The 55,949-nt window shown below is 65.2% G+C and carries 51 protein-coding genes and 4 tRNA genes (2 of these 55 only partly in view); 26 read left to right on the forward strand and 29 right to left on the reverse strand.

Going from position 1 to position 55,949, the window contains the following annotated elements:
• On the forward strand, positions 1–93 hold the end of the coding sequence (locus ASD15_RS15775) for a hypothetical protein (protein WP_157200960.1). It extends 651 nt beyond the left edge of the window; the window shows 93 of its 744 coding nt (coding positions 652–744); its start codon lies off the left edge, out of view; its stop codon occupies positions 91–93.
• Positions 94–115: 22 nt separating this feature from the next.
• Here the strand turns inward: ASD15_RS15775 and ASD15_RS15780 are convergent, their stop codons facing one another.
• The 3 genes from ASD15_RS15780 to ASD15_RS15790 are packed head-to-tail and all read right to left on the reverse strand — an operon-like array spanning position 116 to position 2,562.
• The gene (locus ASD15_RS15780; protein WP_057155892.1) at positions 116–493 is read right to left on the reverse strand and encodes a VOC family protein; all 378 of its coding nucleotides are present in this window, start codon (positions 491–493) and stop codon (positions 116–118) included.
• Positions 490–1,260, reverse strand: coding sequence for an alpha/beta fold hydrolase (locus tag ASD15_RS15785; protein WP_373888184.1), 771 nt, complete (start codon positions 1,258–1,260; stop codon positions 490–492). The genes ASD15_RS15780 and ASD15_RS15785 overlap by 4 nt, the downstream gene beginning before the upstream one ends.
• Before the next feature lie 30 nt (positions 1,261–1,290).
• Entirely contained in the window at positions 1,291–2,562 is a 1,272-nt protein-coding gene (locus ASD15_RS15790) for an MFS transporter (RefSeq protein WP_229418208.1), read from the reverse strand.
• Positions 2,563–2,653: 91 nt separating this feature from the next.
• Here ASD15_RS15790 and ASD15_RS15795 point away from each other — a divergent pair, with 91 nt between their 5' ends.
• Positions 2,654–3,862, forward strand: coding sequence for a citrate synthase family protein (locus ASD15_RS15795; RefSeq protein WP_057155895.1), 1,209 nt, complete (start codon positions 2,654–2,656; stop codon positions 3,860–3,862).
• Positions 3,863–3,874: 12 nt separating this feature from the next.
• Here ASD15_RS15795 and ASD15_RS15800 read toward each other — a convergent pair whose 3' ends face one another.
• The 3 genes from ASD15_RS15800 to ASD15_RS15810 form a co-directional block, all read right to left on the reverse strand.
• Positions 3,875–4,678, reverse strand: coding sequence for a ParA family protein (locus ASD15_RS15800; protein ID WP_057155896.1), 804 nt, complete (start codon positions 4,676–4,678; stop codon positions 3,875–3,877).
• A 65-nt stretch (positions 4,679–4,743) separates the two neighbouring features.
• Complete coding sequence (locus tag ASD15_RS15805; RefSeq protein WP_057155897.1) at positions 4,744–6,654, reverse strand: DUF6351 family protein; 1,911 nt, start codon at positions 6,652–6,654, stop codon at positions 4,744–4,746.
• 25 nt (positions 6,655–6,679) lie between these two features.
• The gene (locus ASD15_RS15810; RefSeq protein WP_157200961.1) at positions 6,680–7,435 is read right to left on the reverse strand and encodes an ABC transporter substrate-binding protein; all 756 of its coding nucleotides are present in this window, start codon (positions 7,433–7,435) and stop codon (positions 6,680–6,682) included.
• Between the two features lie 162 nt (positions 7,436–7,597).
• Between ASD15_RS15810 and ASD15_RS15815 the strand changes: the two genes are divergently transcribed.
• Positions 7,598–8,152, forward strand: a complete 555-nt coding sequence (locus ASD15_RS15815; RefSeq protein ID WP_229418209.1) for a YdeI family protein — start codon at positions 7,598–7,600, stop codon at positions 8,150–8,152.
• A 13-nt stretch (positions 8,153–8,165) separates the two neighbouring features.
• Here the strand turns inward: ASD15_RS15815 and ASD15_RS15820 are convergent, their stop codons facing one another.
• The 8 genes from ASD15_RS15820 to ASD15_RS15855 all read right to left on the reverse strand — a co-directional run bounded on the left by ASD15_RS15820 (position 8,166) and on the right by ASD15_RS15855 (position 20,795).
• Entirely contained in the window at positions 8,166–8,399 is a 234-nt protein-coding gene (locus ASD15_RS15820; RefSeq protein ID WP_057155900.1) for a hypothetical protein, read from the reverse strand.
• A 46-nt stretch (positions 8,400–8,445) separates the two neighbouring features.
• A complete protein-coding gene (locus ASD15_RS15825; RefSeq protein WP_057155901.1) occupies positions 8,446–9,963 on the reverse strand; it encodes a S8 family serine peptidase in 1,518 nt (505 codons plus the stop codon).
• A 147-nt stretch (positions 9,964–10,110) separates the two neighbouring features.
• Entirely contained in the window at positions 10,111–11,208 is a 1,098-nt protein-coding gene (locus tag ASD15_RS15830) for a S41 family peptidase (protein ID WP_162249903.1), read from the reverse strand.
• Positions 11,209–11,344: 136 nt separating this feature from the next.
• The gene (locus tag ASD15_RS15835; RefSeq protein WP_057155903.1) at positions 11,345–12,097 is read right to left on the reverse strand and encodes a LytTR family DNA-binding domain-containing protein; all 753 of its coding nucleotides are present in this window, start codon (positions 12,095–12,097) and stop codon (positions 11,345–11,347) included.
• Complete coding sequence (locus ASD15_RS15840) at positions 12,097–13,428, reverse strand: sensor histidine kinase (protein WP_162249904.1); 1,332 nt, start codon at positions 13,426–13,428, stop codon at positions 12,097–12,099. The genes ASD15_RS15835 and ASD15_RS15840 overlap by 1 nt, the downstream gene beginning before the upstream one ends.
• 1,436 nt (positions 13,429–14,864) lie before the next feature.
• Positions 14,865–14,940, reverse strand: a tRNA-Asn gene (locus ASD15_RS15845).
• Between the two features lie 87 nt (positions 14,941–15,027).
• Positions 15,028–17,247, reverse strand: coding sequence for a TonB-dependent receptor (locus ASD15_RS15850; protein WP_082551864.1), 2,220 nt, complete (start codon positions 17,245–17,247; stop codon positions 15,028–15,030).
• A gap of 206 nt (positions 17,248–17,453) precedes the next feature.
• The gene (locus ASD15_RS15855) at positions 17,454–20,795 is read right to left on the reverse strand and encodes a DUF748 domain-containing protein (RefSeq protein WP_082551865.1); all 3,342 of its coding nucleotides are present in this window, start codon (positions 20,793–20,795) and stop codon (positions 17,454–17,456) included.
• Between the two features lie 83 nt (positions 20,796–20,878).
• Here ASD15_RS15855 and ASD15_RS15860 point away from each other — a divergent pair, with 83 nt between their 5' ends.
• On the forward strand, positions 20,879–21,796 hold the full coding sequence (locus ASD15_RS15860; protein ID WP_157200963.1) for a hypothetical protein: 918 nt from the start codon (positions 20,879–20,881) through the stop codon (positions 21,794–21,796).
• A 15-nt stretch (positions 21,797–21,811) separates the two neighbouring features.
• On the opposite strand, the gene ASD15_RS15865 is transcribed toward ASD15_RS15860, so the two are convergent.
• Complete coding sequence (locus ASD15_RS15865) at positions 21,812–22,498, reverse strand: DUF3334 family protein (protein WP_057156114.1); 687 nt, start codon at positions 22,496–22,498, stop codon at positions 21,812–21,814.
• Positions 22,499–22,806: 308 nt separating this feature from the next.
• On the opposite strand from ASD15_RS15865, the gene ASD15_RS15870 reads away from it, so the two are divergent.
• The gene (locus ASD15_RS15870) at positions 22,807–23,136 is read left to right on the forward strand and encodes a DUF2322 family protein (RefSeq protein WP_057155907.1); all 330 of its coding nucleotides are present in this window, start codon (positions 22,807–22,809) and stop codon (positions 23,134–23,136) included.
• 109 nt (positions 23,137–23,245) lie between these two features.
• Here ASD15_RS15870 and ASD15_RS15875 read toward each other — a convergent pair.
• Both ASD15_RS15875 and ASD15_RS15880 read right to left on the reverse strand, forming a co-directional pair.
• Positions 23,246–23,321, reverse strand: a tRNA-Asn gene (locus tag ASD15_RS15875).
• Positions 23,322–23,355: 34 nt separating this feature from the next.
• Positions 23,356–24,804 carry an FAD-dependent oxidoreductase gene (locus ASD15_RS15880; RefSeq protein WP_057155908.1) on the reverse strand — a complete coding sequence of 483 codons (1,449 nt, stop codon included), beginning with the start codon at positions 24,802–24,804 and terminating at the stop codon, positions 23,356–23,358.
• A 69-nt stretch (positions 24,805–24,873) separates the two neighbouring features.
• On the opposite strand from ASD15_RS15880, the gene ASD15_RS15885 reads away from it, so the two are divergent.
• The 6 genes from ASD15_RS15885 to ASD15_RS15910 all read left to right on the forward strand — a co-directional run bounded on the left by ASD15_RS15885 (position 24,874) and on the right by ASD15_RS15910 (position 30,075).
• A complete protein-coding gene (locus tag ASD15_RS15885) occupies positions 24,874–25,509 on the forward strand; it encodes a TetR/AcrR family transcriptional regulator C-terminal domain-containing protein (RefSeq protein ID WP_057155909.1) in 636 nt (211 codons plus the stop codon).
• 120 nt (positions 25,510–25,629) lie between these two features.
• A complete protein-coding gene (locus ASD15_RS15890; RefSeq protein ID WP_157200964.1) occupies positions 25,630–26,277 on the forward strand; it encodes a hypothetical protein in 648 nt (215 codons plus the stop codon).
• Entirely contained in the window at positions 26,277–26,978 is a 702-nt protein-coding gene (locus ASD15_RS15895; RefSeq protein WP_057155911.1) for an ABC transporter ATP-binding protein, read from the forward strand. Before ASD15_RS15890 ends, ASD15_RS15895 begins: the two co-directional genes overlap by 1 nt.
• Positions 26,968–28,209, forward strand: a complete 1,242-nt coding sequence (locus ASD15_RS15900) for an ABC transporter permease (RefSeq protein ID WP_057155912.1) — start codon at positions 26,968–26,970, stop codon at positions 28,207–28,209. Before ASD15_RS15895 ends, ASD15_RS15900 begins: the two co-directional genes overlap by 11 nt.
• Positions 28,202–28,933 carry an outer membrane lipoprotein-sorting protein gene (locus tag ASD15_RS15905; RefSeq protein WP_057155913.1) on the forward strand — a complete coding sequence of 244 codons (732 nt, stop codon included), beginning with the start codon at positions 28,202–28,204 and terminating at the stop codon, positions 28,931–28,933. Before ASD15_RS15900 ends, ASD15_RS15905 begins: the two co-directional genes overlap by 8 nt.
• On the forward strand, positions 28,930–30,075 hold the full coding sequence (locus ASD15_RS15910; RefSeq protein ID WP_157200965.1) for a hypothetical protein: 1,146 nt from the start codon (positions 28,930–28,932) through the stop codon (positions 30,073–30,075). The genes ASD15_RS15905 and ASD15_RS15910 overlap by 4 nt, the downstream gene beginning before the upstream one ends.
• 81 nt (positions 30,076–30,156) lie before the next feature.
• Here the strand turns inward: ASD15_RS15910 and ASD15_RS15915 are convergent, their stop codons facing one another.
• Positions 30,157–30,969 (reverse strand): LytTR family DNA-binding domain-containing protein, encoded by an 813-nt coding sequence (locus ASD15_RS15915; protein WP_057155915.1) that lies wholly within the window; start codon positions 30,967–30,969, stop codon positions 30,157–30,159.
• Positions 30,970–30,974: 5 nt separating this feature from the next.
• Complete coding sequence (locus tag ASD15_RS15920; RefSeq protein ID WP_057155916.1) at positions 30,975–32,054, reverse strand: sensor histidine kinase; 1,080 nt, start codon at positions 32,052–32,054, stop codon at positions 30,975–30,977.
• A gap of 173 nt (positions 32,055–32,227) precedes the next feature.
• Between ASD15_RS15920 and ASD15_RS15925 the strand changes: the two genes are divergently transcribed.
• From ASD15_RS15925 to ASD15_RS15950, 6 genes are all read left to right on the forward strand, one after another.
• Entirely contained in the window at positions 32,228–32,839 is a 612-nt protein-coding gene (locus tag ASD15_RS15925; RefSeq protein WP_057155917.1) for a TetR/AcrR family transcriptional regulator, read from the forward strand.
• A 206-nt stretch (positions 32,840–33,045) separates the two neighbouring features.
• Positions 33,046–33,516, forward strand: coding sequence for a rhodanese-like domain-containing protein (locus tag ASD15_RS15930; RefSeq protein ID WP_057155918.1), 471 nt, complete (start codon positions 33,046–33,048; stop codon positions 33,514–33,516).
• A 9-nt stretch (positions 33,517–33,525) separates the two neighbouring features.
• A complete protein-coding gene (epsC, locus tag ASD15_RS15935; RefSeq protein ID WP_057155919.1) occupies positions 33,526–34,449 on the forward strand; it encodes a serine O-acetyltransferase EpsC in 924 nt (307 codons plus the stop codon).
• A 47-nt stretch (positions 34,450–34,496) separates the two neighbouring features.
• Entirely contained in the window at positions 34,497–34,799 is a 303-nt protein-coding gene (locus tag ASD15_RS15940) for a helix-turn-helix domain-containing protein (protein ID WP_229418225.1), read from the forward strand.
• 70 nt (positions 34,800–34,869) lie between these two features.
• The gene (locus ASD15_RS15945; RefSeq protein WP_057155920.1) at positions 34,870–35,802 is read left to right on the forward strand and encodes a family 2A encapsulin nanocompartment shell protein; all 933 of its coding nucleotides are present in this window, start codon (positions 34,870–34,872) and stop codon (positions 35,800–35,802) included.
• Between the two features lie 59 nt (positions 35,803–35,861).
• Positions 35,862–37,712: a family 2A encapsulin nanocompartment cargo protein cysteine desulfurase gene (locus tag ASD15_RS15950; protein ID WP_229418226.1), complete on the forward strand. Its 1,851-nt coding sequence runs from the start codon at positions 35,862–35,864 to the stop codon at positions 37,710–37,712.
• On the opposite strand, the gene ASD15_RS15955 is transcribed toward ASD15_RS15950, so the two are convergent.
• The gene (locus ASD15_RS15955; RefSeq protein ID WP_157200966.1) at positions 37,709–38,461 is read right to left on the reverse strand and encodes a hypothetical protein; all 753 of its coding nucleotides are present in this window, start codon (positions 38,459–38,461) and stop codon (positions 37,709–37,711) included. The genes ASD15_RS15950 and ASD15_RS15955 overlap by 4 nt on opposite strands.
• Before the next feature lie 164 nt (positions 38,462–38,625).
• Here ASD15_RS15955 and ASD15_RS15960 point away from each other — a divergent pair, with 164 nt between their 5' ends.
• The 3 genes from ASD15_RS15960 to ASD15_RS15970 are packed head-to-tail and all read left to right on the forward strand — an operon-like array spanning position 38,626 to position 41,310.
• Positions 38,626–39,942, forward strand: coding sequence for a sensor histidine kinase (locus tag ASD15_RS15960; protein ID WP_057155922.1), 1,317 nt, complete (start codon positions 38,626–38,628; stop codon positions 39,940–39,942).
• Positions 39,939–40,574: a response regulator transcription factor gene (locus tag ASD15_RS15965; RefSeq protein ID WP_057155923.1), complete on the forward strand. Its 636-nt coding sequence runs from the start codon at positions 39,939–39,941 to the stop codon at positions 40,572–40,574. Before ASD15_RS15960 ends, ASD15_RS15965 begins: the two co-directional genes overlap by 4 nt.
• 13 nt (positions 40,575–40,587) lie before the next feature.
• Complete coding sequence (locus ASD15_RS15970) at positions 40,588–41,310, forward strand: MipA/OmpV family protein (protein ID WP_162249905.1); 723 nt, start codon at positions 40,588–40,590, stop codon at positions 41,308–41,310.
• Positions 41,311–41,313: 3 nt separating this feature from the next.
• Here the strand turns inward: ASD15_RS15970 and ASD15_RS15975 are convergent, their stop codons facing one another.
• The 6 genes from ASD15_RS15975 to pip form a co-directional block, all read right to left on the reverse strand.
• Positions 41,314–41,889: an outer membrane beta-barrel protein gene (locus ASD15_RS15975; protein WP_057155925.1), complete on the reverse strand. Its 576-nt coding sequence runs from the start codon at positions 41,887–41,889 to the stop codon at positions 41,314–41,316.
• Positions 41,890–42,265: 376 nt separating this feature from the next.
• The gene (locus ASD15_RS15980; protein WP_057155926.1) at positions 42,266–42,484 is read right to left on the reverse strand and encodes a DUF2783 domain-containing protein; all 219 of its coding nucleotides are present in this window, start codon (positions 42,482–42,484) and stop codon (positions 42,266–42,268) included.
• Between the two features lie 10 nt (positions 42,485–42,494).
• Positions 42,495–43,460, reverse strand: a complete 966-nt coding sequence (locus ASD15_RS15985; protein WP_057155927.1) for an SLAC1 anion channel family protein — start codon at positions 43,458–43,460, stop codon at positions 42,495–42,497.
• Positions 43,461–43,572: 112 nt separating this feature from the next.
• On the reverse strand, positions 43,573–44,553 hold the full coding sequence (locus ASD15_RS15990) for a GlxA family transcriptional regulator (protein ID WP_057155928.1): 981 nt from the start codon (positions 44,551–44,553) through the stop codon (positions 43,573–43,575).
• Positions 44,554–44,628: 75 nt separating this feature from the next.
• Positions 44,629–44,704, reverse strand: a tRNA-Asn gene (locus ASD15_RS15995).
• A 91-nt stretch (positions 44,705–44,795) separates the two neighbouring features.
• Positions 44,796–45,749: a prolyl aminopeptidase gene (gene pip, locus ASD15_RS16000; RefSeq protein WP_057155929.1), complete on the reverse strand. Its 954-nt coding sequence runs from the start codon at positions 45,747–45,749 to the stop codon at positions 44,796–44,798.
• A gap of 258 nt (positions 45,750–46,007) precedes the next feature.
• Between pip and ASD15_RS16005 the strand changes: the two genes are divergently transcribed.
• A complete protein-coding gene (locus tag ASD15_RS16005; protein ID WP_157200967.1) occupies positions 46,008–46,487 on the forward strand; it encodes a hypothetical protein in 480 nt (159 codons plus the stop codon).
• A 173-nt stretch (positions 46,488–46,660) separates the two neighbouring features.
• On the opposite strand, the gene ASD15_RS16010 is transcribed toward ASD15_RS16005, so the two are convergent.
• Positions 46,661–46,736 (reverse strand) — tRNA-Asn (locus tag ASD15_RS16010).
• Positions 46,699–47,937, reverse strand: coding sequence for an amino acid aminotransferase (locus ASD15_RS16015; RefSeq protein ID WP_057156117.1), 1,239 nt, complete (start codon positions 47,935–47,937; stop codon positions 46,699–46,701). The genes ASD15_RS16010 and ASD15_RS16015 overlap by 38 nt, the downstream gene beginning before the upstream one ends.
• Before the next feature lie 110 nt (positions 47,938–48,047).
• On the opposite strand from ASD15_RS16015, the gene uvrB reads away from it, so the two are divergent.
• The gene (gene uvrB, locus ASD15_RS16020; protein ID WP_057155931.1) at positions 48,048–50,120 is read left to right on the forward strand and encodes an excinuclease ABC subunit UvrB; all 2,073 of its coding nucleotides are present in this window, start codon (positions 48,048–48,050) and stop codon (positions 50,118–50,120) included.
• Between the two features lie 60 nt (positions 50,121–50,180).
• Here uvrB and ASD15_RS16025 read toward each other — a convergent pair whose 3' ends face one another.
• A complete protein-coding gene (locus ASD15_RS16025; RefSeq protein WP_057155932.1) occupies positions 50,181–50,777 on the reverse strand; it encodes a MarC family protein in 597 nt (198 codons plus the stop codon).
• A gap of 113 nt (positions 50,778–50,890) precedes the next feature.
• Here ASD15_RS16025 and ASD15_RS16030 point away from each other — a divergent pair, with 113 nt between their 5' ends.
• The 4 genes from ASD15_RS16030 to ASD15_RS16045 form a co-directional block, all read left to right on the forward strand.
• Entirely contained in the window at positions 50,891–51,292 is a 402-nt protein-coding gene (locus tag ASD15_RS16030) for a hypothetical protein (RefSeq protein WP_057155933.1), read from the forward strand.
• Positions 51,293–51,386: 94 nt separating this feature from the next.
• Positions 51,387–52,646, forward strand: coding sequence for a TolC family protein (locus ASD15_RS16035; protein ID WP_229418211.1), 1,260 nt, complete (start codon positions 51,387–51,389; stop codon positions 52,644–52,646).
• Positions 52,647–52,652: 6 nt separating this feature from the next.
• Positions 52,653–53,987: an efflux RND transporter periplasmic adaptor subunit gene (locus ASD15_RS16040; protein WP_057155935.1), complete on the forward strand. Its 1,335-nt coding sequence runs from the start codon at positions 52,653–52,655 to the stop codon at positions 53,985–53,987.
• A gap of 17 nt (positions 53,988–54,004) precedes the next feature.
• Positions 54,005–55,949, forward strand: partial view of an efflux RND transporter permease subunit gene (locus ASD15_RS16045; RefSeq protein WP_057155936.1) — the 5' portion only. Its footprint extends 1,193 nt past the window's final position; only the first 1,945 of its 3,138 coding nucleotides appear in the window; it begins with the start codon at positions 54,005–54,007; its stop codon lies beyond the right edge, outside the window.

Consider the following 55,949-nt stretch of genomic DNA (forward strand, 5'->3'; position numbering starts at 1 on the left):
CTTGGCGGGCCGGAAGCGGGCCTGTGCCGCGCACGCATCTGCAACGGACAGTGGCTGCACGCGGCAGCCTGCCGCATGCCGATCAACGACTGAAAGCGCCTGCCGCCGGCTCGACTCAGGCGCGTTCGGATATCTCGATCAGGTTCTGGTCCGGGTCGCGCACATAGACCGAGCGGATCGGCCAGTTGGCGCCAGTGCGCGCCACCGGCCCCTCCTCTATCGGCACGTCCAGCTGCGCCAGCCGCGCAATCACGTCGTCCAGCGGAATGGACGCGATAAAGCACAAATCCAGCGAGCCAGGCGTGGGCTGCGCCGCCTTCGGCAGGAACTCCTTGCCATATTCATGCAGGTTGATCTTTTGCGCGCCGTACTTGAACGCCACGCGGCCTGCGCCGAAGGTCTCCAGCTGCATGCCCAACACCCGCGTGTAGAAATCGATGCAGCGCTCGCGCTCGCGCGTGGTCAACACCAGATGATCCAGGTGGTCTATCATTTCGCCTCCAACTCCTGCAAGAAATCCGATATGGCGGCCAGCACCGCCTCCGGCTGCTCCAGGTGCGGCGTGTGGCCGCAGTCCGCCAGCATGGCCGTGCGCGCGCCAGGCGCCTGAGACTCGATGGCGCGCAACTGCGCTTCCGTGCCGTACTGGTCGCCGCTGCCCTGCAAGGCCAGCACCGGGCACGCGACCGACGGCAGCAGGTACTCGATGTTCCAGCGGCTGAACGCCGGCCGCAGCCAGGTGTCGGCCCAGGCGCCGAAAATCTGGTCCGTCTTGTCGCCGTGGTAGCGCGACAGGCCACGCAGCTTGCCGGCGCCGTACGCCGCGCGCGCCTCGCGGATGCCGGCCAGCGTGACTTCCTCCACGAACACATGCGCCGCCTCCGTCACCACGCCCAGCAGGCCGGGCGGCTGGTCCGCAGCATGGATCAAGGCGATGCTGCCGCCATCCGAATGACCCACCACGACATAGGGCCGCCCGTCCAGCAGCGCCAGCATCTGCGGCAGCTCTTCCAGCGCGTAGCGGTGCAGGTAGTGCACGCTGCGCCCGGTGCGCAAAGGCACGGACTGCCCATAGCCGCGCCGGTCGAACATCAGCCCCCGGCAGCCGGTGCGCGCGCACAGCCGCGCGGGAAAGTCCTTCCACATCGCGGTGCAGCCCAGCCCTTCGTGCAGGAAGACCAGCACCGGCTTGCCGGCGGCGCCACTATCTTCGGCGATCCATTCGTAGTACAGCTGGCCCCCTTCGGCCAGTTCCAGCATTGCCATCTTCTTCTCCTCCGCTTTGCCAGGCTACAGATTACACTGCCACGGCTGCACGCGGCGCAGCAGCAGGGGCGCCAGCAGCGACAGTGCGTACAGCACCAGGCCAGCACCCGCGAGGGCCATGGCATGCCGCACCCCGGCCAGCCCGGCCACTGCGCCCCATAGCAGGCTGCCGCCGGTCTGGCCGAGCGCCATCGCCATCAGGTAGACCGAGAGTGTGCGCGCCCGCACCTCGCTGGGAAACGACGACTGCGCGGCGCCGTTCAAGGTGGTCACCATGGCGGACCAGGCCACTCCCCCCGCCGCCGACAGCGCCATCAGCGCCGGCCAGGACTGCACATGCGGCAAGGCCAGCAGCATGGCGCCGAACATGGCCACCGCGCCACCCAGCAATTGGCGGCGCGCGAGGCGGGCGCGCAGCTCGGGCAGCAGAAACGCGGCCAGCACCGCACCGACGCCGACGCAGGCCATCAGGCTGCCGAATGCGCCGGCTTCGCGTCGCAGCACGTCGCGCACGAACAGCGGCAGCAAGGCCGTGTAGGCGATGGCGGCGCCGAACACGCAGACGGTATGGCGCAGCAGCCGGCGGTAGGCGGCCGAGCCGAAGGCGGCCTGCAGGCCAGCACGGAAGCCGCGCCAGCTGATGCCGCCATCCGCAGCCGGCGCCTGCTCCGGCCCGGCCCCCGGTGCGATGCCGCGTATCCAGTCCAGGTACACCAGCAGCAAGCCGCCGAAAGACACGGCGTTGAACAGGAACAGCGGCACCGCCCCCATCCACACAAACAGCATGCCGCCCAGCGCCGGACCGGCTGTGGCGGCGAGATTGAAACTCAGGTTGTTCAGCGACGCTGCAGCCTCCACTTCCTCCGGCTGCACCAGTCCGGACATGGCGGCCTGCCAGGCCGGCCACATGAAGGCCGAGCCGGTGCCCATCATGAAGATCAGCGCCAGCACGGCGGCCGGCGACGCCATGCCGCTGGCCGCCAGCGACGCCATGCCGGCAGCCGCCAGCGCCATGAAGAGGTTCACTGCGAACAGCAGCTTGGGACGCGGCACCGCGTCCGCCACCACGCCTGCCAGCAGGCCGAACATCAGCATGGGCGCGTAGCTCGCGGCCGGTACCAGCGCGGAGGTTTGCGCCGCCGGAGAAATGGTGGCCACAAGCCAGGCGGCGGCGAACGTTTGCGTCCATGTGCCCAGGTTGGACAGCAAGTTGGCCAGCCAGAGCTGGCGGTAGCGCCGGTGCCGCAGCGGCTGCAGCATGGGGACCTTGCGGCGCGCCGATGGCGCGGACGGCATTGCGAGTGGTGTAGGCTTGTGCATACAATGAGTCTATGCGGCGCCTGAAAACGGCGTCAATCTTGACTCCGGCAATCAACACAAATAAAGCATGAAGAAAGAGCTCTCATCCAAGGAAGCGGCGGCCATACTCGGCGTGTCGGCCGCCACGCTGTACGCCTATGTGAGCCGGGGCATGCTCACCTCCATCGCCGACGGCAAGGCGCGCAGCAAGCGCTATGCGCACGAAGAGGTGCTGCGCCTCGCCGCGCGCAAGGCAGACGGAAAACGCGCCGGGCACGCGGTGGCCGCGGCCATGAGCTGGGGCGTGCCGGTGCTGGAGTCGCGCATCTCGCTGATCGCGGACGGCAAGCTGTTTTACCGGGGCCAAGACAGCAGCGCGCTGGCCGCACACGCTACGCTGGAGCAGGCCGCAGCCATCCTGTGGGGCGCGACCGGCACGCTGGCGGCGCCATCACCACAGGCCGCAGCGCCTTCGCAGCCGGCGCCCTCCCCGGCTGCACCGACTCCGCTGCCTCCTGCCGTCGCCGAGCTGGCGCGCGACATGGCGCCGCTGCAGCGCGCCATGGCATACCTGCCCCTGGTCGCTGCGGCGCCGGCCGGCCGCGAGGCAGGCACACCACCCGCGCAGCTGATGCGCATGCTGGCCGGCCTGTTGCTGAATGCGGAGATCACCGCCGAGCCGCTGCACCGGCAAGTGGCGCGTGCATGGGGCGTGCATGGCATCGGCGAAGAGCTGCTGCGCGCCGCACTGGTGCTGATGGCGGACCACGAACTGAACACCTCGGCCTTTACTGTGCGCTGCGTCGCCTCCACCGGCGCAGCGCTGCCGGCAGTGCTGTGCGCGGGGCTGGCCGCGCTGTCGGGCCCCGAGCACGGCGGCCATTACCTGATGGCGAAGGACGTCATCGTGGCGCAATTGAACGGAACGGGCGCTGCGGAATTGGTGCCCATGCGGCCCGGATTCGGCCATCCGCTGTACTCGGACGGCGACCCGCGCGCCACGCAGTTGCTGGAAATGATGGAGCCTTTGCCGCAAGCCGCAGGCGTGCTGGCGCTGGCGGCCAAAGCGGCGGCAATCAAGGGCGCCGAGCCGAATTCGGACTTCGCGCTGGCGGCGCTGGAACTGGTGCTCGGCCTGCCGCCGCACAGCGGCATCGTGCTGTTCGCCCTGGCCCGCTCCGCAGGCTGGCTGGCGCACGCGGCGGAACAAGCGGCGGACGGCGGCATGATACGGCCGCGCGCCCGCTACGTCGGCAAGTTCGGCGAGTTCGGAGAATCTGCCCCATCCGGGCCTTGAACCGGCCCGTGCTCAGCCGCGCTTGCGCTCCTTGGCCTGATTCTGCTGCGCGAACTCCAGCTCCTCGTACAGCGCGAGGAACTCCTGCGACAGCTTGTGGCGGCTGTCCAGGTGGATCATCGGCAGGCAGCGCTCGTGCGACTCGCGCACCTTGATGGAGCTGGACAGCTTGCTCTGCAAAACCGGCAGGCCCTCCGCCAGCAGCTCGTCCACCATGCGCTGCGGCAGATTGGCGCGCGGCTGGAACTGGTTGACGATGATGCCCTCGATCTCCAGCGCCGGATTGTGGTCCGCCTTGATCTCGCCCACGTTGTTCATCAGCGTGTACAAGGCCTGGCGCGAAAAGTCGTCGCAGTCGAACGGAATCAGGCAGGTGTCGGCTGCGATCAGCGCCGACTGCGTGAAAAAGTTATAGGCCGGCGGCGTATCGATGATGATCTCGTCGAACTCCTTGGACAGCTCGTTGAGCGCGTCGCGCAGCTTGTAGATCTTGTGGCGCGACTCCAGCTTGGACTGCAACTCGCCGATCTCCGGGTGCGACGGCATCAGCGACAGGTTCTCGAACCTGGTCTCATGCACATAGCCGCGCGCCGACAGCGAGAACACCATGAAATTCAGGGTCTGCTCGAAGTAGCCCGCCACCGTGGGCTCGATTTCCTTGGCCGCGTCGCCCAGCAGGTAGCGGCTCGAATTGCACTGCGGGTCGATATCGATCAGCAGCGTCTTCTTGCCATGGTAGGCCGCAATGGCGGCGAGATTCACGGCTATGGTCGATTTCCCGACGCCGCCCTTCTGGTTGAATATCACACGTTTCATGCCTGCTCCAGTTCCGGTACATAGGGTATGCGAAGGGAATGGCACAATTTTAGCAGATTGCCAACTCAGGGCCGCCCGGCGTCCTTCTGCGCGTAGTCGCACACGCCCTGCGGGAAGATGCGGCGCAGCCAGGCCGTTTGCGCAGCAGAGAATTGCACGGCCGGCGGATACGTGCCATCGGCCAGCGCCGCATCCACCGGCTTCAGCGCGCACTTGAATACGTCGCCCTTGATCGAACCGCCCGCCACCATGCGCGGGCTGCTGTACACCGGAAACGCCCTGGTGCAGGCGCCGGCCGGGTTGCGGTCCAATACGCCGTCCCAGACGGACGGGCCGGAAGCGATCAGCGTATTGCCATTGTCGAAGCACTTATCCGTGAAGTCCGCCGCAGCGGCGCCGCCGGCCAGGTGGCGCTCCAGCACCGGCAAGGCCTCCATCACGCGCGCGCTCAAGTCCTCATCCAGGCGCGTAAACCAGATCACCTGCTGCTTCGCCTCGGCCGGATTGGCGTCCAGCAGGCGCTGGCGCACCGAGAAGGACTGGCGCGCGTTGTGCATGTCGAGCTTCGGCTCCAGGTAAGGCCGCAGGTCGATCACCGGCATGCCCAGGCGCTGGCCGGTGAACACGTGGCCGGACGCATACGCCTTCTGCATGGCCGCAAGGTCGCCCGCGCGGCGCGGCGACGGCGTACCGGCCGGGTCGCGGCAGGTGGCGCTGCGCTTCATGTTGCGGCTGTCGAACGGGTCGGCGTCCTTGTCCCAATTCACGAATTCGGCCTGCTCCTTCCAGCCGCCCACACACGCATTGATACGCAAGAACTCCTCCGCGCCAATGCGCCCCTGCGCCAGTGCCGCCAGGCCGTACTGCACGCCCACGTTGTCGATCGGGATGGGCGCGTAGCCGGCGGCATCGGCGCCATACACCTCCGCCAGGTCGTTCCAGTGCGTCCATTTCACATGCGCGAACACACTGGAAGGATAGCCATACTGCCTGGCTCCGGCGTCGAATTTCGGATCCTTGTAGACGGGATTGAGCACGGTCGGCATCGCCATGCGCCAGCCGGCGATGCACTCGGTGGACGAGTCGCTGGCATTCATACCCTGGATCAGCGTGTGGTTGCGCCACTTCGCCCACAGCGAAGCCGGGTTGCGCTCCGCTTCCTCCTTGAAGTACTGGCCCAGCAAGGGGCAATCGGAGATGGGGATGGTCTGTGTCACCATGTCCGGATAGGACTGGATGGCGATGCCGGCATCCAGCAGGCCTGGCTGGTTCTGCGCAAACATGTACTGCTGCACCGCGCCGCCGGAGCCGCCTATGCCTATCGTGGCCTGCGGCTTGCCGTAGGCCTCCACGAAGCGCGCCTTGGTCAGCAAGGCTGTCTGCGCCGCCAGCAGCATGTTGTAGTGCACGCCGGTCTCGTTACCGGAGGAGCTGGCCACCGCGTAGCCCTGCTCCAGCAGCTTGGGCATCAGCAAGCGCTCGGAGCTGTTCAGGCGTTCGTTCACCCACATCGGTATGCCCTGCTGGTGGCCGATACCGACGCCGCCGCGCATCCAGTAGACCAGCTTGCGGTTCCAGGCGGCCGGCTCCAGCATGGCGATGGTGTAAAGAAAGCGGTTGATGCTGCCCACTTCCACCCGCACCACGAACGGCACCTTGGCGCCGTTGACGGCGACGGTGCGCATGTCCGACGGCGGATCGGCCGCATCGTAGGTCTTGAAGCGGCTGCCGTTGTAATAGAAGCGCAGCACGCGGGTGTGGATGTTGCAGTGCTGGCTGTGGCCCAGCAGCTTGCGGTCCGCGTCGAACACCGGGTGGCCTATGCCCTGCTGGTTGTCCACCAGGGGCTGGCCCAGCCCGGCCTCCTCGGTGCGGCAAATGAAAGGCTGCTGCAGCGGCTGGGCCCACGCCTGCCCGCAGGCGGCCAGCCCGATCAGCGCCGCAGTTCCGGCGGCCCAAAGTCTCGAATCTGCCATCGCATGCTCCTTGTTATGGTCTGCGCTACTTCGCCAGCGCCGGCGCCAGCTCCGTCCATTCGCGCGAGGCGCGTATGCGCCGTATCCCTTCCCATGTTGCCGCCACCACGGCCGGATTGGACTGTGCATAGCCGTTGCCGAACGCCAGATAAGCGTCCGCCACCAGGAAGGCCGGCGCCAGAACACGCAAGGACCTGAACTCGTCCTGCGCCAGAAATCCCCTGGCGTCGGCTTCGCGTATCACCACTGCCTGCAGGCGCTGCGCGTTCAGCATCTGCATCAACTGCAGCGCCGTCTTCGCACTGTCCAGGTGGCGGATGCCGAGATTGTCCAGCGCATGCCGCAGCACGTTGACGCCAGCCGGATAGGAAACCGGCGTGGTGATGCCCTTTAGCGCCTTGCCGTCCCAACTGACGCCGCTGCCGGGCGCGGTTACCACCACCCAGGTGTCCACGCCCAGGGCGAACACGGGGTCCGGTCCGCCGTTCTTGAGCGGGAAGCGCAAAAAATCCTTGTAGGCGTGGAAGGCCTGCACGGCGAGCACGCCGTCGACCTGGCCCGCCCGCGCCGATTCGATGCAGCGCCGCCAGGGCAGCACCACGAAACTGGCTTCCGCCCCCGCCACGCGCACGGCTTGCCGCACCAGATACTGCGCCTGGCCTTCATGGTCGGGAAAAGTGAGCGGCGCAGCAGGCCGATCGCTGACGCACAGCGTAACGCCAGCGGCCTCCGTCGCGCACGACAGCAGGCAGCACAGCATGAAGGTCGGGACGATTTTCATCTATCGGGAGACGGGCTATGCGATGTCCCAGCATAGCATACCAGGCCGTTTTAGCAGCCCCGGAGCTATGCTATATTGACAATCTTTCTGCCGACTTTATCGCTCGCAACGGGACAACAGACTATGAAGAAAAAAGAGACGAACCCAAAGGTTGACGCGTATGTGGAACAAGCCACGACCTGGCAAGCCGCGTTGCGCAAACTGCGCGCCATCATCCTCGACTGCCAGCTCAACGAAGAGCTGAAATGGGGCGTGCCCTGCTACACGTTCAACGACGCCAACATCGTCCTGATCCATACCTTCAAAGAATACTGCGCCATCCTGTTCTTCAAGGGCTCACTTCTCAAGGACGAAGAAGGCGTGCTGATCCAGCAGACCAAGAATGTGCAGGCAGGGCGTCAGATCCGCTTTACCAGCGCCAGCCAGGTCGACGAGATGCAAGCCGTCGTGAAAGCCTATGTCCAGGAAGCCGTCGCTGTCGAAAAAGCGGGCCTGAGCGTGGAGTTCAAGGAGACGGCGGACTTCGACATGCCGGAAGAGTTCCAGGCCAGGCTGGACGACTCGCCGCAGCTGCAGGAGGCGTTCGAGGCGCTCACGCCGGGACGGCAGCGCGCCTACCTGCTGCACTTTGCCGAAGCAAAGCAGTCCAAGACGCGCACGGCCAGGGTGGAGAAATGCGTGCCGCACATCTTGGCAGGCAAGGGGCTGAAGGACTAAATCAGGGAGGCGGCTACGAAATGTGCCGGCGCGTGTCGGGTACGGGAATTCGTTCCCCCTGCGGCGACACGATCCAGCCGTCCAGCTTCTGCCGCAACTCAGCCACATTCTCAGGCGCGATATCGGCCAGGATATTGTTCCCGCTGTGATGTATGACGCGCCCCTGCGGCAGCGTGCCGAGCAAGGCAAGCGCCTCCTCGGCCGACACCGCCGCTGCATTCGTGCGTCGTAAGATAAGCTGGCTCATATCTTCAATATAGCACGCCGGCCGGCAACCGCCGGCCGCACCGGCATCAAGGCAGCAGCCCCAATCCCTCCAGGTCCTTGGGAAAGCCCAGCGGCTTGGCAGCCGCGTTGATCACCGCCAGCATGGCGGTGGCCCGCTTGCGGTCGCGCGCCATCGCCAGCACTTTCGGCTGCGCAGCCAGCAGCACGGCGGCAGCCCCCGCCGCCGCAGGGCAAGCCATCGAGGTGCCGCTCATCACGCCATGCCCTTTGCCCGGCAACGTGGAGACGATGCCCACGCCCGGCCCGGTCAGATCGATTTGCGTGCCGATGTTGGAGAACTGCGCAATGAAGGTTTCCTTATTGCTCGTTGCCGCCGGCGGCGCGACATCGAGCTGCTCGGACGAATCGGCCGGGAAGGTGCCCTGCTTGCCTGCCGCCGACACCGCAACCGACTCGGCCCATGCAGCAGGGTAGGACACCGGCTGGCGGCCATCGTTCCCCGCTGCCACGATGCACAGGGTACCCTGGTCGAAGGCGGACTTGATGGCGTCGCGCACGGCTTCATCGGGCGTATCGCCGCCCAGGCTGAGGTTCAGCAGATCGCACTTGTCCGCCACGCCCTGCTCTATCGCACGCAGGATGTCGTAGTTGCTGGCCCCGCCGCCCGCATTCGGAAACACCCGGTAGCTGTACAGCGTCGCGCCCGGCGCCACGCCCTGCTTGCCGCTGGGCTGCTGGCCGCGCGCGCCAACGATGCCCGCCACATGCGTGCCGTGCTCGCCTTCCAGCTTGGCCGGTCCCCAGCCGCCGGCATCGTTCTCGTCCGCGACGAAGGCGGCGCCACCCGCGACCGCCAGGTCTGGATGAGCACCATCGACGCCGGTATCGATCACGCCCACCCGCACACCGGCGCCGGCATCGGCCGCATGGTGCCCATACAAGGCATCAAGATAATCCGGCGTGGCCAGGTCGATCGGCGCGATGCTCTTCACACCGCCATCCTTGATCGTCACCGACCGCTCGCACAAGCCCCAATAACCGGCAGGCCCGTAGATCAGCAACAGTTCCAGCTTCTTGCTGGTGGTGGTGAACTTCAGGCTCACCAGGCCTTTGGCATTGGTGGTTCCCTGCTGCCCCACGCCGGCCGCCAAGTCCGTAAACGCCACCACCTGCGCGCCCTTCACCGGCTTGCCCGTGCCGGCGTCCGTCACCTTCAAGCCGATGCCGGCTACCGGTTTGGCCTGCGCCTTGCCGGTCGATTGCTTCACGATCTGCAGCCTGGGGCTGCGCGCCACGTGGTAACGCACCTCGGGCACCAGCTTGATGCCCGCGTTGCTGGCCTTGAGCGCCGCCGCCTCCGCATCGCTCAGTTCCACCAGCTTCGGCCCCGTCTCCGCCGTCGAATGGACCACTTTCACCGTCTTCGGCTTGGCCGCCTTGGCCGTGGTCTGCAACCCCGTCCGCACGAACAGGGCGCGGGTGAATTTCTCCTCGCTGGTGACGGTCAGCTTGAGCGCCGGCGAATACAGCCCGCGGTTGGACAGCAGCACATAACGTTGGACATTGGATGGTTTGACGGCCATTGCGATCTACCCTTCTGAATGGAAACGAGATCTGGGGATAGTACCGCCTTTGGCAAGGAGTTGCTAACACGATAAATCGGCGAAGGACGCTCGCGCGTCTGGTATCCATATTGGCGCGGACGCAAGCATCCGCACCTTTGTTCAGATTTACAAAGCCGTTTCCAATTCCGCGAGCTTTTTCTCAAGCATTGACCGCTCGTTCGGGTTGCTGATTTTCGGTAGCACCTGACGCAGGGCCAGCGCATTTGCTTTTGTCAGAGCCTTCTCTGATGCAACGGCCACATCAGGTTTCACGCCGGTCCCCTCCCAATCGCCTTGTGTGATCAGGTTGATCGAGCGCCCTACCGGTATGACGGCGACCAAGTTCGGATCGATACGGAACGGCTGGATTGGATGCGCACCGCCGCCGGTGGTTTCACCGACTACGGTGATGCGCTTGATCGCTTGGAGGTTGTATGTGAAATCTTCGGCTGCGGAGAAAGTTTGGCCGCTGGTCAACACGTAGACAGGCTTGTCTGCGCCAAAGCGCGCTCCGGGAACGGCTGGATCGCTCCAGAAGGAATTGGTTTCATTGTCAGCCCGGAAGTATATGTCCGACAGATGCACCTTCTTGTCGCCAAGCAGGTAGCTTGCCACATGCGCCACCATGCGCGGGTCGCCGCCCCGGTTTTCACGCAAGTCGATGATCATCGCGTTGCCATTGGCTGCCAGATTCATGGCGGCTGTGGCAGCCGCATTGGCGATACCCGCATCAAAGAACCCGTTGAACTTGAGGTACATAATATTGCCGGGTAGGCGCTCTACCCTTTCAAAGGAGAAATTGAGGTATTGCCCCATTTCGGTCATACGCTGCCGAACCTCGGCAGGCATGGCCTGGTTGAGAGAGGGCCGCGGGCGGTCAGGCTGCGCATTGGGAACGTAGCGGATGCTCAGGTGTTTGTCCGGGTGGGCAGCCTGGATATGTGTTGTCAGCAAGCCTGCAAATTCCGTCTCCGTCGCAGCCTTCTGGTAGTCGCCCTTGAGCAAATGATTGCGGACGGCGGCAGCCATCTTCTTGCCTTCGTCGGCGAAAACATACTTATCGGATAGGCGTTGGGCTAACAGGTCTACGGCAGCGGCCTTGTCTGCCGCGCTCAACGACCGCGATTGTTGCGCGGATGAGGCGGGCTTTTGTTCTTGTGCGCTGGCGGTGGGGAGGGCGATGACGCAGAAGATCATGGCTGCGGCGGGAAGGATGTGTCGCATAGTAGGATTTGGCTCCATATGGGATAAATGAATCAAAAGGTGCAAACGCTGTAATGCTCTTGTGTTGCCTGATACCGTCGGCATCGACTGTGCCACGATGCCGCGTGCTACTTGAACGCTTCCTGTCCGCTGCCAGCTACATCTGGCGGAACTGCCTGGTGTACGCTTCACTAACGGTCAAGCGCTCAGCCCGGCCCTTCAGGATCACCTCCAGGCCGGCGCCGCCGCGTCCCCCTTGTTCGCTGCGTTCGATCCGGTCGACAGCCTGCAGGTTGACGATGGCGCTGCGGTGGATTTGCGCGAACAGCTGTGGGTCCAGCTGCTCGAGCAGGGACTTGAGAGGCAGCCGGATCAGCGCATCGCCGTTCTCCGTCACCACCCGTGTGTACTTTTCGTCCGACTGGAAGTACAGCACTTCGCTCACCATCACCAGCCGCACCGTATTGCCGCTCGAAGCCTTGATCCACTTCAGGTATACAGGCGCGCGTTCCTGCTCGAACAGCTTTTCCCACACGGCCGGCGGCGGGCTTGCGACCACACGCGACTTCAGGCGACGGATCGTCTGCAGCAGGCGCGCGGTCGTCAGCGGCTTGACCAGGTAGTCGGACGCGCCGGCATCGAAAGCGGCCAGGGCATAGTCCGCGTAAGCCGTAACGAACACCACCTGGCAGGACTCGGGAATATGGCGCGCCACCTCCATGCCGTTCAGGCCGGGCATCTGGATGTCCAGGAACACGATGTCTGGCTTCAGCGCATCGATGCCCGCCACCGCGTCGATGCCGTTTTCGGCTTGGCCGGCGATCTGCAGCTCGGGCCACAGGACGCGCAACTGGTCCGTCAGTTCCGCCCGCAGCAGAGGCTCGTCTTCGACGATCAGGGCGCGGGGCATCAGGCAGGACTCCCCGCCACCGGCACCGTCAGCACGGCGCGCACGCCTTGTCCGTCGCCGGGCGCCACGAACAGGCTCGCCTCGCGTCCATACAACAGCTGCAGGCGCTCTGCGATATTGGCCAGTCCCGTGCCCTGCCCGGCCTGTTCAGTCAAGCCGACGCCGTCGTCAACCACAGACACGCCCAGCAACTCGCCGCTCCCCTTGCTCTCACACCTTGCGCTGATGGTGATCAGGCCAGGCCGGCTGGCCCGCTCCAACCCGTGTTTGACGGCGTTCTCCACAAGCGAGATCAGCATCGCGGGCGGGAACGGCAAGCCGCGCAAGTTCTCTTCCACGTCGACTGCGAAGCGTAGGCGCGTGCCCATGCGGATGCGCATCACCGCCAGGTAGTCGCTAACAAGATCCATCTCCCGTCCCAGGGTCGAGGACACCGAGCGCATATCCGGTAACGCGTTCTGCAGATAGCCGACCAGGTGGTCGAGCATGTCCTGCGCACCCTGCTGGTTGGTGCGGATCAAGTACTTCAGATTGGCCAGGGTATTGAACAGAAAGTGTGGCTCGACCTGGGCCTGCAAGGCCGACAGGCGCGCCTGCAGCGAGGTGCGTTCCAGCTCGCGTTCACGACGCGCCGCATCCAATACGTTTGCATGGCGCGCGAGGTGCTGGCGCAGTTGGACGCACACCATCTCGGCGGCCTTCAGCGACTCGCCCTGCTGGATCGCGAACCAGGCCAGGCCCGGGCGGCAACGCAGTTCGATGTGGCAACTGGGCCCCAAATCGGACGATACCCGCACCTCGACATGGCGCCCCAGCACCATCGGGCGCCATCGGCCCAGAACGATCCGGCCCTTGAAAGGATCGTGGAAGAACGCCGGTGGGCCTGAGTAGCCAAGCGCCGTGCCGAGCGCGAGTCCCGACAAGGATTCGGTGCACAGGTCAAAGGTGGTGCTGGAATTGAACGGCGCATCGATGCGGCGCGCCACCGAGGAAGCCATCCCCTCGGCACACAGCGCCTTGCCCTCCTCGCCCAGCCGGACCAGATAGCTGCGCGCGATCCCGCTCGACAGCAGCGCGAACCAGGCCATCACCGCCAGCACGATGCCGCCGATCATGTACGGACTCAGCTTGCGGGCCTCGGATTCGCCCGGCGCAGCCGTGCCGAAGTTCAGCCAGAGCGGCAGCAGCGCGATCGCCAGCGACAGGAACAGCAGCGAGCCGGCATTGAAGCGCAGCGCCGATTGCAGCAGGTAGCGGCGCACCAGGCGGCGGTCGTGCTTGACTTCCGGCACGGGAGCAGCGTTGAATGGCAAAAATCCGGGAGAACTCATTAAATTCCTCGTGTTGAACCTGTCCCGCCATTCTAGCGGCTCGGCTGCGCGTGTTTTGCCCATGCGACGAACACCCGCAAACCGGGGAGGAAACCGGCGCCAGCGGGATGAACACCGCCGACCGAATCGCCGACTGGGCCTGGCGGTCCAGACGAATATCGGCATGTGCCCACCTCGGCGGGAAAGCCGCAACTGGCGCGGGCATGAGGCAACCGCACTAAATGCAAGCGACGCGCCGCGACGGCGCCTCTGACCAGGCCATGCCGCCTCGCGACGGAAGACGCATTGCTAGTGGCCCCAACCGAAATTAAATTCTCAGTGCGATCCCATCTAAGTCACGTCCGTGCCATGCCCGTCCTGGCGGGAACACGTGTTTGTTTGGATTGGCAACATGCTATCCTGTGATCAAGGACCGCATTCGGCCAGCAGCAGACATTGGTATCACACAACTGACTTAGGTAGACATGCGAACTGGACACCATGATATTTGCCGACGCTTCGATGCGGAGTGCTTGCCACCTGAGCCTGCCCAGAAAGTAGGGATTGCGCTTGACTCGCTTGGCAAAGTGCCGCTGCATGCGGCCCGCCTAAATCCTGAAAATGGTACATGTGGCTGGTACATTTACGGTGGCGAATATTCAGCCGACGCAGACTTTTACCAACCACTTCATGTTGCCCACTTGGGAGACTATTGTCCGAGCATTCTCCCGTACTTGGCATTGCCGCCTGGATGGCGTGTATTACTCGCGCCAGGCTATGAGGATGTGTGGTTTGACAGCGAATTGCTGAAGAGCGAGCGATGACGTATAACGGCCAGAACCGGCCAGACAACTTTTACCTATAAGTGGGACACTTTGGAAGCCACAAAAACATGTAATTGCCCGATTCATGGCGAGCAAGGCATAGGACTGATATGTGTACACGTCGCTCATGCGACGGACGCAGGCAAGCGTGTCGGATTCTTCTGGGGCAGCGACGAGGATCTTGCGCGACCGGACGCCTGGTGCAAAGGATGCGAGGACAGGCTTGTGGCTCTAGGCGACAACAACGCTCAGGTATGGTTCAAAGAGGCAGACTTCAAGATTTTTTGCTGCCTATGTTGGGATCAGGCGAAACATGTCTGCGGTGGGTTTCCCACGTAACATGGATTGCTGCTGGCTTCTAAACGTCCGGTTTGGGGCGAGAACGGAAGTTGCAGGCAGGTCAGACCGAGATCGATAATAATCTGTGACGGCCCAGACTCCCTATCCGCTCCTGCTCGGCCCAGCATCCGCGGTCCCGTCAACCGCCGCCCGGCACCATGCGAACCTCGCCTCAGGAGTAGCCATCCCCTCGCACAATAGCCTCACTGCGGCCCGCTATGCGCGAACAGAAGGCATCTGAAACGCAAAAAGCCCAACCTGTTAAGGCTGGGCTTTTTGTTTGCTGCTGAATTCTGGCTCCCCGACCTGGACTCGAACCAGGGACCTGCGGATTAACAGTCCGTCGCTCTACCGACTGAGCTATCAGGGAAAAGAGGCCACATTATAGTGAGCCTTTTTCAGGCTGTCCAGAGCAGGTTGAAAATATTCTCCCGACCCCGGACAGCTTGCGGGCTGCTTAGAAGCTGCCCTTGAACTGCACGCCCCACTGGCGCGGCTCGTTGATGAAACCGGTCAGGTTGTTGAAGTCGATGGCGCCGGTGATGCGCTGGGTGTCGGTGATGTTGCGGCCGAATGCTGCCACTTCATACTTGCCGCCCGCCCAGTTGTAGCCCACGCGCACGCCGCCTTCGGTCAGCGGCTTGCCGGTGAACTCTTTGGCTTCGTACAGGAAGAAGTTCACCTTGCTGCGGTAGGACCAGTCGGTCAGCACAAACAAGTTGCCTTCGGCCAGCGGCCAGTTGTAGCGCGCGCTGGCGTTGAAGATCCACTTCGGCGCCTGCGGCAGCGCATTGCCGTCGATGACCACGCGGCCGGCCGCATTGATCGGATCGGTCACCGTACACTGCGCACACTTGTTCACCGACAGCGAGGCGTCGTTGATTTCGGTGAAGTTGTACGAACCGCTCAGCGCCACCTTGAACTGGTTGGTGATGAAGCCTTCGATCTCGCCTTCCAGGCCATGACCCTTGGTCTTGGCCGCGTTGATCAGCTTATTGACGTTGGAATTGCCGCCGACAACCGTCAGCTGCTGGTTCTTCACGTCATACTGATACACGCTCAGCGATGCGCGCGCGCGGCGGTTCAGCAGGTCTGCCTTCACGCCGGCCTCGACCGAGGTGATGGTTTCAGCGTCGGCCACGGTGATTGGCACCGAGGTCGATGCAGCGGCGATACTCGGAGCACGGAAGCCGGTCGCCAGGCGCGCGTATACACTCACGTCCTTGTTCAGCGCGTAGGTGCCGCTCAGGTCCCAGTTGATCTTGTCCTTGCTAGCCTCCACCGACTTCGGACCGACCAATGTGGTGTTGATCGCTTCCAGGGTGTTGAAGTCCTTCTTGTCCTTGGTGTAGCGCAGGCCACCGCGCACGGTGAACTGCTCGTTCACGGCGTAGTTGACGGAACCGAACGCCGCCCAGGCGGTGTTCTTCTGCTGGCTGGTGACGCGGGTGGTGCGCACGCCGGCGGTGTTGAAGTTGTCGGTGCCGCCGGTGGCATCTTCATTGAAGTAATACACGCCCGCCTGCCAGTTTATCGGACCGGCATTCTTCGACTCCACGCGGAACTCTTGCGAGTACTGCTTCAGGTCTGGAATGCTGCCTGCAGTCTCCACCTGGAACGGCACGGCCGGCGCGTTGCCCGGGTTACCGCCGTCGATGTCGCCGCGGCTCAGGTATTCGCTGATGGCTTCGTAGCCGGTGATGGAGTACAGCTTGACGGCGCCCAGGTCCCAGCTCAGGCGCACGTTGCCGCCGGCGGTTTTCAGGTTCTGGAAGTTCTGGCCGTTGGTGTAGATCTTGTCGGCGTCGAAACCATCAACCAGGTCGTTGGTGCCCTTCTTGATGATATTGGCGCGGAACAGGCGCGAGCTGCCGCTGGTGACGCGCTGGTGCACGTTGAACAGCGCGTTGAAGTCGGCGTTAGGCTTGTACAGCACTTGCACGCGCTCGGCGTGTTCGTTGTAGCCTTCCATCGAATCGTCTTCCTTGGTGAAGGCGTTCGAGACGTAGTCGTCGCGGTGCTGGCGCAGTGCGGACACGCGCACCGCCCATTCGTTCGACAGCGGAACATTGACCGCGCCTTCGACGTTGGTGGTGCCGTGGCTGGCGTAGGACAGGTTGTAATAGCCTTCCATGCCTTTCAGGCTAGGCTTGGCGGATTCGAACTTGACCACGCCGGCCGGGGTGTTACGGCCGAACAGCGTGCCTTGCGGACCGCGCAGCACTTCCACGTTGGCCAGGTCGAACATCGGATAGCCCTTGAGGATAGGGTTCTCTTGCACGACGTCGTCATAGATCAGCGACACGGGCTGGGATGCGAAGGTGCTGAAGTCGGCGTTGCCGTAGCCACGGATATAGAAGCGCGGGAACACGCGGCCGGTCGACGATTCCACGTTCAGGCTAGGCACTTTCCCAGCCAGTACGCGGATGTCCTGTCCGCCGGACAGGATCACGTCCAGCTTTTCATCCTTGAGCGAGGAGACCGATACCGGCACGTCGCGGATGTTTTCGGTACGGCGCTGCGCGGTCACGGTGACCGTCTCCAGCTGGCCGGCTTGCGCTTGCTGTGCATCTGCCGATTGGGCCATGGCCGCGCCGGCTGGCACCAGCGCGCTCAGCGCCAGTACGGCGCTGCCGGTGCGGGAAAAACGCTTCTGCATCTTGGACATCTTAATCATTCACATTCCTGTCTGGGTCGTGCTTGGTTAGAGAGAGTGTCTCCGCCCCTCCCTTGCCGGGAGTGTTATGTTGTGCAAAACGCAAAAGGCCGCGCTAGTAGCGCGGCCCAACACCTTGCATCAAAGAGCGCGAATTATATATGCCCTATATAAACGCGAACAACATTTTTTTCATGATATGTGTTATGCAAGACCAAAGAGAGCTATCAGCGCAGCGCGAAGTCCACGCCGCAGAATGACGGCGAAGCCTTGGCTGTGACGATGAAAACCCGCTCCGCCGGCACCGCGCCGGTGGTGATCAGCCACTCCTTGGCAGCTTGCGCGCGGCGTCCGCCCAAGGCCAGCACATCGGCTTCGGAGACGGCGGAATTGGCCAGCATCAGCTTTTCCATCTCCGCCTGCGGCAACGTCTTCTGCAGGCCGATGGCGTTCTTCGGCTTGGCAAAGGTTTCATCCTTGTACACGCGCGCCAGCAAAGCCGGGTACTCGTCCTTGCCCACCTCCACGCCGCCTTCGGGCACCGCGCCACGCGCCTGCAGGTCGCGCGTTTTCAGCTGGCGCACCTTGCGTTCGATGGCGACGTGCTTGAGCGCTTCCAGATCGGCAACCGGATCCACGCGGCCGGTGATGTCGAGCTTCAGGCCGGGACGCTCGGTAAGCGCCTTGGACAGGGAGCGCAGCCGCGTTTCGCTGGCCGGCAGCAGATTGGCGCGGCCGGCGTCGAAGTCCAGCTTGGACAGTTCTTCGCCGCCGCCGAACAGGGAGCCGATCAGCGCGAACGGCGAGGTCACCGTCTTCACGATGGCATTGCCGATGATCTTGAGGATGATGCCGCCCACCGAGAATTCCGGGTCGTCCAGCGAGCCGCCGATCGGTACGTTGATGTCGATCACGCCATTGCGGTCGCTCAGCAGCGCCACGGCCAGGCCCACTGGCAGCTTGGTCGCGTCGGGGTTGGTGCTTTCGCTGCCGAAGGTCAGCTGGTCGAGCACCAGGCGATTTTCGGCCTTCAGCGCGCGGTTTTCCAGCTGGTAGCCTACTTCGAAGGTCAGCTTGCCTTTTTCGATGCCGTAGCCGACATACTTGTCCGCGTAGGTCGACAGCTGCGCCAGCTCCATGCCACGCACCTCGGCCTTGAGGTCCAGCGACAGGTCGCGCTTGAGCGGGTTGACGCGGCCGGAGATCAGCAGCGGCGCGCTGTTGACTTCACCGCGCAGCGATACGATGGCATTGCTGTTGGCATCCGATGACAGGCCGGTGACGGTGCCGCCTATGCCTTTCAGGTTGGCGGTGTAGTTCGGTTTGATGAAGTTGTCGGTGAAGCGCACGCGTCCACCGGACAGCGTGAACTGGCCGATGCGGATGGGAGGCAGCGGCGTTGTATCGGCGGCCGGAGCGGCGGCCAGCGCTGCACCGGCGCCAGTTGCGGGGGCGGCCTTGGCTGCGTCGGCCTTGGCGGCCTTGGCAGCCTTGGCCTGCGCAATGGCGTCCTTGGCGCGCGAACCAGCTTCAGTCAGGCTGCGGTCTTCGTTGGCGGCGCTGCGCTTGATGTCCTGCACGTTGAGGCGGCCGGTTGGGTCGATGATTACGCGCGCGAAGAAGTCGCTCAGCGCCACCTTGTCCACGCTCATGGCGAACGGCTGCAGCTTCAGGTCCATGCCGCTGAACGACAGCGCTTTCCAGCTCAGGAAGTCGTTCGAGCTGGATTTATCGATCGTGGCCAGGTTGTTCAAGCCGACATCGCCCTTGAAGCCGCCCGCCAGCGCGCCATCCTTGCCGGTATCCAGCAGCAGCTTGCCCCTGGTGCTGAGTGCCGCCTGCGTGAAACGCAGGTTAACGTAGTCGGTGGCGTAAGGCTGCAGCGGCAGCAGGCCGATATTCTTCAGGTCCAGCGCCAGGTCGGCGCTGAACGGCGACAGGCCCAGCGTGCCGGCGATACCAAGCTGGCCGGTCTTGTTCACGGTCGCCTTCAGATCGAGCTTGCTGCGGCTGGCGGGAGCGCTGGAGACGTCCTGCAGCGCCAGGCTGACCGGCGACAGGGCAAAGACCGAAGGTTCGGCATGGCTGCGGTCGTCCACCCGCAGCGACCAGTCCTGGATGTCCACGCGGCCCACCGTCACCAGGTAGGGTTCGTCGCCGTCCTGGGCCTTGCCGGCGGGCCTCCCGGCCGCAGGCTGTGCGGCGGCGCGCTTGCCCTGCGTGTAAGCGAGGTTGGCGCCCGTGGATGCCATTTCGGCGATTGCCACGGTCTTCTTGCCGGTATCGGCTACGATGCCCCGTATGGTCGCGGCAAACTTTTCAACATCGGCCTTGGCGGCCGCTTGCGGCGTGTCGTCGGCGTAGCGCAGCGAGGCATTGGTGAACTCCAGTTCCTTCAGCGATACCAGCGTGCCCGCCGGCGGCTGCGCGGGTTTGGCGGCGGCCACCGCAGGCGCCGCTGCGCCAGCCGGCCCTGCCGCAGCGCTTGCAGATATTGCAGGCGCCGCCGACGCGGCAGATGCTGCAGGCGCCGCGGACGCCACTTTTGCAGCGGGGGCCGCCGGCAGCATCAGCTGCCCGAAATTGAGTTGCCCCTTGCGGTCGCGCGCCACTTCCACGTCCAGCCCGTCGAAGGCCACGCGTGCGAGGTCGTAGCGGCCGGCGAAGATATCCAGGCTGCCCAGCTTGGCGTCCAGTGCCGCCAGCTTCAGCAAGGGCTTGCCATCCGGCCGGGTCAGCGCCAGGTTTTTCAGGCTGGCGTCGCCCCGTATCACCAGCGCGGCCGCCTTGTCCTTGGGCTGCACAAAGCTGGCCGTCAGCCGCGTACTCAGCGAAGCGCTGGGCAGCTTGAAATTCGGCTTGCCCGGCAGGTAGTCCAGGTAGCGCGGCAGCGCCACGTCGTCCAGGTTCAATTCCACCTGCACTTCCTTCGCGGCGCCGAACGGAAGCGCCTTGCCCTTCAGGAGCAGCGGCGCGCCATTGATCTTCGCGCTCAGCAAAGGCTCGACAAACACCTGCACGTCGGCCGGCATGGACGACACGAACGGCACGCCCAGCTTCAGCCCCTCCACCGTATGCGTGGCGCGCGCGGGCATATCCTCGAACGCGATGCGCCCTCCTTCGAGCTGGATATTGTTCACCGCATAGCGCGCCGGCTCCGGCGACGGCGGCTGGCTGGCGGCCAGCGCGATGATGTCGTCTATGCTGTAGTGGTTCGCATCGGTGCGCACCAGGTGCACGTAAGGCTGCGCCAGCCGCACTTGCTGCACCACCGGCGCCATGCGCCACAGCGTCTCACCCGCCAGGTCCAGCGACAGCGCATCGAAACTGGCGAAAACGGCGCCGCCCTGCGGCTCCATCAGCTTGAAGCCGCGGATCTCCATCGCCAGCGTGAACGGATTGAATGTCACATCGTCGATGGTGAGCTGGCGGTGCAGCTTGTCGGCGGCGAGCTGCACGGCCTGGCTCTTGACGATAGCAGGCAGCGCCAGAAAGCCGATGCCGGCATACAGCGCCAGGGCGCCAGCGGCGACTGCCGGCACGACGCGTAGTAATGTTGTCTTTTTCATTGAATCATATTAGCCAATCCGCTGGCTTATTGAAAGTTTGCATTGTTGGACAGCCGGCGCGATCATGCAGTAAGGTGGCCCCCATGCGGAAATCGATAGCCCGTCTTTGCATTCGCGCCTTGCTGGCAGCAGCCCTGCTGGAGGCAGGCCACGCTGTTGCCGTCGATGTCGTCATCTTCGACCAGCCTGTCTCCAAGGCCGACCGGCGGCGAGAATACGCGAATGCGCTGCTGACCGCCGTACTGGAGCGCACCGTGCCCGAATTCGGGCCCTATCAAATCCGGCATGCGGTGGCGCACATGGAGCGTCCGCGCCTGTTCCAGGCACTCAAGGACGGCGACCTGGTCAACCTGACGGCCTACCCCGCCACGCCCGACTGGATGCGCGAACTGAAGCCGGTGCCAGTCCCGATCGACTTGGGCTTGCAATCCTGGCGCATCTTCCTGATCGACGCCAAAAGCCAGCCCGCACTGCGCGCCACGCGCACGCTGGCCGACCTGGCGCGCCTGAAGGCCGGTAGCGGCAGCGCCTGGGCCACGCTGCAGTCGCTGAAAGAGGCTCATCTCACGGTGGTCACGGGTAGCAGCTACACCGGCCTGTTCCAGATGCTGATGGCCGGCCGTTTCGACTACCTGCCGCGCGGCGTAAACGAGATCTTTGCCGAGTACGATACCCACAAGCCGGACTATCCCGCCCTGGCAGTGGAAGAAACCCTGCTGCTGCACGACCGGATTCCGTCGCTGTTCTTCGTGGCGCCGCGCGAAAAGCGGCTGCACCGCCGCATCACGGCGGGCATGGAGGCACTGCTGGCGGACGGTTCGCTGGAACGGCTGGTACTGCAATATCACCGCAACGACCTGCGGCGCGCCAAATTGTGCACCCGTAAACGCTTCGAGCTGCCCAACAGGCAGCTCGACCCCGCCCTGTTCGGGCGCAAGGAATTGTGGCTCAACCCCTTCGAAGCGCGCCACGGCTTCTGCCCGGCACTGCTGCCGCGCTAGGGCCCGCCGGCGAATTTACATGCCCAGGGACTTGAGCAGCTCGTCGTTGTCTTCCTGCGCTTGCGAGGCGGCGGCGCTGTCGCTCGACGGGCTGGAATGGTCCATGTCCATCAGCGCGTCCGGATCCGGCGCTTCATGCGGGTCGAAGTCGTGCAGGCGGATGAACTCCGTGCGGTCGATCGCCAGCTCCAGGTAGAACACGTTATTCTTCTCGGTGTAGAACGACACGCGGCGCATCTCAGGACGGTCCAGCGGCGTGTCCACGTTCAGCATCACCTGCTTGGTCAGCACCAGCATTTTCGGCTGGTTCTGGGTGATGTTGGTCTGCAGCTCGCGCCGGATCTTGCCGGTGAAGTCGCCCACGATCTGGTTCATCAACTCGCCCAGGATGTTGGACACTTCGTCCGAGGTGTGCGAGCCGGCCAGCTCGGACTTGGGCATGCCCATGTGCAGCATGTAGCGCTCGTACAGCTCCATCGCCGTGTCTTTACCGAAGTTCAGCACCACCAAGCCAGTAAAACCGCCGTCGAACAGCACGAAGCAGCCGATATCGGGCTTCAGGCCAACCTTGGTGATCCGCTGCACCATCGCAGAATAGTGCACCGTGCTTTGCGTTGCGATGTTCAGCACCCGCGTGACCGAGTCGCACAGACTGGTCAGCAAATCCTCAGTGCCATATACAACCTTCTCATCCGTTACCATCTTCATCCCTTTTGTTTTTTCCATTCGCGAAACCTGCCCGCGTGTACATAGTGCAAGGATACTGGCCGGTGCAGCAGCCGTCCACCTCATTCAGCCATCCAGGGCAATTGCCGTTGCCATAATGCGCATGGTGTGCGGGAATTTGATAGCGAAAGCCGATCAAAAGTTACGTTTTGATAGCCGGCAAGGGAAATGGTCCATCGCAGATCGTGATTGCCGCCGCGTTGGTGTCGACGATGTGCGCTGCCGCGAGCTAAAACATGTGACAAAATGCTGCTTTATCCACATGAAAACTTGCAAGAGTACCTATGCAGCTACCAAACTTCAGCGAAAAATTTTCCGACAACCTCTCCCTGCTTCCCTCAAGGGATGCGGTTGCCGCAATCGAACTGGTCGACCACTCTGGCGCGCCAGCGGCAAAGATCGAAAATGTGCAAGGCCAGGCGGGATCGCTCCGGGTCTATTGCTGGCTGGCCGAGACCCTGGGCGCGATTACTCCCGAGGCGGCAGAACTTGGCTTGAAGATTTATGCCGAACACACCCAGGATGCCCGTGCCAATCCGGGGAAGCATCCCAACATCGACCGTCTGTTCAACATCAAGACGGCAGATCAAACCCTGCAGGTGAAGAGCGTGTAAGCTCGGCCCGGCCAGCCGGCGCCTGCCGCCGGCAGCTTCCTACAGCGCAGTAAAAATGCGCGCAAAATGCAAAAAGCCCAACCTGCTAAGGCTGGGCTTTTCTGTGTTCTGGCTCCCCGACCTGGACTCGAACCAGGGACCTGCGGATTAACAGTCCGTCGCTCTACCGACTGAGCTATCAGGGTTGGAATTGACCAGAGCCCGCCGAAATATTTTCGATCAGGCCAGCGCGTAGTCCGCGTAGCCGTCCGGACGCACCAGCAACGCGGCGGCGCCGGCCAGCCCGGAAACCGGCTCCCGCAGCGTGGCGCGCAGCGTTTGCACCTGGCCCGGTGCGCATACGCCCGCTGGCGCGTCGTCGCACAAGCGCAGGTAGAGCCAGCGGCCGCTGTGCAACAGGGTGTGCAGTTGCACCTGCGCGCCGCTGGCCAGATGCAGCGGGCAGTCCGGCACGCGCGCACCGGTCCACTGCTCCAGCACACGGCAGCCGTCCGGCGCCATCGACAGGCTGGCGGGGTAACTGATGCCGAAGCCCGACACTTCCAGTGCCAGCGCACGGTTGGTGGCCGGATCGCGCAGCAGGCCGTCCATCAGCTGGCGAAGCGCCAGGCCGCGCGTGTCGCAGGCTGTCAGCAGCGCTGTCTGCGCCATGGTGTTGACCAGCAGTTGCTGGCCGACCGCGCGGCGTTCGCTATCGTAGCTGTCCAGCAGCGCCGCGCCGGCTTCGCCTTTCACCACGCCGGCCAGCTTCCAGCCCAGGTTGAACGCGTCCTGCATGCCGACGTTCATACCCTGCCCGCCCGCAGGCATGTGGATGTGCGCGGCGTCGCCCGCCAGCAGCACGCGGCCTTTGCGGTATTGGGCTGCCAGCCGCGTTTCATCCGAGAAGCGCGACAGCCACACCGCGTCCGAGAGCTGCAAGTCATAGCCAGCGACGCGGCACGCGCCTTCGGCCAGCTCTTCCAGCGTGGGCGGCTGCTGCGATGGCTCGCGGCAGCGCTGCGCATCGATCAGGATGATGCGGTGATAGGCGTCGCCCATCGGCACCACCATCAGCACGCCGGCCTGGTTGACTACCGTGTGCGCCTTGCCGGGCAACGGTGCGCCTAGGCGCACGTCGCCCAACATCGAGTACACGGAGGCCGCATGCCCTTCGAACGCAATGCCGGCCTGCTGGCGCACCAGGCTGCGGCCGCCGTCCGCGCCTGCCAGCCAGGCCGCGCGTGCGGTGAAGGCTGCGCCATCGATGTCGCCGCCGACGGATACGATTTCTTCATCCTGCCAAAGCTCGCGCACCAGCGCGCCGCGCTGCACACGCACGCCCAATTCGGCGGCACGCGCCTCCAGCAGCTCCTCGGTGACCGACTGCGGTATCACCAGGTTTACGCCGTACTGCGGATCGAGCACCGAAAAGTCCAGCCGCGTGTCCAGCACGGCGAAGTGGCCGATGCTGAACGGCAGCGCGCGCTCACGGAAGCGCGGCGCCAGCCCGCGCAGGCCCAGCATCTCCAGCGTGCGTCCATGCATGCCCATGCCGCGCGAATTGGATACGCGCTCGGCGCGCCGTTCCAGCAGCAGCACGTCCAGCCCCGCCAGCCGCAGTTCGCAGGCCAAAGTCAGCCCCACCGGGCCGCCGCCCACCACGATTACATCCGCTTCGAGTTTCATATTTTCTCCAATCTAACATCGTTAGGTATAGTAAACTAACATCGTTAGACAACCCATGTAAAGAAGAATATGGCCATACAGAAGGACGCGGTGATCGCCAAGGCGCTCGAACTGCTGGATGAAACGGGCCTGGAGGGCCTGACCATGCGCCGCCTGGCCGATGCACTGGAGATCAAGGCCGCTTCGCTGTACTGGCACTTCGCCAGCAAACAGGTGCTGCTGGACGGCATGGCGGATGCTCTGATGTACGACGTAGCGCGCAGCGCACCGGATGCCGATAGCTGGCAGCAGCGGCTGATGGCGGTGGCGGGAGAAGTACGCCGGGCCTTGCTGGCGCGGCGCGACGGTGCGCGCGTGTTCGCCGGCACCTACGTGGTGTCCGAAAACGTGATGCGCGTGGGCGAGGCCCTGATGACGCCGCTGCACGACGGCGGCGCCAATCCGCGCACTGCTTCGTGGGGCGCGTTCGGCATCATGTACTTCATCCTGGGCTTCGTGATCGAGGAAAGCGGCATTGCGCCCGAGCACTTGGACGCCAAGGAGTTGATGCGGCGCGGCGGAGACTTCGCCAGCAAGCACGCCATGTTCCCGCACCTGACTGATGCGCGCGAACACATCTTCGATCCGGACTTCGATTCCCGCTTCGTCTTCGGCATGGAGACAATGATCGCCGGCCTGGCCGCGCGCATCGCCGCAGAGGCCTGACAAACCGGCGCCGCCGCCACTGCGTTTCGGCGCCGCCCAACCCTGTTTCGTCGCAAGCCGGTGGCTGCCGCTGCGCTTGATCTTTAGCCTGACGCTATCGATCAACCACCGGAGCACACCATGAAACGAACCATCCTCGCCATGCTGCTGGGCGGCGCCTGCCTGCTGGCATCTGCCGCGCCCCAGGAAATGGCGCCGGCCGGATTTGTCCAGGCACGCCAACAGTTCCAGGCTGGCGCCGCGGGCGATAGCAGCGCGCGCGACGCGGCCGCCGCCACTTTCGAGTCCCTGGCGGCAAGCCACCCAGGCCATCCGCTGCTGGCCGCCTACCAAGGCGCCGCCACCGCGCTGAAAGGCCGCGACGCGCTTCTGCCCTGGCACAAGATGAAGTTCGCCGAGAGCGGCGCGGACGCCATCGAAAAGGCGCTGGCGCAGCTCACGCCTGCGCACGACGAGGTGCTGTTCGGCGGCGCGCCCGAAAGCGTAGAGACGCGCCTGGTGGCCGCCAACACCCTGCTCGCCCTGCCCGATTTCATGAACCGCCGCGCCAGCGGCCTGCGTGCGCTGGACGCTGCGCTGAAGTCTCCCGTCTTTGCCCAATCCCCCGCGCCGGTGCGCGCCCGCCTGCTGGCGCTGGCCGCCAAACAAGCCGCAGCCGACAGGCGCAGTGCGGACGAAGCGGCTTATTTGCGCCAGCTGGCGGAGGCAGCGCCACAGTCGGCGGAAGCCACCAAGGCGGCAGCGCGCCTGAAGGAGCTGGGATTGTGATGCGCGCCGCCGAACCCTTGATGTCGCTGCGCGGCATCGGCAAGTCCTACACCCTTGGCGGAAACACCGTGCACGCGCTGCGCAACGTGGAGCTGGCCGTGGTGCGCGGCGAGATCGTTGCCGTTACCGGCCCGTCCGGCAGCGGCAAGAGCACACTGCTGAACCTGTGCGGCCTGCTGGACCAGGCCGACTGCGGCGAGCTGCTGTACGCCGGCCAGCCGCTGCTTGCGGCCGACGATGCGCGCAAGACGCTGCTGCGCCGCCAGACCATCGGCTTCGTCTTCCAGAGTTTCAATCTGGTGCCGGTGATGAGCGCCTACGACAACGTGGAATTCCCGCTCTACCTGCTGGGCGTGCCGGCCGCAGAGCGCGCACGCCGCGTCGATGCCGCGCTGGCGCGCGTGGGGCTGGCAGGGTTGGGCAAGCATCGGCCGGACCAGCTGTCCGGCGGACAGCGTCAGCGCGTAGCGATTGCGCGCGCCGTGGTCAAGCAACCGCAGCTTGTGATCGCGGACGAACCGACCGCCAACCTGGACGCTGCCACCGCCGCGCAAATCATCGGGCTGATGAAGGAGCTGGCGCACGAACACGGCACCACATTCCTGGTGGCCACCCACGACGAACGCATGATGCGCCACTGCGACCGCGCGCTGGCGCTGGCCGACGGCGTGCTGCTCGAAGGAGCGCGCCATGCTCACTAAGTTCAAATGGCTGTCGATGGCGCTAAAGAATGCCATGCGCAACCGGCGCCGTTCAATGGTCACGCTGGCCATCACGGCCACTGGCACTGCCGCCGCGCTGCTGGGCGGCGGCTTCGCGCTGTACACCTACGAGTCGCTGGCCGAGGCAAGCGCGCGCGACACCGGCCACCTGGTGCTGGCCGCGCGCGGGCACTTCAACGGCGTGGAGAACATGCCGCTGGAATTCGGCCTGCGGGATGCCCCCGGCGTGACGCGGCAGCTCTTGGCGCGCCCGGAAGTCAAGCGCGTGCTGCCGCGCTTGCAGTTCTCCGGACTGATCAGCAATGGCGACAAGAGCGAGATCTTCCTCGGCACCGGCGTGGACGCTGCGCAGGAGTTCCTCGTCAAGGGACCGTTCATGAAACGCGAAGCGGGCGAGCTGCTGGACCGCCGGTTGCCCGGACAGGACGCGGGCAACGGGCCCGGCATGGTGATCGGCACAGGACTGGCGCGGATACTGAACGCGCAGCCCGGCAGCGTGCTCACGCTGATGGCCACCACCGTGAACGGCAGCCTCAACGCAGTGGACGTCCACGTCACCGGCATCGTCAGCACCGGCATTTCCGACATCGACAAGCGGCTGGCGATGGTGGACCTGGCCACCGCGCAGGCGCTGCTGCTGACCGACAAGGTGAGCACGCTGAGCATCTACCTGAACGACATCGCGCTCACCGGCGCCACCGCCGCCTCCCTGCAGGCATCCGGCCCCGCGCTGGAAGTGCGCACCTGGCTGCAGCAGGCCGTGTTCTATCAGAGCGTGAAAGGCCTGTACGACCGCATCTTCGGCTTCCTTGGCGCCATCGTGCTGGTGATCGTGCTGTTCTCCGTCACGAACACGCTGGCCATGGCGGTGCTGGAGCGGACCCGGGAAATCGGCACCTTGCGCGCCATGGGCGCCACGCCGGGCGAGGTGATGCGCGTGTTCACGCTGGAGGGACTGGCGCTGGGCAGCGGCGGCGCACTGGCCGGCATGCTGCTGGCGGGCGGCGTGGCGCTGTTCCTGCTGCTGGCGGGCATCCAGATGCCGCCGCCGCCCGGCCGCAGCAACGGCTATCCGCTTGCGGTGTCGGTGTCGGTACCGATGTATGCGGGCGCCGTGCTGGCGGTGGCGCTGCTGTCGGCGCTGGCGTCCTGGTTCATCAGCCGCAAGGCTGCCAAACAATCCGTTGTGGAGGCGCTCGCCCATGTTTAAGCAACTCATTCTCGCCGCCATGCTGGCGGCTGCTGGGCACGCCGGCGCGACGGACGTGCAGGCCATCCTGAAGAAGGCGGACGCCTTCCGCCTGCCGGACGCCTCGGCGCAGCTGGACACGCTGGTGCAGACCTTCAGGAACGGCCAGCCGGACAAGGAAAAGCGCTACCAGGTGCTGGTGCGGCCCGGCGGCAAATCGCTGGTGCTGTCGCGCTCTCCCGGCGAAGCGGGCCAGAAAGTGCTGATGTCCGGCGACGATTTCTGGCTGCTGGTGCCGGGCAGCGCGCGGCCGATGCGCATTACGCCGATGCAGAAGCTGCTCGGCGAGGCCTCCACCGGCGACATCGCCAACATGACCTGGGCCGGCGACTACGCGGGCAGCGTGGTGCGCGAACTGGAAATGGACGGCGTTCCGTGCCTGGAGCTGGACCTGGCGGCGCAGCGCAAGTCGCTCAGCTACCAGCGCATCGTACTGCATGTGGCCAGGAGCGACTACCGGCCGGTGCACGCCGACCTGTTCGCGGCCTCTGACCGCAAGATCAAGCAGGCGCGCTTCAGCGTGGAGACGCGCAACGGTCGCGCATCGGTGACGCGCATGACGCTGATCGACGAGATCCAGACCAGCCGCGAAACCCAGGTTCACGTGCAGGGCAACAAGCCGCGCCAGTTCGGCGATGAGCTGTTCAATCCCATGTACCTGAGCCGCAACGACGTGGCGCCATGAACCTTGCACTGCCCTTCCTCGCCGGGCACACCAGCGCACCCGGCGTAGCGGCCAGCGCAAGGCCCGCCCCCATCCACGGCGCACGCTCGGGAGCGGTGGCATTCCCGCTGGCGGCCCTGGCGGTGTGCGCGCTCGCGTCCGCCGTCCTGCTTCCAGCCCCGGCCGCCGCGGAAGACAGCGCCGCGCTGAACCTGCGTGCCCAGGCGGAGTCGTTCGACACCCTTCACGGCCGCAGCACGCACACATTCGTCCATGTCGAGCTACGCTGGCAATACAACGCTTCCTGGCAAACCGCGCTGCGCGGCGCGCTGACCGCGCGCCAGGACAGCGATGGCGGCGCGCGCATGGCGGTCAATGAAATGTCCCTGGAACGCCCGCTCGCAGGCGGCTTCCTGACTGCCGGCAAGAAGGTGATGAGCTGGGACGTGGGCTACGCTTTCCGTCCGCTGGACGTGGTGCAGCAGGAAGACCGCCGTGCCCTCAATCCCGTTACGCTTGAAGGGGTTCCGATGCTGGCCTGGGAAGCGTTCGATACCGACCGCGCCCTCACGGTGGTGTTGTCGAACCCTGGCCGCAGCCGCGAAGGCCAGCCCCGCGACGACGGTTCGCTGGCCGTGCGCCTGTACCGCCAGAACGGCGCGCGCGACGAATACGCCGTGCTGCGCGTGTCGTCGCGTAACGGCATCGAAGGCGGCCTGTCGTTCTCGCAGGTGGCCTCGCTGGAACTGGAACTGCACGCCTCGGTGCTGCTTCAGCAGCGGCACGACATATGGCGCACCAGCCGCACCGCGCCGCCGCACTGGCAGCGCGGCGCGGGCGACAACGGCGGCGGCAAGGTGCTGGCCGGCTTCACCTGGACCAACGAAGCCAAGTTTTCCATGCTGGGAGAAGCGTGGCTGGACCGCACCGCGTCGGCGCGACAGCAACGCAACGTCCTGCTACGCGCAGCGCAGAACAGCGGCGACTTCGACGTGTCCGCCGACATCCTGTGGCAGCCGGAGAACGGCAGCAAGACCGCCAGCTTGGCCCTATCCTGGAAACCCGGCCCCTGGCTGTTCAGCGCCACCGTGCGCCGCTACGGCGGCGTGCCCGGAGCCGCCGTGCGCAGCGCTGCCATCGCGACCGTGCAGCATGCCTTTTGACAAATCAGGCCGACGAGATCACCGGGCTGCTGCGCGCGGCGGCCGGTTGCCCCGTGCCAGCAGCGCTCATGGCGCTTTTTGTCACATCTGCCGGAACAGGTGGGCGTACAACGGACTGACCCGCACGCGCTCGGGCCGGTGCTTCAACTGGAGCGACAGCTTGCCCGCCTCGTCCCGCAAGGCGCTTTGCACGCAGGTGGAATTGACGATGGTGCCGCGATGGACCTGCCAGAACTGCTTATCGTCCAGTTGCGGCAGCAATTCCTTGAGACTCATGCGTATCAGCGCTTCGCTGTCCTGCGTCACCACGTTGACGTACTTGTCCAGCGCCTCGAAGTACACCACCTCGCCCACCGGGATCATGCGCACCTGGTTGCCCACCGCGGCACGGATCATGCTGAGGCGCTCGGGCGCGGGACCTGCCGAAGCGGAAGATGGCCCTGCCGGTGGCAGCAGCGCCCGCATCTGCCCCAGCAGCGCCTCCAGCCCCCCACCCGGCGCCGGCGCCGATAGCCGCGCCTTCAGGCGCTCGATGGTCTTGCCCAGCCGGGCATCGCTGATCGGCTTGAGCACATAGTCGGCCGCTTCGCGCTCGAAAGCCTGCACCGCGTACTCGTCGTAGGCGGTCACGAACACGATTTGCGGGAAGGGTTTGCCTGCCCTGCCGCTCCACTGCTCTGCCAGTTCCTCTGCCGCTTCCAGGCCGCTCATGCCGGGCATTTTTATGTCGAGGAACAGCACGTGCGGCTGCAGCGCCAGCGCCTTCTCCAGCGCGTCCGCACCGTGCGCACAGGTGGCCACCAGTTCGGCCTCCGGCCATAGCCGCTTGAGCGCATGCGCCAGCGTGGCGGCCAGGATAGGTTCGTCTTCGGCGATCAATACTTGAAGGGTCATGGTAGTCAGGCAGGAAGAGTAATGCGGGCAATGGCGCCTCGCGGCGCCGCAGGTTCCAGCGTGAGCGCGGCGCGCCCACCGTAAATGGCATGCAGGCGCTCGCGCGTATTGGCAAGGCCAACGCTGGTGCCGGCCTTGCCCGGCCCCGCGTCCAGGCCACGGCCGTTATCCTGCACGGTGAGCGCCAGCACGCCGTTTTCCAGCTGCGCGGCGATGGCCAGGTGGCCGCCTTCGATGCGGGGTTCGAGACCGTGCGCGATGGCGTTTTCCACCAGCGGCTGGAGCAGCATGGGCGGCAGCGCCACGCCGCGCAGCGCCGGCGGCAGCGTGAACGCGTAGCTCAGGCGTTCGCCCATGCGGATGCGCATCAGGCCGAGGTAGGCTTCCATCAGCGCGAATTCCTGCGCCAGCGTGGTGCTCTCGGCGCGCGAGGACGTGAGCGTGGCGCGCAGGTACTGGATCAGCTGCTCCAGCATCTCCTGCGCGCGCGGCGGGTCGATGGCGATCAGCCCTTGCAGGTTGGCCAGCGTGTTGAACAGCATGTGCGGCTCGATCTGCGCCTGCAGCGACTGCAGTTGCGCCTGCACCGCCTGGCGCGCCACGGTCTCGGTGCGCGCGCGCTCCTGCGCCAGTGCCGCTTCGGCGCGCAGCACGCGGTCGCGGCTGGTGAAAAAGATGGTGGCCGCGCCTGCGGCCAGCAAGGTGAAAATCATCATCCCGGACGACATGCTGCTGCCGATGCTGCTCAGGCCGCCCATGTCGTATCCCAGCAGCCAGCCGCCCAGCCGCAGGCCCAGCACTTGCGCCACCGGCACGGAAATGGCCACGATCACGGCAAACGGCAGCCAGTGCGGACGCTGGTGCTGGCCCCACAGCGCCAGCCGCGCACCGTCGATCATCAGCAGGGCCATGCTGCCGATGCAGATGGAAATGAGCCAGTTGCCGAGAAAGCCGCCTCCCAGGCGGAGAATGTACGTGGTGGCCAGCCCGCAGACGAGGTTCAGCACCTGGCCGTACAGGAAGTCTGTCGCCAGGCGGCGATAAGGGAAGCCCGGCTTGGTGGCAATGGCGGCAGAGGTGGACATAGCGGCGCAACGTGGGGACGATGGCGCATTGTCCGGGTCTATTACGCAATTGGCAACCGCCTTGCGACGAAAGCCTTCGCGCGCGGAGCGAAAACGGACCGGGGCGGAGCCAATCACGTCAAACCACGTCGCGCGGCTTGACTAGAATTATATTCTAGAACATTATTCTAGCCATGAACTTGACCGCCTCCCTCCCCCCCGCCGACCGCAAGTCGGCCATCCTGTGGGCCGCGCTCGCCGTGTTCTCGGAAAAAGGCATCGACGCCGCCACCATCGACGACATCCGCCAGCGCAGCCAGGCGTCGGTGGGCAGCATCTACCACCATTTCGGCACCAAGGAAGGTATCGCCGCAGCCCTGTTCATGCAGGGACTGGACGACTACTGGACGCAGCTCATCGAGCGCACCGGGCAAGCCGAGGATGCCGAGCGCGCCATCCACGCCATGATCGCCAGCCACCTGGAGTGGGTGACGGCCAGCCCTGAGCTGGCGCGCTTCCTGTTCTCGCGCCGCCAGGCTGTGGCGCCGGCGCACGAACAGGCGGTGCGGACGCTCACGTCCGGCCACTTCAAGAGCTTGCTCGATCTGCTCAAGCCCTGGTTCCGCCAAGGCATACTGCGCCGCCTGCCGCACGAGCTGTACGCCCCGCTGCTGCTGGGGCCTGCGCAGGAACTGGCGCGCCACTGGCTGAGCGGCCGCGTCACGCTGGACCCGCGCGCGGCGATAGACGAACTGGCCGGCGCCGCCTGGCGCAGCCTTGCCGCCGAACCGTCCCGCAGCTGGTAACTCTCTCCGCCCCGCTCCGCCGTTCCCCTTCCGCCTCCGCCCTTCCGCCCCGCTGCGCCCGAACGGCAATACGCCGGCGCATATCTGTTTTTCGCCTTTGCGTCCTTGTTTTTATTCGTTTTGTTTTGTTTCAGGCAACCGTACATTCACGTCAACGGCTGGCTGTTGTCTATCGCCATCAGAACAAATCATCCACGAGGTCCTTTATGTTAGTTGACGTAGTCCCGGAAGCCTTGCCCGACGAGCTGGCATCGATCAAAGAGCAAGCGGGGTCCGCAGGTTTGACGTACGCCGGCGGCGTGCCGCCGGCCTTGGCCTGGCGCCTGTTTTCCACCGGCCGCGCGCTGCTGGTGGACGTGCGCACCGCCGAAGAGCGCAAATTTGTCGGCCACGTGCCCGACAGCCTGCACGTGCCTTGGGCAACCGGCACCGCGCTGACGCGCAATCCGCGCTTTGTGCGCGAACTGGAGAGCAAGATCGGCGGCAAGGACGCCGTCGTCCTGCTGTTATGCCGCAGCGGCAAGCGTTCCGTGCTGGCTGCGGAAGCAGCCGGCAAGGCCGGCTTCACCGCCGTGTTCAATGTCCTGGAAGGCTTCGAGGGAGAAATCGACTCCCTGCAGCAGCGCGGCAAAGCCGACGGCTGGCGCTTCCATGGCCTGCCCTGGATACAGGATTAAGGGGACCGCATGAGCACCTTCGACATCTCCGGCATCGTGCAATCGCTGTATACGGCGCGCCACAGCTGGCGCCAGGCGCAAAGCGGCGCCAACGAACCCGGCGGACGGGAATTCCCGTCGCGCGATGCGCTGGCCGCCATCATCGGCTCGCTCAAGGGTGTGCTGTTTCCGATGCGCCTGGGCCCGCCCGAGCTGCGCCAGGAAAGCGAGGACTTCCACGTTGCGCACGCGCTCGACGCCGCGTTGCACGGCTTGCTGAAGCAGGTGCGCCGCGAACTCAAATACAACGCGGCGCTGACCCGCGCCACCAGCAGCGACATCGATGCCGATGCGCTGGCGGCGGTGCGCAGCTTCGCGGCGGAGCTGCCCGCCATCCGGCGGCTGCTCGACAGCGACGTGCTGGCCGCCTACCAGGGCGATCCGGCGGCGCGCAGCGTGGACGAAGTGCTGCTGTGCTATCCCGGCGTGCTGGCGATGATCCATTACCGCCTCGGGCATGCGCTTTACGCACTGGGCCTGCCGCTGCTGGCGCGCATTGTGTCCGAACTGGCGCACGGCGCCACCGGCATCGACATCCATCCCGGCGCCAGCATCGGCGCAGGTTTCTTTATCGACCACGGCACCGGCGTCGTCATCGGCGAGACTGCGGTGATCGGCCAGCGCGTGCGCGTCTACCAGGCGGTGACGCTGGGCGCCAAGCGCTTCCCCACCGATGCGGACGGCAAGCTGCAGAAAGGCCTGCCGCGCCATCCGGTGGTGGAAGACGACGTCGTCATCTACGCTGGCGCCACCATCCTGGGCCGCATCACGCTGGGCAAAGGCGCAGTCATCGGCGGCAATGTCTGGCTCACGCATGACGTGCCGCCCGGCGGACGTATTGCGCAAGCCGAATCGCGCAGCGGCGCCTTCGCCAACGGCATCGCCTCGGCATGAACACCAAGCGCCATGCCGGCCGGCCGCAAGCCGCCGCGCCCGACGACGTGCTGGCGCCGGCACCCGGCGGCGCCAGCGTACCCAGCGCACTGGTACAGAGCTTTGGCATCGGCGTGCGGCGGCTGCGCCAACAGCGCGGCTGGTCGCAGGAACGGTTGGCCGAGAACTCGAACCTGAACCGCTCCTACATCGGTGAAATCGAGCGAGGCTGCGTCATCGCCTCGCTGCTGACGGTGGAGAAACTGGCCGCGGCGCTTGCCCTGACACCCTCGGCGCTGGTGACGCACGGCGAGGCCATCAACGAGATGAATTCACTGCCGGAAGGGAGAGTGATGGCGATAGCATGTTGAGCCGCCCGGCGAGTCACCGCACACTGTGCAAGTAACTAATTTTCTCAACTAATCTGAAATGGAGTCACGGATGTCTGCAACAATCGGCGGCACGACCGCACTGGGCGACAACGCAGCACGGCAATTGGCGAATGCAACCAAGACTGCGCCGCAGCTGGAAACCATCAGCCCGCGCTGGCTGACACACTTGCTGCAATGGGTGCCCGTGGAAGCCGGCATCTACCGCCTGAACAAGGTGAAGAACCCGGAAGCGATCAAGGTCACGTGCACCGCGCGCCAGGAAGAGAATCAGCTGCCGCGCACCTATGTCGACTATGAGGACAACCCGCGCGAGTACTTCCTCAACGCCGTCTCCACCATTCTGGACGTCCATACCCGCGTGTCCGACCTGTACAGCAGCCCGCACGACCAGATCAAGGAGCAGCTGCGCCTGACCATCGAAACCATCAAGGAGAACCAGGAAAGCGAACTGATTAACAACCCCGACTACGGCCTGCTGGCGCAGGTGACGGACGAGCAGCGCATCTTCCCGCTGACCGGTGCGCCCACGCCGGACGACCTGGACGAGCTGCTGACCAAGGTGTGGAAAGAGCCCGCGTTCTTCCTCACGCATCCGTTGGCGATTGCCGCATTCGGCCGCGAAGCGACCCGGCGCGGCACGCCGCCGCCCACCGTGAGCCTGTTCGGCTCGCAGTTCATCACCTGGCGCGGCATCCCGCTGATCCCGTCGGACAAGGTGCCCGTGGCCGACGGCAAGAGCAAGATCCTGCTGCTGCGCGTGGGCGACAAGCGCCAGGGCGTGGTGGGCCTGTTCCAGCCATGCCTGCCGGGCGAGCAGAGCCCGGGGCTGTCGGTACGCTTCATGGGCATCAACAACCACGCGATTTCGTCCTACCTGATCTCGCTGTATTGCTCGCTCGCCGTGCTGACCACGGATGCGCTGGCCGTGCTCGACGACGTCGAAATCGGCAAGTACCACGACTATCCCGACACCTATAAATAAGCCGTCACGTGAGCTACCTTACGCCCCCCACTTCGCTGCCGGCGAACCGGCCCGCCGACGTGCCGGAACCGCCCGGCGCGCCATTCGATCCGGCCGTGCTGGCGCGCCTGGCGACCGAGTTTTTCGCCGCGCCGCCGTTCTCTCCGCGCGGCGTGCAGGCGCCCGGCAATATCGCGCCGGCCGGTTCGCCGCTGGCCAGCCCGGCAGGCTTCGGCCCGTCCGTGCCGGGCACGCCGATTCCGCAAGGGCAAATCCCGGGCGCCAACCTGATCCCGGCCTCACCCACCCAGGTGCTTTCGCTGGGCAACCGCGCGCCGGCACTGGCGCCGGCGGCGCCGGCCGGCAACGGCGTGCCGGACAAGGTGTTCAGCACCTTGCCGGCTTACGAACCGCGCATCGGCGGGGCCGCGCTCGGCGTGGCGGAAACGCTGGGCAATGCAGCGCCCGCAGCGGCTTCCGTCACCGCGCCCGCAGCGGCACCGTTTTCGGCACCGTTTTGGGCACCGGCTGCGGCGCCTGCTACGGTGCCTGTTGCCACGCCTGCCGCAGCATTCCCGCCCCCGCCGGCGCCCTCGCAAGCGCCGCAGTACTACTTCATCGACTCGGTGGTCCTGCCCAGCGGCTACGTCACGCCCGCCAAGCCGGCGCCGCATGACGGCGTGCCGCTGGCAGGCGGCGGCCGCCACGCGCCGTTCGACGTGCACGCCGTGCGGCGCGATTTCCCCATCCTGCAGGAGCGCGTCAACGGCCGCCAGCTGGTGTGGTTCGACAACGCCGCCACCACGCACAAGCCACAGTCCGTGATCGACCGCATCAACTACTTCTACGAACACGAGAACTCCAACATTCACCGCGCCGCGCATGCGCTGGCGGCGCGCGCGACGGACGCCTACGAAGGCGCGCGCCAACGCGTGCAGCGCTTCCTGAACGCCCCGGAAGTAAACGAAGTGATCTTCGTGCGCGGCACCACCGAAGCCATCAACCTGGTGGCCAAAAGCTGGGGCGCGCAGCACGTGGGCGAAGGTGACGAGATCATCGTCTCCAACCTGGAGCACCACGCCAACATCGTTCCGTGGCAGCAGCTGGCCGCAGCCAAAGGCGCCAGGCTGCGCGTGATCCCGGTGGACGACAGCGGGCAAGTGCTGCTCGACGAATACCGCAAGCTGCTCAACGACCGCACCAAGCTGGTCGCGGTGACGCAGGTGTCAAATGCACTGGGTACCGTCACGCCGGTCAAGGAGATCGTCGAACTGGCCCACCGGGCGGGCGCGAAGGCGCTGGTGGACGGAGCGCAATCGGTGTCGCACATGCGCGTGGACGTGCAGGACCTGGGTGCGGACTTCTTCGTCTTCTCCGGCCACAAGGTGTTCGGCCCGACCGGCATCGGCGTGCTTTGGGGCAAGCGCGAAGTGCTGGAGGATATGCCGCCATGGCAAGGCGGCGGCAATATGATCGCCGACGTCACCTTCGAGAAGACCGTGTTCCAGCCCATCCCGAACAAGTTCGAAGCAGGCACCGGCAACATCGCCGACGCGGTGGGGCTGGGCGCGGCGATCGACTACGTCAACCAGATCGGCATTGAGAACATTGCCCGCTACGAGCACGACTTGCTGGTGTATGGCACGCAGCAGCTGTTGGGCATCAAGGGCGTGCGCCTGATCGGCACGGCACGCGACAAGGCCAGCGTGATGTCCTTCGTACTGGACGGCTACAGCACCGAAGAGGTGGGCAAGGCGCTCAACGAGGAAGGCATCGCCGTGCGTACCGGGCACCATTGCGCGCAGCCGATACTGCGCCGCTTCGGCGTCGAAACCACAGTGCGGCCCTCGCTGGCGTTCTACAACACTTTCGACGAAATCGACCGCCTGGCAACCGTTGTCAGAAGGCTCGCCGGGGCCCGGGCGCACTAGTCGTACAGCGTTCCCACCGCCAGCGGCTTGCCGCGGGCAAGTACTTCGCCCTGCACTGGCCAGTCGGCAAAGCGGTAAATGGCGACCTGGTAGGTGCCCATGGTGGGATTCTCAAAGGGGTAGCCGCGCTCCACGGCGAGCGGCGTGAGCGCGCCGGCGGCATCCTTGTGCAGCACCTCGGGCACTGGACCGGACGCTGCGTACACGAACTTCACGCCTGCGCACTTCCTGCCGATCAGGCGCAGGCGGTAGCCGGACTCGCGCTGCGCGCTCAGCAACTGCTCGCAAGCGGCGCGCAGGCTGGCGCCGTCATACACGCCATCCTCGCGCTCGCGGATCGAATAGCGGCCGCTGAAGTGATAGTGGCCCTTCTGGCGGTTCAGGCGCAGCACCGCATCCTCGTCGAAGGCCTGCTTCAGCATTGGCAGCGTGAGACGGCCGATGGCGTCCACCGGCAGCGTCATGTTCACGGTTTCCCCTGCCAATTGCACCTCCAGGCCGTCCAGTGGAAGCTCCGGGCGGTTCGGGCGGATCTGAAGGTGTGCCTGGATCAGGGGCCGCGTCTTCAGGTACGGCGCGAAAAAGCGCGCGGCCTTGTAGGCGTGGCGGTAGCTATGCCATTCGGCGTCGCGCTGGGCCGGAATCACCACCCGGGGCAAGGCCTCTTCCGCATCCGAGTCCGCATGCGCTTGCGCGGGCCACAGCGCGCAAGCCAGCAGCGGCGCCAGCATCAACATCGGCATTCTCATCGCGTCCCTCCCTTTGCATTCATTGCAGCCCGGCGGCATTCTACGGCATGGCGCGCGCGCCGCCATATGCCGGAAGTCAGGTAGGCATGACTTTCGGCACTTTGAAGCGTGGAATGGCTCAAGTAGAATGGCATCCGCTCAACCTTGCCAAATTGACAGGCCTAATGACACACATCAGCAACAGCCCACCGCGCGCCTCCAGCCGCTACCCCGCCGCCGCACTGGTCGCCAGCGTTACCCTGGCGCTGCTGGAACTGGCCCCACCATGGGCTGCGGGCCCCGGCCGCGCCGAACTGCACAATGCCGTCGGCCAATTGGCACGCTATCTGGCCAGCCTGTTCACGCCCGCGCCGTCGCTGGTGCGGGCTGGCTCCGACCGCGCGCGCATGGCCTACGAGCTGTTCCTGTGCGGCGAAGCGCTTCTGATGGCTGCGTTCATCTGCCTGCTGTGGTGGCGCATCCGCCCCGCAATCCGGGCGGCTACGTGGCTGGATACGCGGCTGCTGTCAATCCCGCTGCTGACCGTCCAGCTGCTCATTGGCGTGGCGCTCGATTCGCTGGCCTTCCACCTGATCTTCGCCATGCAGCTGGCAGCGCTGCTGCCGCTGCGCCGCGCGCTGGCCTGGCTGGCGCTGCAGCTGCTGCTTGGCATAGCCATGGACGCATGGGTACTGGCTCGCGCCGGCATCTACCTGAGCGACAACGGCATCGGCACCACGCTGGCCATACTCACCTCCGAACGCTGCGTGCTGCTGCTGGGCTTCGCCCTTGCCTACATGGTGCTGCAGGAGCAGCAAGGCCGCATGCGGCTGGCCGCCAGCAACGCGCAACTGCGCGCCACGCAGTCGCTGCTGGGCGACACGGTGCGCGCATCCGAACGCATGCGCATCGCGCGCGACCTAAACGACGCCGTCGGCCACCATCTGACCGCGCTCAACCTGCACCTGGACCTGGCGCTGCGCCAGTCCGCAAGCCAACTCGCTGGCCAGCCCGCCACCGCGCTCGCCACCGCCCGTGAGCTGTCGCTATCGCTGCTGGCGGAAGTGCGCGGCGTGGTCAGCACCGAACGCCAGGAAAGCGGAATCAAGGTGCGGCAAGCCTTACAGCTGCTGTGCGCCGGCATCCCCTCGCCCGCCATAGAACTGGCCATGGACAGCCGGGTGGACGAATGCCCGCCCGCCGCCGCGCACACCTTGCTGTGCTGCGTGCAGGAAGCCGTCACCAACACCGTGCGCCATGCGCGCGCCACGCTGCTGACGATAGACATCCAGGCCGACAGCCATGGCCTGCTGGCACGCATTGCCGACAATGGCCAGGGCAGCGGCGGTGCGCCGGAAGGCAACGGCCTGGCCGGCATGCGCGAGCGGCTGTCCGAACATGGCGGCATGCTGTGCACAGGCCGTAGCGATGGCAACGCAGGCGCCGTCCGGCACGGCTATTGCCTTGAATTCTCGCTGCCGCTCGCCGGAGCGCGCGCATGATCCGCGTGGTGCTGGTGGACGACCAGATGCTGGTGCGCAGCGGCATACGCGGCCTGCTCGACCTCACGCCGGACATCCGCGTAGTGGCAGAAGCAGCCGATGGCGCCGAAGCGGCCGCCGTGATCGCACAAGCGAACGCCGACGTGCTGCTGCTCGACGTACGCATGCCCCATTGCAGCGGCATCGAACTGCTGCGGCGCGAACAGGGCCGCCTGCCGCCCACCATCCTGCTCACCACCTTCGACGACGACGACGCGCTGTTCGACGGCATGCGCGCCGGCGCGCGCGGCTTCCTGCTCAAGGATATTTCGCTGGAGCGCCTGGCCGAGGGCATCCGCAGCGTGGCCGCAGGCGCCACGCTGTTCCGCCCCGCTCTCACCGAACGCACCCGCGCGGCCTACCAAAAGCCGGCTGCAGCGCCATCGGCCATGGCGCTGTGCGCCCCGCTCACCAGCCGCGAAACGGAAATCCTCGCGCTGATGGCGGCAGGCTTCAACAACGCCGAAATCGCCCAGGCGCTCGGCCCCAGCGAAGGCACCATCAAGAACCATGTCTCAAGCATCCTTTCCAAACTGGGCGTGCGCGACCGCGTGCGCGCCGTCCTGCGCGGCCTCGAACTGGGACATATCTGAGATGGCGGTGAAGATGGCGTCGAAGTTCGTAGCAGCAAGCTCGCTTGCCGTGGCCCTGGCGCCCGCGCTGGCGCAATCGGACCTGAGCCTGCTGCCGGAAGGATCGAAAGAACTGACGCTGGGCGCTACGCTGGGCAGCTCGCCCAGCCGCTATGGCAGCGCGGCGCGCTCCACCTATCTGCTGCCGCAGTTTTCCGTGGAATGGAGCAATGGCATTTTCGTGGAAGGTCTGGTGCTCGGCATGCATATGTCGGACGCGCCGCTGCTGCGCTATGGCCCGCTGTTGGCGCTGGACTTCGGCACGCAGCTCGCCGACGGCAGCACGGGCAAGTTCCGGCCGGTAGCCGGAGGCTTCATCAACTACGTGCCAGTGCAGGAGTTGTCGCTGCACGCGCACGTATTCACACCGCTTGGCGACGCCGGGCGCGTGCGGCTCAACGCGCGAGCCGGCACGCAAGCGACGCTGGCGCCGCGCCACCAACTGTTCGCCGGCGTGGGCGCCAACCTGCTCGGCGGCGGCGCCATGCAGGCGGACTTCGGCACCGCAAACTACCGTCCATCCGGCGGCGTGCGCGACGTGTACGCGGACCTGCGCTGGCAATGGCAGTTCAGTGCCAAGTACACCCTGATCAGCGCGGTGCAGGCCAGCCGCCTGCTTGGCGACGCCGCCGCCAGCCCGCGCACCAGCGAGCGCACCGGCGTCACCACCTCCGTCACGCTCAGGTATGGCTACTGAAGCTCAGAAGCCCATCTTCACGCCCAGCTGCAAGGCGTTGTGCTTGACGTTCACGCCGTCCTTGCGGGTGCGGCCCAGGTTCTCGTATTCCACCGTCAGCGCAGCCTCTTTGGTGATGTTGTAGGCCATGCCCACACCGAGCAGAGGCTTGGTGGACGACACACTGCCGGAAGCGGCCGTGCCCTCGTAGCGGTTTCGCGTCACGCCCAGCTTGCCGAACACCGACCAGTCGTCGTTGAAATGATGCGTGGCGCGGCCGGCCAGGTAGAAATTGCTGGCCTTGAAGGTTGGTTCGCTGGCCATACCCAGCAGCGCCTTGTCGAAACGCGCCTTGCCGCCCTGCGCATACCCCGCCTCCAGCGCCAGGTAGTCCGTCAGCGCAAAGCCTCCGTACACCTTGAAGATGGTCCCGGCGTCGTCGCTGGCGGTTTTGCCGTTGGCGGGATTGCGGTACGTCAGCGTGCCGCCCCTGGACGCGGTAACGCCAGCGTAATAGTTCTCTTCGGGAGCTGCCGCCGAAGCAGCGAACGGAGCCAGTCCGGCAGCGGCCAGCAAGGTGGAGATCAGTAATTTGGTCATACGGTTCCTTAAATTGAGAGCTGATTCCGGCAAGCTCGGAAGGCCGAATCAGTGCTGCAATTTTAGGAAGGCGCCGACAATGGCGCATGTGCCATCAGGCACAAAGCAGAACCATGACTTTAGACACGGTGCAGGCATGCGGCCGATGCGGCTGCGCGTGCCCGCAACGTGCATCAGCGGACAGTATGCGCCGGATCGACGTGCGCGCGGATGGAAAGGAAGAATGCCTGCACCTCCGGCAGCGCATGCTGCAAATGGCGTTCGGTCAGTTCAGCTTGACGCGCCGGTCGAAGGTGCGGGGCTCGCTGGGGAGCCCGACGTTGGCAGCAACAGGAGGACTGGACCGTTTATGCATAAGCCCAACAATACGGCAAGCTTAGCGCGGCAGCGTTCGTTCGACGTTGATGCGGGCCAGCGCGAAGGCCTGCCGCAACACCGCCAGGTCGCCGATGTGGTTCGCCAGCAGCAGGATCAGCTGGGCGCTCAGCATCTTGCTTTGGCTCTCGTCCAGGCCATTGTGCGAGTCGCTCAGCATGTCATAGAAGTCGTCGAAGTCGTCGAGGTTGGAACCCAGGGTGAGCGGCGCGTTGTGCATATGCCCTCCTTCAAGCGGTCAGGATGCGGCCGGTGGCCAGTCCATGCACGGTGCGGATGGCCAGCACGGCGACCGATACCGTCAGCAGGGCAAGCAGCAGCACCGCAATCCATTCCAGGCCTTTGCTGCCGGCCGACGCGGAGTACAGCAGCGCGGAGTTGCTCAGTGCCGCCATCGGGAAGCCGATGGCCCACCACGACGGCGAAAACGGCGCCGGCTTGGCGGCCAGGCGGTAGCAGACGATGACAAACAGGAACAGAGCGAAGTAGAACAGCAGCGCTGCGAACATGTCCACCTGCTGCACCAGGTTGACGTAAGCAATAAAGCCCACCGCGAACGGCGCGACCAGGATCATTTTGGACGGGCGCATGCCGTCCGCCATGGGCGCGTGATGCACCAGCCGCGAGAAAATCAGGATGAAGAACACCACCGCGCTGACGCCGCCAACGGCTGCGGCAAGCAGGTTCACTTCGTGCGTCCAGCCAGCCGTCAGCGTGCCGCCGGTGACCACGATATCGAGGCTGCCAACGCCCGCGATCAGCCACGCGGGCACCGCACTCGCGGCGGCGGCGTTGCCGTTCAGGAGGCGCGCAATCATCACCACCGCCAGCGCCAGCGTGACCGCCGCGCCGATGGCCCAGACCACCAGCTGCGCATCGGCACTGTAGGCGCCGATTACGCTGGACAGCAGCAAGATGCTGATGCCGACGGTGCCGAAAAAACTGCCGATAACGGGATGCGAAAATTCGTCCTTCACCAGCTCGGGATGCCTGACCAGCTTGCCCAGGTAGGACAGGCTCAGCACCGCGAACACGGCCAGGGCGACCACGCCGATGGCGTTCGATACGGCGATATCGGCGCCATAGGCCTTGCTGGCAAGGCGCCAGGCGAGAGACAGGCCGGCGATGCTCATGACCGAGCCGAACAGGCTCACGGGCAGGTAACGGATAGACGGACGTGCTTGGGCGGATTCCATGATGATGACTCCAGTTGTGATTGCGTGGAGGCATTGTGCATGAGCAAAACGGGTCCGTGAGCGGGGTTCCCCCGGCTTGGCCCAAAACCCGTTCCGCTTGTCCCAAAAGCGGCTATCGGGCTGCTACCTGGCCCTCGTCGGCAGCGCGAAAACGCTCGCGGTACAGCTTGGGCGTGGTGCCCATCTGGCGTGAAAAGCTCATGCGCATCTGCGTCGCGTTATTAAAGCCGCAACGGAACGCCACTGTTTTCAGCGGCACGTCCGTCTCTTCCAGCAGCTTGCGGGCGAAGTCGATGCGCACCTGGTCCACAAACACGGACGGCGTAACGTGGGCGTGCTTGGCGAAGGCGCGCGAGAACGTGCGGCGGCTCACGCCGACCGCATCGGCAATGTCCTCGATGGTCAGCGCATCGCCGATGTGGTCGGTTACATAGCGCAGCACTTTCGACACCAGCGAGTCCTCGTCCGCCCCTACTGCGAGATAGGGGCTGTATTGCGACTGGCCGCCATCCCGGCGTATGTAGACGATGAGGCGCTTGGCCACCTTCATCGCCAGCTCGTGTCCCCAGTCCTCGGCAATCAGCGCCAGGCACAGGTCGATGCCGGCGGTCACGCCGCCGCAGGTGAACAGATTGCCGTCGCGGACGAAGATTTTATCGGGCCGCACGTTGGCGTCCGGGAATTGCATGGATAGCCGTTCGGCGTGGTCCCAGTGCGTGGTGATTTCCCGGCCGGCGAGCAAGCCGGCATGCGCCAGCAGAAAGACGCCGTTGCACACGGCGCCGAAGCGGCCGGCGGCGAGCGCCCGGTCGTTCAGCCAGGCCAGGAAGGCCGGCTCCGGCTGGTATTCCGGATACCGGGGGCCGCCCGCAACCAGCAGCAAATCGCTCTCAGTGTGGAAATTGGAGTAGTCGCAATGGACTTTGAATTCCATCCCGCTCGAGCACATCACGCTATCCGGGCGGCCGCCCACCATCGTGGTGTGATAGTGGTCCTTCTCCGGCAGCAGGCGGTTAGCCTCCGCGAACACATCCAGCGGACCTGCCACGTCAAGCGCCTGCACGCCATCCAGTACAACCAAAGTCAATTTCATCGGATACTCACCTTTCAATGATGAGCATAATGCAAAAAAGCCCAACCGGTGAAGGCTGGGCTTTTTTATGTATTTTGGCTCCCCGACCTGGACTCGAACCAGGGACCTGCGGATTAACAGTCCGTCGCTCTACCGACTGAGCTATCAGGGATTAGAAGAAAGATTATATACGGGCCGAACGGATCTCACAAGTGCCGTTCGGCAAGTCGCGTTGACGGGAAACGGATCAAGCGAGTGGATCCTCACGTAGCGCGGAAGTGTCCGTGCCGCCTGAACAGCTCGGCTGCCTGCAGCAACACCTCCTGCATGCCGGGCTCGAAGGCGGTGTGACAGCCGTCTTCAATGATGCGCAACGCAGCGCCCGGCCACGTGCCGGCCACCCGAAAGGCCGTCAGCGGCACGCTAAGCGTATCGTGCCGTCCCTGAATCACCATGGCAGGCAGGTGGGCGATGCGGTGCATATTCCGCAGCAACTGGCCATCCTCAAAAAAGCCGCGGTTGCGGAAGTAGTGGACCTCCAGGCGCGCCAAATTGACGGCCAGCGCGTCCGATTGCGGCAAACCTGAGGCTGCGCCGCCGCGCAGCGAAGCGCGTGCCATCTCAAACCGGCACCAGCGCTGCGCTGCGGGGAGATACGTCGCCTCGTCTTCGCACAGCAACCGGCGCGCGTACGCGCCCAGCAAATCTTCCCGCTCTTCAGCCGGAATAGGACCAGCCAGCTCCGCGTACAGTTCGGGATGGAACAGCCGCGCCCCCTCGAAAAACCACGCAATCTCCTCGCGCGTGCACAGGAAGGGGCTGCGCAGGATGAAGCCCAGGCAGCTTGCCGGATGCGCCTGGCCATAGGCCAGCGTCAGGGTGGCGCCCCATGAGCCGCCAAACAGCAGCCATTGCTCAATGCCGAGCAGCGCGCGCAGCGCTTCGATATCGGCCACCAGCAGCGGCGTGGTATTGGCGCGCCATTCGCCTGGCGGCGTCGAGTTGCCCGCGCCGCGCTGGTCGAACTGCACGATGCGGTAATGATCCGGGTCAAACAACTGCCTCCAGACAGGCGAACTCCCGGCGCCCGGCCCGCCATGCAGCACCAGCACCGGCGCGCCGTTCGGATTGCCGGATTCTTCCCAGTAAATGGCGTGCAGCGCGTCGACCGGCAGCATGCCGTGGCGGTACGGTGCGAGCGGAGGAAAAAAAGGCATCAGTTTGACCGTTTAAGACGTTGCCGAAATCACACTTACTTCGCCCTGCTTCGTACCCGGCCTTCCATCAGGTAGCCAAACAGAGGGCCGTTAGGATCCTGTCCGTGATAATGCGTGCATTTTTTATCTGGGCACAATGCTATCCTGAGTGCCGACGGCCGGGTTCGGCAAAATGCGGATCTTCGGCGACACACTCGCATCAGTGGGCAGCAAGCGGCCCCAATTCTCGCGTGCCCAATAAAATGAAAGAGAGTTTGCATGACTTCAGGCAGTCCAGCTACTAAATTTGCGCGCGTTGGCATACTTGCGTTGTTGGCTTGTGTTGCTTGCTCTACGATGAGTACGGCTGTCGCGGGAACATCTTCCAAGGAATTAATGGAGTGTATGGTCAGCAACGCTAGTCCGGCGGAACGCTTCGATACCGCTCTAGTGACTTGGGTCGCCGCTTCTTACCATCCATCGATGCCACCGGAGCTTAGGGTGCCGGAGCAGTCCAAGGAACTGATTTACCGCCGCGTGGGGAAGTTGCTAGACCGACTGCTGTTGGAAGTGTGCACTGACAAGGCACGAGCCACCATCCGTACTGAAGGAACAACAGGTTTGGCTGCGGCGCTACATGCCTTTTGGGCGTCCGGCACCGTGGAGCTCAATCAAAGCAAGGAAGCCACGTCTGTTTTTGGGGAAATCTGGGGCTACGCGGACGGGAAGAAAATTTCGGGTGCTCTGCAGGGGAAGTAGCTGCTCGCCAGACATGCTGATGGCCGAAGTCGGCCGGGAGCTGCCGTTCGTACATTTCGGCTTACCCATCGACATGGAGAAATGGCAACGCTCCAACGCGTTCCCAGCGGCCCAATAAACTGGTCCTAAAACGCAAAAAGCCCAACCGGTTAAGGCTGGGCTTTTCTGTGTTCTGGCTCCCCGACCTGGACTCGAACCAGGGACCTGCGGATTAACAGTCCGTCGCTCTACCGACTGAGCTATCAGGGTAGAGGACTTTGGCGATGGCGTCAACCACCTTGTCGATATTGGTCGAGTTCAGCGCGGCCACGCAGATGCGGCCCGTGTCCACGGCGTAGATCGATTCGGCGCGCAGCGCGTCCACTTGCGCCTTGGTCAGGCCCGAGTAGGAGAACATGCCCACCTGCTCGCGCACGAATTCGAAGTCGTGCGCCGGCGCTTTTTCCTTCAGCTTCTTGACGAAAGCATCACGCATTTCCTTGATGCGCACGCGCATGGCGGCCAGCTCGTCTTCCCACAGCTGGCGCAGTTCCGGCGTGGTCAGCACGGTGGCCACCACCTTGCCGCCGTGGACCGGAGGGTTGGAGTAGTTGGTGCGCACCACGCGCTTGAGCTGCGACATCAGGCGCGCGGCTTCGTCGGCCGATGCGGCCACCACGCTCAGTGCGCCCACGCGCTCGCCGTACAGCGAGAACGACTTGGAGAACGAGTTCGACACCAGCAGCGGGCCGCCGGTGGCTGCAAAGCGGCGCACCACGGCGCCGTCTTCGGCGATGCCGGAGCCGAAGCCCTGGTAGGCCATGTCCAGGAACGGCACCAGGCCGTTGGCGGCCACGACGGCAATAATCTCGTCCCACTGGGCCGAGGTCAGGTCGGCGCCGGTCGGGTTGTGGCAGCAGGCGTGCAGCAGCACGATGGAGCCGGCGGGCATGGCCTTGATGTCGGCCAGCATGCCGGCGAAGTTCACGCCGTGGGTGCCCGCGTCATAGTAGGTGTAGTTGTTGACCTTGAAGCCGGCGCTCTCAAACAGGGCGCGGTGGTTTTCCCAGCTCGGATCGCTGATGTAGACCTGCGCACCGGGGGCGAAGCGCTGCAGGAAGTCGGCGCCGATTTTCAGCGCGCCGGTGCCGCCGATGGCCTGCACGGTCACCGCACGTTTCTCTTGAATTACGGCGCTGTCGGCGCCAAATACCAGCTCTTGCACTGCCTTGTCGTAAGCGGCCAGGCCTTCGATCGGCAGATAAGTGCGCGGGGTGGGCTGGGCGATCAGCGCCGCTTCCGCCTTCTGCACGCACGACAGCAGCGGAACCTTGCCATTGTTGTCATAATAGACGCCTACGCCAAGATTGATCTTGGCCGGGTTGGTGTCGGCATTGAAGGCCTCGGTAATGCCGAGGATCGGGTCGCGCGGGGCCATCTCGATGGCGCTGAAAACGGAAGGGTTCGTCATGATAAGATTGGATTCGATTAGAAGCGGTTCGCAGCGGATACGTGTCAGCGCCCGAACAAAATCCGGTTTTAAGCGCCAACAATCGCATATTCTATCAAAGGTCTGACCTCATGGCTGATTCGCAACCTAATAATTCTGCAGCACCCACCGTCGTCACCTTCCCGGATTCGCCCTTCAAGCTGCACCAGCCCTTCCCTCCGGCAGGCGACCAGCCAACCGCGATCGACGGTTTGTGCGAGGGCATCAGCGACGGCTTGTTCTTCCAGACGCTGCTCGGCGTGACCGGTTCGGGCAAGACCTACACCATGGCCAACGTGATCGCCCGGATGGGCCGTCCCGCCATCGTGTTCGCGCCCAACAAGACGCTGGCCGCGCAGCTCTACAGCGAGTTCCGCGAGTTCTTCCCGGAGAACGCGGTCGAATACTTCGTGTCCTACTACGATTACTACCAGCCGGAAGCGTACGTGCCGCAGCGCGACCTGTTCATTGAAAAGGACTCGTCCATCAATGAGCACATCGAGCAGATGCGCCTGTCCTGCACCAAGTCGCTGATGGAGCGGCGCGACGTGGTGATCGTGGCCACCGTGTCGGCCATCTACGGTATCGGTAATCCGAACGAGTACCACCAGATGATCCTGACGCTGCGCCAGAAGGACCGCGTGGCCCAGCGCGACATCATCGCGCGCCTGATCCAGATGCAGTACACCCGCAACGAAGTGGACTTCGGGCGCGGCACCTTCCGCGTGCGCGGCGACACCATCGACATCTTCCCGGCCGAACACGCCGAACTGGCGGTGCGCCTGGAGATGTTCGACGACGAGCTGGAATCGATCCAGCTGTTCGATCCGCTGACCGGCCGCGTCAAGCAGAAGATCCCGCGCTTCACCGTCTACCCGGGTTCGCATTACGTGACGCCGCGCTCCACCGTGCTGCGCGCCATCGAGACCATCAAGGATGAACTGCGCGAACGGCTGGAGTTCTTCCGCAAGGAGACCAAGCTGATTGAAGAGCAGCGCCTGGAACAGCGCACCCGCTTCGACCTGGAGATGATGGCCGAAATCGGCTTCACCAAGGGCATCGAGAACTACTCGCGCCACCTGAGCGGCGCCAAGGCCGGCGAACCGCCGCCGACCTTGGTGGACTACCTGCCGCCGGACGCGCTGATGTTCCTGGACGAGTCGCACGTGCTGATCGGCCAGCTGTCGGCCATGTACAACGGCGACCGTTCGCGCAAGACCAATTTGGTGGACTACGGCTTCCGCCTGCCCTCGGCGCTGGACAACCGCCCACTCAAGTTCGAGGAGTTCGAAGCGAAGATGCGGCAAACCGTGTTCGTGTCGGCCACTCCGGCGGACTACGAGAACAAACGCGCCGACCAGGTGGTGGAACAGGTGGTGCGTCCCACCGGCCTGGTGGACCCGCTGGTCATCGTGCGCCCTGCCCGCACCCAGGTGGACGATCTGATGTCCGAGATCCAGGACCGCATCGCCAAGAACGAGCGGGTACTGGTGACCACGCTGACCAAGCGCATGTCCGAGCAGCTCACCGAATATCTGGGCGACCACGGCATCAAGGTGCGCTACCTGCACAGCGATATCGAAACGGTGGAACGGGTGGAGATCCTGCGCGACCTGCGCATCGGCACCTTCGACGTGCTGGTGGGGATCAACCTGCTGCGCGAAGGCCTGGACTTGCCGGAAGTGTCACTGGTGGCGATCCTGGACGCGGACAAGGAAGGCTTCCTGCGCTCCGAGCGTTCGCTGATCCAGACCATAGGCCGCGCGGCGCGCAATCTGAACGGCGTGGCGCTGCTGTACGCGGACCGCATGACCGATTCGATGGAGCGCGCCATCGGCGAGACCGAGCGCCGGCGCGCCAAGCAGATCGCCTTCAACGCGGCCAACGGCATCGTGCCGCGCGGCGTGCACAAGGTGATCAAGGACATGATCGACGGCGTTTACAGCCCGCAGGACGCGCGCGAGCAGCTGGAAGTGGCGCAGGAGGCGGCCAAGTACGAATCCATGAGCGAGAAGCAGATCAGCAAGGAGATCAAGCGCCTGGAGAAGGCCATGCTGGACCACGCCAAGAACCTGGAGTTCGAAAAGGCCGCGCAGGTGCGCGACCAGTTGCATGTGCTCAAGCAGCAGCTGTTCGGCGTGCCAGGGGCGGACGTGATCAGCTAATCAACTCATCCGATCAACTCCGCCAGTCAAAAAAGGCCGATCCGCGATCGGCCTTTTTGCTTACAGCGTCTTGACGAATTCCCGGATGCCGCCCAGCAGCATCTCGATCGACATGGCAGCCAGGATCAGGCCCATGAGGCGTTCGAAGGCCGTCATCACCTGCGGGCCGAGCACCTTCTGCAGGCGCTCGGCGCCCAGGAACACTGCCAGCCACACCACCACCACGGCGGCTAGCGCGGCCACGTGGATCAGCACTTCGCCGGTGCTCTCGCGCGAGAACAGCAGCACCGTGGCCAGCGCCGAAGGGCCGGCCAGCGCGGGGATCGCGAGCGGCACGATGAATGGCTCGCCGCCCTCATTCCGGCCCAGCACCCCATCCGGGTGCGGGAAGATCATGCGGATGGCGATCAGCAGCAGGATCACGCTGCCGGCGATGCGCAGCGACGCTTCGGACAGCTGCAGCGCCACCAGGAAGTGGCGGCCGAAGAACATGAAGACCAACAGCACCACGAAGGCGATCATGCATTCGCGGACCACGATGCGCGGCCGGCGCGCGGGCGGCACCGGGCCAAGCGCAGTGGCGAACAACGGGACGTTGCCGAAGGGGTCAGTCACCAGCAATAGCAGGATGAAAGTCTGGAAAAAATTCTGGGTCATTAAGGGCTTTCGGGTATGGGCAGGCCGGTCCGTGCGGCGCGCCAGGCCGGAGTTTACTACACGGCAAGGCCTTGGCCGCGAATGCCGCTCGATAATGCTGCTAGAATTAGGCCATGCGTAAATTGTTCCTGATTCTGCTGCTTGCCGTTCTGCCGCTCCAGTATGCCTGGTCTGCGGCAGCGGCCTATTGCGGGCATGAACAGGAACAAAGCCAGCATTTCGGCCACCACGCGCACCAGCACAACGCGCAAGCCGGCGCGCACGACGGCGACGACGCCAGCGGCGACGGCGATGGGGCCGCCGATGGCGGCGGGCATAGCGGCAAGCCGCCCGGCAACGCCAAGGTGCACGCCGATTGCGCCGTGTGCCACCACGCAGTACAGGCGTCCATCCTGGCAGGCATGGCCACGCCGCCGGATACGGCCAGCGCCGGCTATCCGCCCTCGTCCGATCTCCGCTTCACATCCCACATCGCCGACGGGCCGAAAAAGCCCGATTGGCATCCCGCTGCCTAGCGCGGCGGGACTCTTTCCAACTTACTGAAGTCCCGTCGAATTTCTTTTCCCGATACTGGAGAATTCGATGGTCAAATTCCTTTGGCCGCTAGCCATGGCAGCGCTTGTCGCGCCCATGCATGCGGCCGCACAACAAGCGGAGCCGGAGCAGCAGCCGGCCCTCACCTTGCGCGCCGCCCTGGCGCTGGCCGCGCAAGCCAATCCCGTGCTGGCGGCGGCCCGCTACGAAGCCGAGGCACAGGAGGGCCTGGTGATACAGGCGGCCGCCCGCCCCAATCCCACGCTGTCGTTTGAACGCGTGGGCCGCAGCGGAGGCGGCGAATCCGACGGCGAAAAAACCTGGCAGCTCAGCCAGCAGCTGGAACTCGGCGGCAAGCGTTCGGCGCGCTTGGCCGCCGCCGAACGCGGACGCGACGCCGCCGGCGCGGCGCTGGAAGCGCAGCGCATGGAACTGCACGCAAGCGTGGTGACTGCCTTTTACGACGTGCTGGTGGCACAGGAACGCCTGCGCCTGGCGCAAGATGGCAGCGAACTGGCGCGGCGCGCGACCGAGGCCGCCAACAAGCGCGTCGCCGCCGGCAAAGTGTCGCCGGTCGATGAAACCAAGGCGCGGCTGGCGGAAGCCAATGTGCAGCTGGAGCAGTCCAATGCGACGGCGGCGCTGGCCTCTGCGCGCCAGCGGCTTGCCGCGCACTGGCAGCAGCCTGGCGCCAGCGGTTCGCGCGGCGCTGAGCGCGCTGAGCGCGCTGAGCGTGTGGAAGGCGATATCGGCTTGCTGCCGGAGCCGCCGTCGGCGTCGGCCATGGAAAGCTGGCGCGCGCAGTCGCCGGCGCTGATGCCGGCCCGGCTGGAGCTGGAGCGCCGCAAGGCGGTGTCGCAGCTTGAACTGGCCAACCGCGCACCGGACCTGACGCTCAGCGTCGGCAGCAAGCGCATGGTGGACCCTTCGCGCAGCCAGACCGTGCTGGGATTGTCGCTGCCCCTGCCCCTGTTCGACCGCAACCAGGGCAACGTCCTGGCGGCGCAGAGGCAGGCTGACAAGGCCGGCGCCGAACTGGCCGCCGCCGCCGTCAGGCTGGAATCCGAACTGGCGCAAGCGGTGCAGGAGCTGCGCGCGGCACGCCAGGCACTGGCGCTGCTGCGCGGCGAAATCCTGCCGGGAGCGCAGCAAGCGAGCGAAGCGGCCCGCAAGGGTTTCGAATTCGGCAAACACAATTTTATCGACGTGCTCGACGCGCAGCGCACGCTGCTGCAGGCGCGCGCGCAGTATCTGACGACGCTGTCGGACGGACACCGCGCTGCTGCCGCCATCGAACGCATCCTCGGCCACGGCACGCCGTACAACCAACACTGAACCATCATGAAACTGACTAGAAAACAAACCATCGCCATCGCAGCCATCGTGCTGTCGGGCGCGGTGCTCGCGGCCGCCATCGTGCTGCCGGGCGCGCAGAGGGCTGGCACGCAGGAAACGGCGCAAGGCGGCAAAGAGGAACACGGCGAAGAACACAGCGACAAGCACGGGCCCGCCGAAGCGGACGCCAAGGGCGGCGCCGCCGGCGGCAAGCCGGGCCAGGCCGCGCATGCGGAAGACGGGGACACTGCCGGGCGCGCGGACCATGCGGACGAGGCGCCGCAGGCAGCATTCAGCGACGCACAGATCAAGACCGCCGGCATCACGCTGGCGGTGGCGGGACCGGCGCCGATTGAACCGGCCATCGCCCTGTCGGGAGAAATCCGCTACGACGGCGACCGCACTGCGCACGTGGTGCCGCGCCTGGCGGGCATGGTGGAAACAGTGAACGCCGAACTGGGACAGCAGGTCAAAAAGGGGCAAGTGCTGGCCGTGCTGTCCAGCCGCGAACTGTCCGAACTGCGCAGCGAACTGCTGTCCGCCCGCCAGCGGCTGTCGCTGGCGCAAACGCTGCTGGCGCGCGAGCGCAAGTTGTGGGAAGAGCGCATCTCGGCCGAACAGGACTACCTGCAGGCGCAACAGCAAGCCAACGAGGCCGGCATCGCCGTGCGCAACGCGCAGCAAAAACTGGAAGCGCTGGGCGCCGCCTCCTCGGCCACCGTGCAGTCCGCGTCCGGTCCCCTGAACCGCTACGAAGTGCGCGCGCCGTTCGACGGCACGGTGCTTGAGAAGCACATCGCCGCCGGTGAAGCGGTCAAGGAAGACGCCAACATCTTCACGCTGTCCGACCTGTCGAGCGTGTGGGCCGAGTTCGCCGTCACTGCGCCCCACCTGGACGCGGTGCGCGTCGGCCAGCAGGCCTCCGTGCAGTCGGTGTCTTCCGGCGCCAGCGCCATGGGCACGGTGGCCTATGTGGGTGCGCTGCTGGGTGAGCAGACGCGCGCGGCCACCGCCCGCATCCGGCTCAAGAATCCAGGCACGGCCTGGCGTCCAGGCCTGTTCGTCAACGTGCGCGTGTTCCCGCCCGCCGCCGACGCGGCCAACGCGGTCACGGCGGCGGTGGCGGTGCAAAGCAGCGCGGTGCAGACGCTGGAAGGCAAATCCACCGTCTTCGTGCGCACGCCAACCGGCTTCATGGCGCGCGCCGTGGCACTCGGGCGCAGCGACGGCAAGCTGGTGGAAGTGCTGTCCGGCCTGGCGCCGGGCGCGCGCTACGCGGCGGACGGCAGCTTCGCCATCAAGGCCGAACTGGGCAAGTCCGGCAACGAACACGCCCACTGACGCGAGGGCCGACCATCATGTTTGAACGATTGATACGCGCCTCGATCGCGCAGCGCTGGCTGGTCATGCTGCTGGTGCTGGGCATGGCCGCCCTGGGCGTCTACAACTACCAGCGCCTGCCTGTCGACGCGGTGCCGGACATCACCAATGTACAAGTGCAGATCAACACGGCGGCGCCCGGCTACTCGCCGCTGGAAACCGAGCAGCGCATCTCGCTGCCGCTGGAAACGGCCATGGCCGGGCTGCCGCAGCTGGACCAGACCCGCTCCCTGTCGCGCTACGGCCTGTCGCAGATCACCGTCACCTTCAAGGACGGCACCGACATCTACTTCGCGCGCCAGCTGGTGAGCGAACGCCTGCAGGAAGCGCGCGGACGGCTGCCGAAGGACGTCTACCCTGCCCTCGGTCCCATCTCCACCGGCCTGGGCGAAATCTACCTGTGGACGGTGGAAACCAAGGAAGGCGCCAAGAAGCCGGACGGCACGCCGTACACGCCGACCGACCTGCGCGACATCCAGGACTGGATCATCAAGCCGCAACTGCGCACCGTGCCGGGCGTGACCGAAATCAATTCGATCGGCGGCTACGCCCGCGAATACCAGGTGGCGCCGCACCCGGACAAGCTGGCGTCCTACGGCCTGACCGTGCGCGACCTGGTGGGCGCGCTGGAGCGCAACAACGGCAACAGCGGCGCCGGCTATATCGAGCGCAACGGCGAGCAGCTGCTGGTGCGCGCGCCCGGCCAGCTGGCCACCATGGACGACATCGCCAACGTCGTGCTCACCACCGCCGACGGCATACCGGTGCGCGTGCGCGACATCGGCGAGGTGCTCGAAGGGCGCGAACTGCGCACCGGCGCCGCCACCGAGAACGGCCGCGAAGTGGTGCTCGGCACCGTGTTCATGCTGATCGGCCAGAACAGCCGCACCGTGTCGCGCGCGGTGGACCAGCGCATGGAGCAGATCAACCGCAGCCTGCCGCCGGGCGTGCACGCGGTCACCGTGTACGACCGCACCACCCTGGTCGACAAGGCCATCGCCACCGTGCGCACCAACCTGCTGGAAGGGGCGGTGCTGGTGATCGCGGTGCTGTTCGCCTTCCTCGGCAACCTGCGCGCCGCGCTGATCACCGCCATGGTGATTCCGCTGTCGATGCTGTTCACCTTCACCGGCATGGTGTCGTACAAGGTGAGCGCCAACCTGCTCAGCCTTGGGGCGCTCGACTTCGGCATCATCGTCGACGGCGCGGTGGTCATCGTGGAGAACTGCGTGCGGCGGCTGGCACACGCGCAGGCCGCGCTGGGCCGCCCGCTCACGCGCAGCGAGCGGATGGACGAAGTGTTCGCCGCCGCGCGCGAGTCGCGCCGCCCGCTGCTGTTCGGGCAGCTCATCATCATGGCCGTGTACCTGCCCATCTTCGCCTTCAGCGGCGTGGAGGGACGCATGTTCCACCCGATGGCGCTCACCGTGGTGATCGCGCTGTTCGGCGCCATGGTGCTGTCGATGACCTTTGTGCCGGCCGCCGTGGCGCTGTTCATCGGCGAGCGCGTCAGCGAGAAGGAGAACGCGGTAATGCGCGCGGCCTCGCGCTGGTACGCGCCGGCGCTGGACCGGGCCATGGCCAACAAGCCGGTGGTGCTGGCCTTCGCGGCGGTGGCGGTGCTGCTGTCCGCGCTGCTGGCCACGCGCATGGGCAGCGAGTTCGTGCCCAGCCTGGACGAAGGCGACATCGCGCTGCAGACGCTGCGCATCCCCGGCACCAGCCTGACCCAGTCGGTGACGATGCAGCAGCAGCTGGAGCGCAAGCTGATGAAGGAGTTTCCCGAGATCGAGCGCGTGTTCGCCCGCATCGGCACCGCAGAGGTGGCCTCCGACCCGATGCCGCCCAACAGCGCGGACGGCTTCATCATGTTCAAGCCGCAACACCAGTGGCCCAAGCCGCGCAAGACGCGCCAACAGCTGG

Origin of the sequence: Massilia sp. Root351 (genome assembly GCF_001425045.1) — a bacterium.
GTDB lineage: Bacteria > Pseudomonadota > Gammaproteobacteria > Burkholderiales > Burkholderiaceae_D > Rugamonas.

What these genes read in the sequence shown, in the direction of transcription:
- ASD15_RS15780 (WP_057155892.1), bottom strand. Translation starts at nt 493, where the DNA reads ATGATAGACCACCTGGATCATCTGGTGTTGACCACGCGCGAGCGCGAG.
- ASD15_RS15785 (WP_373888184.1), bottom strand. Translation starts at nt 1,260, where the DNA reads ATGCTGGAACTGGCCGAAGGGGGCCAGCTGTACTACGAATGGATCGCC.
- ASD15_RS15790 (WP_229418208.1), bottom strand. Translation starts at nt 2,562, where the DNA reads ATGCCGTCCGCGCCATCGGCGCGCCGCAAGGTCCCCATGCTGCAGCCG.
- ASD15_RS15795 (WP_057155895.1), top strand. Translation starts at nt 2,654, where the DNA reads ATGAAGAAAGAGCTCTCATCCAAGGAAGCGGCGGCCATACTCGGCGTG.
- ASD15_RS15800 (WP_057155896.1), bottom strand. Translation starts at nt 4,678, where the DNA reads ATGAAACGTGTGATATTCAACCAGAAGGGCGGCGTCGGGAAATCGACC.
- ASD15_RS15805 (WP_057155897.1), bottom strand. Translation starts at nt 6,654, where the DNA reads ATGGCAGATTCGAGACTTTGGGCCGCCGGAACTGCGGCGCTGATCGGG.
- ASD15_RS15810 (WP_157200961.1), bottom strand. Translation starts at nt 7,435, where the DNA reads ATGAAAATCGTCCCGACCTTCATGCTGTGCTGCCTGCTGTCGTGCGCG.
- ASD15_RS15820 (WP_057155900.1), bottom strand. Translation starts at nt 8,399, where the DNA reads ATGAGCCAGCTTATCTTACGACGCACGAATGCAGCGGCGGTGTCGGCC.
- ASD15_RS15825 (WP_057155901.1), bottom strand. Translation starts at nt 9,963, where the DNA reads ATGGCCGTCAAACCATCCAATGTCCAACGTTATGTGCTGCTGTCCAAC.
- ASD15_RS15830 (WP_162249903.1), bottom strand. Translation starts at nt 11,208, where the DNA reads ATGCGACACATCCTTCCCGCCGCAGCCATGATCTTCTGCGTCATCGCC.
- ASD15_RS15835 (WP_057155903.1), bottom strand. Translation starts at nt 12,097, where the DNA reads ATGCCCCGCGCCCTGATCGTCGAAGACGAGCCTCTGCTGCGGGCGGAA.
- ASD15_RS15840 (WP_162249904.1), bottom strand. Translation starts at nt 13,428, where the DNA reads ATGAGTTCTCCCGGATTTTTGCCATTCAACGCTGCTCCCGTGCCGGAA.
- ASD15_RS15850 (WP_082551864.1), bottom strand. Translation starts at nt 17,247, where the DNA reads ATGATTAAGATGTCCAAGATGCAGAAGCGTTTTTCCCGCACCGGCAGC.
- ASD15_RS15855 (WP_082551865.1), bottom strand. Translation starts at nt 20,795, where the DNA reads ATGAAAAAGACAACATTACTACGCGTCGTGCCGGCAGTCGCCGCTGGC.
- ASD15_RS15860 (WP_157200963.1), top strand. Translation starts at nt 20,879, where the DNA reads ATGCGGAAATCGATAGCCCGTCTTTGCATTCGCGCCTTGCTGGCAGCA.
- ASD15_RS15865 (WP_057156114.1), bottom strand. Translation starts at nt 22,498, where the DNA reads ATGGTAACGGATGAGAAGGTTGTATATGGCACTGAGGATTTGCTGACC.
- ASD15_RS15870 (WP_057155907.1), top strand. Translation starts at nt 22,807, where the DNA reads ATGCAGCTACCAAACTTCAGCGAAAAATTTTCCGACAACCTCTCCCTG.
- ASD15_RS15880 (WP_057155908.1), bottom strand. Translation starts at nt 24,804, where the DNA reads ATGAAACTCGAAGCGGATGTAATCGTGGTGGGCGGCGGCCCGGTGGGG.
- ASD15_RS15885 (WP_057155909.1), top strand. Translation starts at nt 24,874, where the DNA reads ATGGCCATACAGAAGGACGCGGTGATCGCCAAGGCGCTCGAACTGCTG.
- ASD15_RS15890 (WP_157200964.1), top strand. Translation starts at nt 25,630, where the DNA reads ATGAAACGAACCATCCTCGCCATGCTGCTGGGCGGCGCCTGCCTGCTG.
- ASD15_RS15895 (WP_057155911.1), top strand. Translation starts at nt 26,277, where the DNA reads ATGCGCGCCGCCGAACCCTTGATGTCGCTGCGCGGCATCGGCAAGTCC.
- ASD15_RS15900 (WP_057155912.1), top strand. Translation starts at nt 26,968, where the DNA reads ATGCTCACTAAGTTCAAATGGCTGTCGATGGCGCTAAAGAATGCCATG.
- ASD15_RS15905 (WP_057155913.1), top strand. Translation starts at nt 28,202, where the DNA reads ATGTTTAAGCAACTCATTCTCGCCGCCATGCTGGCGGCTGCTGGGCAC.
- ASD15_RS15910 (WP_157200965.1), top strand. Translation starts at nt 28,930, where the DNA reads ATGAACCTTGCACTGCCCTTCCTCGCCGGGCACACCAGCGCACCCGGC.
- ASD15_RS15915 (WP_057155915.1), bottom strand. Translation starts at nt 30,969, where the DNA reads ATGACCCTTCAAGTATTGATCGCCGAAGACGAACCTATCCTGGCCGCC.
- ASD15_RS15920 (WP_057155916.1), bottom strand. Translation starts at nt 32,054, where the DNA reads ATGTCCACCTCTGCCGCCATTGCCACCAAGCCGGGCTTCCCTTATCGC.
- ASD15_RS15925 (WP_057155917.1), top strand. Translation starts at nt 32,228, where the DNA reads ATGAACTTGACCGCCTCCCTCCCCCCCGCCGACCGCAAGTCGGCCATC.
- ASD15_RS15930 (WP_057155918.1), top strand. Translation starts at nt 33,046, where the DNA reads ATGTTAGTTGACGTAGTCCCGGAAGCCTTGCCCGACGAGCTGGCATCG.
- epsC (WP_057155919.1), top strand. Translation starts at nt 33,526, where the DNA reads ATGAGCACCTTCGACATCTCCGGCATCGTGCAATCGCTGTATACGGCG.
- ASD15_RS15945 (WP_057155920.1), top strand. Translation starts at nt 34,870, where the DNA reads ATGTCTGCAACAATCGGCGGCACGACCGCACTGGGCGACAACGCAGCA.
- ASD15_RS15955 (WP_157200966.1), bottom strand. Translation starts at nt 38,461, where the DNA reads ATGAGAATGCCGATGTTGATGCTGGCGCCGCTGCTGGCTTGCGCGCTG.
- ASD15_RS15960 (WP_057155922.1), top strand. Translation starts at nt 38,626, where the DNA reads ATGACACACATCAGCAACAGCCCACCGCGCGCCTCCAGCCGCTACCCC.
- ASD15_RS15965 (WP_057155923.1), top strand. Translation starts at nt 39,939, where the DNA reads ATGATCCGCGTGGTGCTGGTGGACGACCAGATGCTGGTGCGCAGCGGC.
- ASD15_RS15970 (WP_162249905.1), top strand. Translation starts at nt 40,588, where the DNA reads ATGGCGTCGAAGTTCGTAGCAGCAAGCTCGCTTGCCGTGGCCCTGGCG.
- ASD15_RS15975 (WP_057155925.1), bottom strand. Translation starts at nt 41,889, where the DNA reads ATGACCAAATTACTGATCTCCACCTTGCTGGCCGCTGCCGGACTGGCT.
- ASD15_RS15980 (WP_057155926.1), bottom strand. Translation starts at nt 42,484, where the DNA reads ATGCACAACGCGCCGCTCACCCTGGGTTCCAACCTCGACGACTTCGAC.
- ASD15_RS15985 (WP_057155927.1), bottom strand. Translation starts at nt 43,460, where the DNA reads ATGGAATCCGCCCAAGCACGTCCGTCTATCCGTTACCTGCCCGTGAGC.
- ASD15_RS15990 (WP_057155928.1), bottom strand. Translation starts at nt 44,553, where the DNA reads ATGAAATTGACTTTGGTTGTACTGGATGGCGTGCAGGCGCTTGACGTG.
- pip (WP_057155929.1), bottom strand. Translation starts at nt 45,749, where the DNA reads ATGCCTTTTTTTCCTCCGCTCGCACCGTACCGCCACGGCATGCTGCCG.
- ASD15_RS16005 (WP_157200967.1), top strand. Translation starts at nt 46,008, where the DNA reads ATGACTTCAGGCAGTCCAGCTACTAAATTTGCGCGCGTTGGCATACTT.
- ASD15_RS16015 (WP_057156117.1), bottom strand. Translation starts at nt 47,937, where the DNA reads ATGACGAACCCTTCCGTTTTCAGCGCCATCGAGATGGCCCCGCGCGAC.
- uvrB (WP_057155931.1), top strand. Translation starts at nt 48,048, where the DNA reads ATGGCTGATTCGCAACCTAATAATTCTGCAGCACCCACCGTCGTCACC.
- ASD15_RS16025 (WP_057155932.1), bottom strand. Translation starts at nt 50,777, where the DNA reads ATGACCCAGAATTTTTTCCAGACTTTCATCCTGCTATTGCTGGTGACT.
- ASD15_RS16030 (WP_057155933.1), top strand. Translation starts at nt 50,891, where the DNA reads ATGCGTAAATTGTTCCTGATTCTGCTGCTTGCCGTTCTGCCGCTCCAG.
- ASD15_RS16035 (WP_229418211.1), top strand. Translation starts at nt 51,387, where the DNA reads ATGGCAGCGCTTGTCGCGCCCATGCATGCGGCCGCACAACAAGCGGAG.
- ASD15_RS16040 (WP_057155935.1), top strand. Translation starts at nt 52,653, where the DNA reads ATGAAACTGACTAGAAAACAAACCATCGCCATCGCAGCCATCGTGCTG.